The organism is Nocardioides sp. (genome assembly GCF_047607185.1).
Classification (GTDB): domain Bacteria; phylum Actinomycetota; class Actinomycetes; order Propionibacteriales; family Nocardioidaceae; genus Nocardioides.
On the sequence record NZ_JASGDQ010000072.1, the window covers coordinates 1 to 57384 of the forward strand.

Sequence of the window (57384 nt, forward strand, 5' to 3'; positions counted from 1 at the left end):
ACCCTCCCGAGCCGGCGCGCCAACGCCGACCCTGATCAGAACTGCATGGACTTCGATCCTTGCTCGGGAGGTACGTCCGCTTCACGTCACCTCGCCGAGCGTCATCCACAGGTTCTGATCATTGCTCTGCGTCGGCGTCCGCGTTCCTGAAGGTCGGAAGTCTCAGGTTCGTAAGGTTGTCGAGGAACGCCTGTCCCCAGTCTTGTTGGAACGCCTGTGAGTTCGGAATCTGGAGCAGGTCCGCCAGCTTCGGCCAGAACCCGCGTGCGTCGTACTTCTCGATGGCAGCGTTGGTGGTGGCGAGGACCTGAACGGCCGGGTACATGCGGAGCGCGCGCTCGCGTCGGTACGAGTCGTACGTGTACTTGCGGTAGATACCGCCGAGCACATCGAGCATCTGGGCAGCGTGACCTGGGACGACCTGATACTCCGCAGCCAACGAAACCGATGCAAGCCGCTTCGACCACGACTTCTCTCGTAGCTCAAGCGCCTCGGTCGGCGTCAAGACGCGGCGCTGATCAGGCTCGGTCATTCTCGTTGTCTCCATTGCGAACTCGGTCTACTACCCAACTTTGGCAGAAGGCACCGACACAAATGAGGCAAACGTCACGCATCGAAGTCGTCATGGGTCGCTACGCGGGCGAGCTCGACGTCTCCGTTGGGCAAGATCCAGTAGTGGATGCGCCTTGCTGAAGGGGTCTTGACTTGGAGGCTCGCCCGCCAGGCGATCGCACCGTCGTCCCTGATCCGGACGGGGTCGTCACCCCCTGAACCGGTGCGGAGGTGGTGGACCTCGCGGCTGGGGTTCTGGGGTGCGAGGCCGGTGACGATCTCGAAGACGACGTCGGCGACCTTCTCTTCCTTGATGCCTTCCAGGCGGGCGAGTGAGTCGAGGAACCGCGGTCCGATGATGAAGTTGGGTAGGGGTCGGTCACGTTGTTCGCTGGGCAGGGTGCGGGTTGCCCATTGGGTGAGTACCAAGTAGCGGAAGCCTTGCTCGTGGTCTGCGAACTGCGGGCCTTCGACGCCGGCGGTTGCTACCTTGGCGTTGCCCGCCTTGCGGAGACGCGACTTGGTCGACTTCAGGTCGTTCTCCGCACGGTTCGCCCGACGTTCTGCCTGGTCGAACAAATAGCGGAGCGTCTCGCGTTCGTCGGATCCTGCAACGAGCTGATTGCGGAGGGACTCCTGCTCGCGCTTCAGGCCACTGACCTCGGCAGTGAGGCCGTCGATCTTGAGCAGCAGCGCCTTCGTTGACTCCGCTGGTTGCACAGCCGATACCGGTTGTACCGGACGCGCGGGCGACGTTGGGATAGGTCGAGGTCGGTTCCGGTCGAGCATCGCCGGGTTGGGCCTTGTCGGCGTCGGCGTCGGTGATGCGGTGACCGGGGTCGGTTCTTCGATCACGACGGGATCGGGGATGGCTGCTGGTGTCGGAACCTGCGGCGCCGGAGGGAGGAGCGCGGACGGTTCGTCGTCGACGAAGACCTCGTCCTCCTCGACGAGCCACGGTGGGCCGCCGACAAGCAGCGACGGCGCTTCGATGATCGGTTCGTCGTCATCGACGTCGTTGAGGATGAGCGTCCACTTCGGGGAGGTGGTGACCACGCGGGCCGGGATGACCTCGCCGACCGTCATGAGGGTCCGTAGATCGTCCGCGGGGTTGGTCGTGACGTCCGCGCGCAGCACCGTCGCCGTCACGGCAGGCACGGTCGTCTTCGGGTAGAGCACCAGTTCGGCCTTGCCGCCCCGCACCATCGCGACTTTGGTGAAGATGACATCGCCGACGGCGTACGTCGCGAGCGCCTCGCTCGCAGTTCGCAGGCTCTTGGTGACGTCGAGCCGGTTCGTGTCGGCGTCGTACCAACCGCTGACCTTCTGCCCGGCAGAAACGATCCGCTCGATCGGGACGTTCTCGACCGTGAGTTCCTCAGCGATGGTGACTGGGAACATGTTGCCGGCGTCGACCAGTGCCCGGCCGGCGACCACGCCCACTACCGAGCCGTTTACCTGCCTGAGCGCACGGCTCGGGAGCTGCTGAAGCAGCCCCGCTGATGCCGCCATGCGCAAGGTGTCAGAGATGAGTTGCTGGGTGGCGCGCTCGCCGTCCTTCGCGTCGAAGGCGAAGCGCAGAGGCGACTTGGACAGGTCCGAGGACCACTCGTGGCCGACGGGATAGGCGCGGCCCGCACCGCCGTAGACCTGCGTTCCGTCGGCCATGCGACGCGAGAACTCCCAGGTGAAGTCGCCGGTCGGCATCAGGTAGACCTCGGCGAGGTTTCCCGCTTCGCGGGCCACCTCGTCGACGTCGATCCAGGGCTCGGTCCGGCCAGCAGGGATCGTCACCACCACGACGGGACGCCGACGTGCGTTGCCGTTGAGCAGATCGGCAAGCGCGCCTGCGGAACGCTCGCCGTCGATGTGCTGGATGCTGGCCACGGGTCAAGCCTATGGAGACCAACCGACAGAACTGGCGGCTACCTCGATGCGCCATCGGCTGGGCCTGCCACTCGTCACTCGGGACGGGGGCTATTGCCGTGTCAAGGATCAGTGCCAGGGCGAGTCCGTCGAGACCGTGTGCGATGAGCTGATAGACGGCGAGCCCCGAAGGCAAAGGGTCGCGGTCACGTTGGGGCGCTCGACCACTCTCCGAGGAGCACCCGGCCTGTCGCTGTGGAGGACTCCGCCGACTCTCCCGCTGTGGACCCGAGACCATCCGAATCGACGGTTGTCGTTGATCGTCGTCGGCTCCGCGAATCCTCTCGCCCGACGCGCTGAATCGCCCTGTTCTGAGCCCCAAAGTCGTCGGCACACATGCTACGAAGGACGTAGATCGGTCCGCCCCTCCCGGGCGGGCCGAAGCGCATTTCTGGGGGTCCGTTGGTTGTCGACGGACGTTGTTGAGGCGGTGATCGGGATGCACGGTGGGGTCAAGTTCTACCGGGGTGCGGCGAAGGCTGCCCGCGCCTACGTCGAGGCCGATCACTCCCGCGCCGACGACTACTACCTCGCCGAGGGCAGCGGCCTCGCACAACGCATGGTCGCCACCCCCGATGGCGTGACCCGCTTGTCGGACATGGATGGTGAGGCGTTCGAGTCCTGGGTCGCCGGGATCGACCTGGAAACCGGCAAGCCGAAGGGCCGACTCCGGCAGGACGCGAACGCCCTGCGGTACGTCGAGGTCACCGTCAACGGACCGAAGACGTGGTCGCTGGCCGCCGCGCTGCACCCCGAGGTCTCGGCGGCATTGGATGCCGCGCAGGACCGCGCGGCCGAGCAGATCGTGGCGTTCGTCGCCCAGCACGCAACGACGCGGGTGGGTCCGCGTGGCCGTCAGGTGCAGGTGCCGGTCGAGCAGATCGAGGCAGCCGTCATCCGCCATTACACGTCAAGGGCCGGGGACCCCCATCGGCATCTGCATCTTCAGATCAACGCCCGTGTATGGGCCGAGGGGAAGTGGCGTGGCCTGCACTCAGTCGGGATGGTGGACATGATCGAGGCGATCAACGGCATCGGCCACGCCGCCGTCGCCACCGACCCCGAGTTCCGGCGTGTGCTCGCCGCCCACGGCCTCGCCTTGGACGCTGCGACGGGCGAGGTCGCCGAGCTCGCGCCGTACGTCGGGGCGTTCAGCGCCCGGACTGGTCAGATTCACCGGAACATCGACCGTTACGAGGCCGAGTGGCGACGCGACCACCCCGGCGCCGAGCCCGGACCGAAACTCCGCGAGACATGGGATCGGCGGGCGTGGGCTGATGCCCGCCCCGACAAGAGCGTTCCGGCGAGTGGCGGAGAGTTGGTGGCCCGGTGGAACACCGAGCTGCGGGACCTCGGCTACCGCGACCCCGCCCGCCCTGTGTCAGTGGAGTTTGTGCGGGCGGGGCAGATCAACCGCGACGCCGCTGCTGATTGGGTAATCTCCCAGCTTGGAGCGAAGCGGTCGGGGTGGAACGCAGCCGACATCCGGGGCAAGGTCGAGGTACTGCTCGCCGAATCAAACGTGGTCGCCGAGTCCGCGGTGCGGATCGAACTGGCCGAGGACATCACCGCCCGCGCCGTCCAACGGTGCCTCTCGCTGCTCGCCACAGACGATGTGCCCGAGCACGTCCGGGCGCTCACGTCGACTCACGTGGTGAAGGTCGAGGACGAGATCGTCCACCGTCTCGCGGCCCGCGGCGAGCAGCCCGCCAAGCGGATCAGCGCGACCCAGCGCGGCATGGTGCGCATCGACAGGAGCCAGGCAGCCGTCGTCGGCCTGCTGGCCGGGAACGGCCGACTCGTGGTGGTCGAGGGCGCGGCTGGTGCGGGCAAGACGACGGCACTGCGGGCGACGCAGGAACTGCTGAGGATGCAGGGGCACCGGCTGATGGTGGTGACACCGACACTGAAGGCAGCCGAGGTCGCCGCCGCCGAAACCGGAGCAGACGGACACTCGGCCGCGTGGCTGGCGTTCCAGCACGGCTGGCGCTGGGACACCGACGGCCACTGGGCCAGGAAGCCCGACACCACCCCATCGGCGGAGGCACAACTCCGGCCAGGCGAGCTGCTGCTGGTCGACGAGGCGGGGATGCTCGATCAAGACACCGCCCGCGCCCTCCTGTCGATCGCCGAGGAAGCCGGTGCGCGGGTCGCGCTGGTTGGTGACCGGCACCAACTCCCCGCTGTGGGTCGAGGTGGTCTACTCGATCACGCGATGGCGTTCGCGCACCCGACTGCTGTGGTGACGTTGGAGAAAGTCCACCGCTTCGCCGACCCCGACTACGCCGCCCTCAGCCTGAAGATGCGCAAGGGCGACGACCCTGCTGCCGTCTTCGACGCCCTGCACCGGCGCGGGCAGATCGTCGCCCACACTAGCGAACTCGAACGAGAAGCCGCCCTCGCCCAAGCTGGAGCTGGCGGCGACCTCGTGGTCGCCGACACCCGTGAACAGGTCGCCAGCCTCAACGCCGCGATCCGCGACCAACGCCGAGGCGAGGGCGAGGCTGGTGCATTGGTGACGGCTCGGGGTGAGCAGGTCGGCCTCGGGGATCGTGTGGCTACTCGTCGCAACGATGCCGACCTTGGTGTCGCGAACCGGCAGACCTGGACCGTCACCGCAATCGGCGACGACGGCAGCCTCACCCTGCGGAGCAAGGGCCGCGACCGAGCTATCCCGGCCGAGTACGCGACCCGGTTCATCGAGCTCGCGTACGCCACCACCATCCACGGAGCACAAGGCGAGACCGTCGACCGTGCTCACGTCGCCATCAGCGAGACGACTGGCGCAACGGCGGCGTACGTCGCCATGACTCGGGGCCGCCACGACAACACCGCCCACCTCGTTGCCGAGAACATCCAGGACGCCCGGAAGCAGTGGGTCGAGGTGCTCAGCCGCGACCGGGCCGACCTCGGCCCCGCCCACGCCAAGCAGCAGGCACTCGATGCCGTCGACCGGTACGGCACCAGGAAGCGCCGCCGGCCTGCTCAACCCCTCCCGGAGAGCCGTCGCCAGACGTTGTATGGCGAGTTCGGGTCGCGTGGCGGGATCGGCTTTTGAGGCCGGGGCTTGCGTTTGTGGATCGGCTTCCACTCGATGCCGACCTCTTTGGTGATCCACGCGCTGAAGTCGCCGGGGTCGCGTGGCGAGGCGTCCTGGGAGGCGGTGGCCGCGTCGATGACCGGCTGCCACGCCGCCCGGATCACGTCGGGGATGTTCAGGCGGTCCCACACCTGCATGAGCAGGATGCCGTCAACGGACTCGACCATCAGGCTCTCCATGTTGCGGGTGATGACCCACTCGTAGTAGTCGATGCGTTCGGCCTCAACCGAGAGGTCCCAGACCTTGGTGCGCTGGGACTTGACCAGGATGCCTGCGACTTGGACCTTGCCGAAGCAGTCGGGCATTGGCACCGACCACAGCTTCTCGGGCACGACGTAGGTGCCGATCTCGGGGTCCTCGTGGTCCGTGAACGCGATGAACGGCTTGATCGCCAACTCGAAGTCGATCACGTCCAGGAGACGCTCGATGACCTCCAGGGTGGGGGACTTCTTTCGTGACTCGTACTCCGAGATCGACGACTGCTGCGTGTCTGCCCAGCGCGCGAGCTGCTGCTGCGAGGCGCCAAAGGCTCGGCGGGCCTGCTCGATCACTGTCTTCTGTCTCGCCGCCACGACCCTAGATTATCGCTGATCATCGATAGGGAGAGAGGAACACCTAGTAGGTGAGGTTGAGAACCGCTTGGCCTCATCGACGAGCAAGGAGTACGACCATGACCGCACAGCCAAACCCCGACGACGGAGTCCGCACGACCTTCGGCGACGAGATGCTCAGCCTCCAGGAGGCGGCGAAGTTCCTCCGCGTCCCCGACGGCACCCTGCGCTACTGGCGCCACCTCGGCTCCGGGCCGCGCAGCTTCAAGGTCGGCCGCCATGTCCGCTACTGGCGCACCGACCTCATTCTCTGGCTCACCGACCAGACCAACCATCCACAGGACGCGCACTGATGTCCGTGCAATGTCGGTGGTCGGGGGCAAGATGGAGCCAAAGCCCGAAAGGAGACGCCGATGGCAGGCAACATCGCCAAGCGACCTGACGGGAAGTGGCGCGCCCGCTATCGCGACGAGTCTGGCACGGAGCACGCCCGTCACTTCGACCGCAAGGTCGACGCCCAGTTCTGGCTGGACGAGCAGACCTCGCGGCTGCTCACGGGCACGCACGTTGCGCCCAAGCACGCCAAGATCACGGTGGGGCAGTGGTGCGAGACCTGGCTTGACGGCTACCGACGCAACCGCGACTCCACCGTGCGGCAGGCCGAGACCCACATCAAGCGGATCAAGGCCGCCTTCGGCACGATGCCGCTCGGGTCGGTGCGCCCGTCCCATGTGCGGACCTGGACAGCGCAGCTCGCAGCCGAGGGGTTGGAGGACTCCTACGTCTACGCCCTCCACTCCCGGCTCGCGCAGGTGTTCTCTGACGCCGTCCACGACGGGCTGGTGGCCAAGTCACCGTGCTCGCGTCGGACGTCACCGGCGGCAGGCAAGCAACGGCCCTACGTCGGCACCACCGAGCAGATGTGGGCGTTGCACGATGCCATGCCCGAGCGCCTGCGTGCAGCCGTGTTGCTCGGGGCGTTCGCGGGGTTGCGTGACGCCGAGGTCTGCGGGCTGAGGGTCAGTGACGTCGACTTCATGCGCGGCGTCATCAACCCGGCCGTGCAATACTCGGCGCAACCACTGAAGACCGACGCATCACGAGCGGCGCTGCCGATCCCGCAGAGCCTCGCGCTGGCGTTGTCGGCCCACGTCGCGCAGTGGTCGGCCGAGGGGTTCGTGCTCGTCAATGAGTGGGGCGACCAACTCGCTCCGTGGACGCTGCAACGAGCGATCCGTACGGCACGCGAGAAGGTGCCGGGGTTGCCGCCAGACTTCAGGTTCCACGATCTGCGGCACTACCTCGCCAGCATGCTCGTCGCCAGCGGCGCGGACGTGAAGGTCGTGCAGGCCCGGCTGCGGCATGCCTCGGCGAAGACCACGCTCGACACCTACGCCCACCTGTGGCCCGACTCCGACGAGTCGACCCGCACCGCCATCAACGCCGTGATGCAGGCGCGGGCCGAGGAACAAGCGGCGGCTGACTCACAGTGACGCGAGGCGCTCCGGCAGCAGCGTGAGTGCGCTGACGTGGCGCGGCCGGACGAACGCGAAGTCGCGCCGGTTCAGAGTGGCCACCTCACTGATCCCGAGACGCTCAGCCACCGCAATCACTGAGGCATCCGTCGTGTCGAGCCCGGAGTCGGCGTACTGCTCGACGAGTTCGGCCATGCGGTCGATGTCTACGGGCTCGATGTCGACCAACTCGAACTCTCCCTCCGAGATCGCGCGGAGAAACCTCGCCTCCCCACGAGGTCCAAGATCGCGACCCAGAAGATGACCGACCTCGGACAAGACCGTCGTCGGCAGCATCAGGCGTCGCTGCGCCAGGTGCAGGCCAGTGAACAGTTCCACACAGGCGTGGTGGTCAATCTCCGAGGTGACAGCGGCCGCGACGATGGGACCGGTGTCGACAACAAGCACAGATCAGCCCCGGCCGAGTTCCTCGGCCAGGATCTCGTCGACGCGGCGTGCGTCCTCGGTGCTTGCATGCCGGGAGGGACCCATCGCCATCCACGACAGCGGCTTGTGAGCGTGGGTTCGGTGCGCTCGCGTGCGGCGACGCAACTCGTCGGCAGCAGACGCCACCTGGTCGTCAGGAAGCTCATCGACGAGGTGGTGCAGGTCGCTGCGGTCAACGCTCATATGTCCAAGTGTAGAAGACGGCACCGACTGCCGGACGGAGCCGGTTGTCGCGTGCCGTCGTTGGTCCGCAACGGTCGTCTTGCGGACTTGTTGCGGACTAGAGCGAAGCAAACCGGCCCCTGATTCTGCGTTTCCGCAGGTCAGGGGCCGGTTTGTCAGGTCGTGTGGCCTAGATGTCGTAGTAGAGCTCGAACTCGTGGGGGTGGGGGCGCTGCTGGATCGGGAGGATCTCGGCGTTGCGCTTGTAGTCGACCCAGGTCTCGATCAGGTCGGAGGTGAAGACGTCGCCGGCGGTGAGGAAGTCGTGGTCGGCCTCCAGCGCCTGGAGCACGGCCTCGAGCGAGGTGGGGACCTGGTTGATCTCGGCCTTCTCGTCCGGCGGCAGCTCGTAGATGTCCTTGTCGATCGGCGCGGGCGGCTCGATCTTGTTCTGGATGCCGTCGATGCCGGCGAGCAGGAGGGCGGAGAAGGCGAGGTAGGGGTTCGAGGACGGGTCGGGGAACCGGGTCTCGATCCGCTTGGCCTTCGGGTTGGTGCCGGTGATCGGGATGCGGACCGCGGCAGAGCGGTTGCGCGAGGAGTAGACCAGCGAGATCGGGGCCTCGAAGCCGGGCACCAGGCGGTGGTAGGAGTTCACCGTCGGGTTGGTGAAGGCCAGCACTGCGGGGGCGTGCTTGAGGATGCCGCCGATGTACCAGCGTGCCATGTCGGAGAGGCCGCCGTAGCCCGCCTCGTCGTAGAACAGCGGGGAGCCACCGCTCCAGATCGACTGGTGGACGTGCATACCGGAGCCGTTGTCGCCGAAGAGCGGCTTCGGCATGAAGGTGACGGTCTTGCCGGCCTCCCAGGCGGTGTTGCGGATGATGTACTTGAACTTCATGACATCGTCCGCCGCCTTGAGCAGCGTGTCGAACTTGTAGTTGATCTCGGCCTGGCCAGCGGTGCCGACCTCGTGGTGGGCGCGCTCGACGAGCAGGCCGGAGGCCTCGAGGTTCTTGACCATCAGGTCACGCAGGTCGGTGAAGTGGTCGGTGGGCGAGACCGGGAAGTAGCCGCCCTTGTAGCGAACCTTGTAGCCGCGGTTGCCCTTGTCGAGCGCGTCGCCGGTGTTCCACGCGGCGGCCTCGGAGTCGATCCGGTAGTAGCCGGTGTTCTGCGAGGTCGAGAACGAGACGTTGTCGAAGATGAAGAACTCCGCCTCGGGGGCGAAGAAGGCGGTGTCGCCGATGCCGGTCGTGCCGAGGTAGGCCAGCGCCTTGCGCGCAATATTGCGCGGGTCACGAGAGTAGGCCTCGCCAGTGATCGGGTCGTGTACGAAGTACATCAGGCACAGCGTCTTGGCCTCACGGAACGGGTCGATGTACGCCGTCGTCACGTCCGGGTAGAGGGCCATGTCGGACTCGTTGATCGCCTGGAAGCCGCGGATCGACGAACCGTCGAAGGCCATCGGGTCGAGGTTGAACGAAGAGACCGGCACCGTGAAGTGCTGCATGATGCCGGGCAGGTCGACGAAGCGGATGTCGACGAACTCGACGCCCTCGTCCTTGATGAACTTCAGCAGGTCATCGTCGTTGCTGAACATGCGTCCTCCTTGGCTGCGCTTCGGTGTCCCTGCAGCCCGCGAAGTGAATGGGTGAGCCGCTGGCGGCGTTGCTGGCGGTTCGTCCTCTGCAACGTAGGGACAGGCAGTTGCGCAGCCATGTCGGCATTGTTTCCGACGTGTAACAGGTTGACCGACCCGGGTCGAGGGTACGACGCGGTGGCACCGACGGGAGCCGCCGCCCGGCCGCCGCCTAGGCTTGGCGGCCGTGACCACCGGCCCGCTGCCCTTCCCGACCGCGTCCTGGCCCCGCCGGATGCTCGCCCTGCTGGTCGACTGGCTGGCCGCCTCGCTGGTGGTGGCGGCCTTCCGCGGCCCGGCGGCGCTGCCGCTGATCGGCGGCTTCCTGACCGACACCCCGGACGCCGAGGCGGCGTGGTGGGTGCTCGGCGTCTACCTGGTGGAGTCCTCGGTGCTGACCGCGACCATGGGCGCCTCCTTCGGCAAGCTGCTCACCCGGCTGCGCACGGTCCGGGCCGACGGCGACCCCCGGCCGCTGGACCTGCTCCGGTCGATCGCTCGGCAGATACTGGTGTCAGTAGTGGTACCCCCTCTAGTCTTCAAGCCGGACGGTCGGGGGGTCCACGATCTCGCGGCCGGGACCGCAACGGTGACGCTGCAGACCTACCAGGGGATGCGGCAGCCGACTCGACCATAAGGGGACAGGACCGTCATGAACTTCCGACCGCGCCGTACCATCGCGGCCGCTGTGGCCTCGCTCGCGCTGCTGGGTCTGGCCGGCTGTGGCGGCAGCGACGACGAGAGCTCGACCTCGGCGACGAGCGAGACCGCCAGTGACACCGCGACCGAGACGGCCACCGCCACACCCAGCGAGACCGCTACCGAGAGCGATGCGGCCGACACCAGTGGCGACTCCGGTGGTCTCGTCGACAAGCTGCGGAAGGTCCTCGAGGAGGGCAAGTCCGCTCATGTGGTGATGGAGCTGGGCGACCAGGGCAGCGCCGAGGGCGACATCGTTTTCGGCGACTCCCCGGCGATGAGCCTGAAGATGTCCGTGGGCGGCCAGGAGGCCGAGCTCCGTCTCATCGACGGCACCATGTACATGAAGCAGGCGGCGCTCGGCGACAAGTGGCTCAAGGTCTCTTCTGACGACCTGGGCATGACTGCCGGCATCGACCCGGCCGAGGCTCTGGAGAACCTCCAGGAATATGCCGGAGAGGCCACCGAGGTCGACGACGGTCACTACCAGTTCGAGCAGAGCGGGGTGACCAGCGACCTCTACTTCGACGACGACGGCTTCATCTCGAAGATGAGCGTGACCGGCACCGGTGCCGGCGACATCACGATGACCTACTCCGACTGGGGTGAGGACGTCGACATCGAGGCCCCCGACGCTGGCGACGTGATGGAGATGCCGACCTCCTGAGCCGTCCTCCGGCGTACGACGAGACGAGCCCCCGGCGGCAACGGCGGGGGCTCGTGTCATGACCGAGGGAGGTCAGCGACCGCGCAGGTTGCCGCGCATCCCCTTCATCGAGGTCGGCATCGGACCCTTGGGCAGCGGTATCTTGCCGCGCTGCGCGTCCAGCGCCTTGACCCGGTTGAGGATGTCGGTGATCTCGGCCGGCTTCACCTTCCGGTCCAGCTTCATGACGGTGCGGACCAGCTTCGGCAGCGGCACCTGGCCCTCGCCGGCGCCCACCACGACCTCCTGGACCGGCACCTCGTAGAGCACCCGCTCGTGCTTCTTGCGCTGGTCGGTGAGCAGCGGCCGCAGCCGGTTGGCGTTGCCCTCGCCGACCAGGACGATGCCTGGCGGGCCGACCACCCGGTGGACGACGTCCTGCTGCTTGGTGAAGGCGATCGCCGGCTCGGTGGTCCAGCCGCGGCGCAGCATGGTCAGCGCCGCCGCGGCGGCGCCGGGCTGCCCCTCCATCCGCGCGTACGCCGCTCGCTGGGCGCGACGCCCGAACACGATCATCACCGCCAGCGCGCCGAGCAGCAGCGCGCCGACGACCGAGATGATCCAGCCGAAGATCCCGCCGCCGGGCAGCAGCCAGAAGATGGCGAAGCCGACGACCGCCGCCACCACGAAGGTGCCGAGCAGCAGCAGCCCGATCCTGGGATCGGACTGCCTGGTCAGTCGGTAGGTCTCGAGGTATTGCTGACGGCGGCTCATCGAGCTGGGGTCGAGCTGGGACATCACAGGCTTTCTACTGAGCGACGTTCGATGGCCTGACGGTACAGCCGGCCGGCCCGGTAGGACGAACGCACGAGCGGTCCGGACAGCACGCCGGCGAAGCCGATCTCCTCGGCCTCGGTGGCGAGCTCGACGAACTCCTGCGGCTTGACCCACCGCTCGATGGGGTGGTGCCGCACGCTCGGGCGGAGGTACTGGGTGATGGTGACCAGGTCGCAGCCGGCCTCGTGCAGGTCGCGCAGCGCCTCGGAGACCTCCTCGCGGGTCTCGCCCATGCCGAGGATCAGGTTGGACTTGGTGACCAGGCCGAAGGCTCGCGCCTGGGTGAGCACGTCCAGGGAGCGGTCGTAGCGGAAGCCGGGGCGGATCCGCTTGAAGATCCGCGGCACCGTCTCCAGATTGTGGGCCAGCACCTCGGGGCGGGACTCGAAGACCTCCTGGAGGAGTTCGGGCTTGCCGTTGAAGTCGGGGATGAGGTTCTCCACCCCAGTGCTGGGGTTGAGCTCGTGGATCGCCCGGACGGTCTCGGCGTAGAGCCAGGCCCCGCCGTCGGGCAGGTCGTCACGGGCGACGCCGGTGATGGTGGCATAGCGCAGCCCCATCGTCTGCACGCTCTCGGCGACCCGTCGGGGCTCGTCGCGGTCCAGCGCGGTCGGCTTGCCGGTGTCGATCTGGCAGAAGTCGCAGCGCCGGGTGCACTGGTCGCCGCCGATGAGGAAGGTCGCCTCCCGGTCCTCCCAGCACTCGTAGATGTTGGGACAGCCGGCCTCCTGGCACACCGTGTGCAGCCCCTCGGACTTCACCAGCTGACGCAGCTCGGTGTACTCAGGACCCATCTTCGCCCGGGTCTTGATCCACTCCGGCTTGCGCTCGATCGGGGTCTCGGCGTTGCGGACCTCCAGACGGAGGAGCTTGCGTCCTTCGGGGGCGATGGTCACCGCTCTAGGGTACGCCGTCGGGCCAGCGCGACGGGCGCCGGGACCGGCGTCACAGGGAGGGTGTGAGCAGCGTGACCCGGGGCCCGTGGGCGGGCTCCGGCTTCGGGTCGTAGTCGGGGGTGGCGTCGTACGGGCCCCAGGCCAGGAGCTCGGTCAGCTGCCGCCTCAGCGCCGGCAGCGCCTCGGCCACGGTGAGGTCGCGGCCGAGTTCGGCGCTCAGCGTGGTCACCCCGGCGTCGGAGATGCCGCAGGGGACGAACCGGTCGTACCAGCCCAGGTCGACATCGCAGTTGAGGGCGATGCCGTGCATCGTGACGCCCTTGCTGACGCGCAGCCCGATCGCGCCGATCTTGCGCTCCGGGCCGCGGGAGTCCTCCCGCAGCCAGGCGCCGCTGCGGCCGGGCACCCGCGCCGACGCGACGCCGAGGTCGGCACAGACGCGGATCATCGCCTCCTCCAGCCGGCGCACGAAGTCGACCACCTTGACGTGCCGCGGCAGCCGGACGATCGGGTAGGCGACCAGCTGTCCGGGGCCGTGGAAGGTGATCTTGCCGCCCCGGTCGACGTCGACGACCGGCGCGCCGCCGGTGTCCACAGGGCGCTCGTGGGGGTCGGTGCGCTTGCCGGCGGTGAAGACCGGCGGATGCTCCAGCAGCAGGACGGTGTCAGGCCTGGTTCCCGCCACCACCTCGGCGTGGACCTCGCGCTGCAGGTCCCAGGCGGCGAGATAGTCGATGCTGCCGATCTCCTCGAACTGCGTCACGCAGCGAGCCTACTCCCGAGCCAGCGCAGCTCCCCGGGCAGGACGCGGCGCCAGTAGTCGCGGTCGTGGCCGCCGGGGGAGAAGCGGCCGGCGGGCGCGGTGGCGAAGCCGGCGCGATAGGTCCGTACGGCGGCGGCGAACGGGTCGTCCGCGCCGCAGTCGATCCGTATCGGGATGCCGGCCAGGTCGTGCTGCCGGCCCAGCACCGAGTAGCGAGCGTACTCGGCGGCGTCGTCGAAGCCCGACGCCGAGGCATCGGCGCCGTCGACCCACAGTGCGGGGCTGACCGCCGCCACCGCCGCCACCCGGCCTGGGCCGAGCAGGCCGGCCAGTCGGAGCGCGCCGTACCCGCCCATCGACCAGCCCAGCAGGCCGATCCGATCGGTGCGCAGGCCCAGGTCGGCCAGCCGCGGCAGCAACTCGTCGGTGACCATCGCGCCGGCGTCCTCGCCGCGGTGCGGATGCCAGTAGGAGGTGCCGCCGTCCGGGGCGGCGATGGCGAACCGATGGCGCTCGGGGATCAGCCGGCCGGCGCCGAGCGAGCGGGTGATGGTGTGGTCCTGGCCCAGGCCGTGCAGCGCGATCACGGCGGTGAAGACGCCGTCGCCGGGTGGCCGGATCAGCGACCAGGCGACCTTCCGGCCGCGGGCGGTGGAGGTGAGGCGATGGATCGTGTAGTCGCTGCTCGCCGCCTGGCCGATGCCGCAGCCGACCAGTGCGGCGAGCGGCGCGAGAAGGAGGGTACGGCGGGGGAGCACCCCTTGATTCTGGACCCTGTGGATAACTTCGGCGGCGATCGGGCGATCCGGGATATGCCTGTGCCATGCGCAACTCCGGTCTGCTCTCCCGGCTCCTCGCCGCGATCCTGGTCGCGGCCGCACTGACGGCCGCCCTTGTGGTGCTGGTCTGGCCGGCTGCTCGCCCGGGTGCCGAGCCGCCGGTCCGTGCGGATCCGAGCTCGGCCTCGCCCTCGGCCTCGCCCCCGGGGCCGCGCTCGGAGTCGACCGCCGCACAGGTGCTGCGCGCCTGGGACGAGCGGCGGGCGGCGGCCTGGGCCGCCGGCGACGCCGAGGCGCTTGCGGGGCTCTACGCCGAGGGCGCGCCGGCCGCCGAGGCCGACCTGGCGATGCTGGCCGCATGGACCGCTCGCGGCCTGGTCGTGGAGGGGCTGACCACCCAACTGCTGGGCGTCGACGTCATCGAGGAAGAGCCCGACCGGCTGCTGCTGAGGGTGCGCGACCGGGTCGCGGCGGCGCGAGCCACCGGCGCGGGGGTCAGCGAGCCGCTGCCGGCCGGGCCGATCGCGGACCGCGATGTCGAGCTCCGCCGGGTCGGCGAGGAGTGGCTGGTCGCCTCGGTGCGGGCGATCCCGGCGCCGGTCAGCTGAGCGTGTGCCAGCGGGCGTCCAAGCCGGCGGTGAGCACAGCGGCGACATCCTCGTCTCGGAAGGCATAGCCGTCGCCGAGCAGCGCCTCGGGCACGGCGTCGACCGACCCGAGCAGCTCGGGGGAGAGCCGGCCGGCGGCCAGCCGGAGCAGGGGCGCCGGCGCGGGCAGCAGCGCCTTGCGATGCAGCAGCCTCGCGAGGGTCGCGGTGAACTCCGCATTGGTCGGCGTCTGTGGACAGGTCAGGTTGACCGGGCCCTCCAGGTCGCCCTCCAGCACGTGGACCACGCCGCCGACCCAGTCGCGCAGCGAGACCATCGGCATGTGCTGCCGGCCGTCGCCGAGCCGGGCGCCCAGGCCGGCCCGGAACAGCGGCACCAGCATCTTCAGCGGGGCGCTGCGCAGGTCCATCACCGGGCTCGTGCGCAGGAACGCCACCCGGGCGCCGGCCCTTACCGCGGCCGTGGCGGCCTCCTGCCAGGCCCGGCAGACCTGGGTCATCAGGGTGTGGCCGCGGCTGTCGGCGGCCTCGCCGACCGGCTGTGCGCCGTGGTCGCCGTACCAGCCGACGGCGTTGCCGGCGAGCAGCGCCGGCCTGCTGTCAGCGGCGGCCACCGCCTCGGCGAGGACGGTGGTGGTCGAGACGCGGCTCTCCAGCAGGGCGTCGGACCAGGCCCTCGAGTGCGGGTTGCCCAGGGTGGGGCTGCCGGCCAGGTTGACCACGACGTCGGCCTGCTCGACGACGCCGGCATCCAGGGTGCCGGTCGCGGGGTCCCAGCTGCTCTCGTCAGGGCCGGTCGGCTCTCGTCGTACCAGCGTCGTGACGTGGTGGCCGCGCTCGGCCAGCGCCGCATGGAGCCGGCTCCCGAGGAAGCCGGAGGACCCGGAGAGCAGCACCCGCACCATCACTCGACCCTACCCCCGGCGCGAGTCGGCAGAAGTGCTGGTCCACAGGGCCTCGAGTCGGCAGAAGTGTGAGGTCACAGGGCCTCGAGTCGGCAGAAGTGTGAGGTCACAGGGCCTCGAGTCGGCAGAAGTGTGAGGGGACCTCGCCAGCACTTGTGCCGACTCGGGGTTGCTCAGACCTGCACTTCTGCCGACTCGGCGTTGCTCAGACCTGCACTTCTGCCGACTCGGCGTTGTCTGGGCCAGCACTTCTGCCGACTCGGCTCAGATGTCGAAGGCGCCGGACTCGAGTCGCTTCTTGAGGTCTTGGAGGAATCGGCCGGCGTCGGCGCCGTCGACGAGGCGGTGGTCGTAGGTGAGCGCGAGGTTGACCATGTAGCGGATCGCGATGGTCTCGCCGAGCTCGTCGTCGTCGATGACGACGGGGCGCTTGACGACTGCGCCGGGGCCGAGGATGGCGACTTGGGGCTGGTTGATGATGGGGGTGTCGAAGAGTGCTCCGAAGGAGCCGAGGTTGGTGATGGTGAAGGTGCCGCCGGAGAGCTCGTCGGGGGTGATCTTGTTGGAGCGGGTGCGGGCGGCGATGTCGGCGATCTTCTTGGCCAGGCCGCTGATCGAGAGGTCGCCGGCCTCCTTGACGACCGGGGTGAGCAGGCCCTTCTCGGTGTCGACGGCGAAGGCGATGTTCTCGCGGTCGTAGTAGGTGACGGTGCCGGCCTCGGTGTCGATGGTGGCGTTGAGCTTGGGATGGGTCTTGAGGGCGTCGATCGCGGCTTTGGCGAAGAACGGCAGGTAGGTCAGCTTGACGCCCTCACGGGCGAGGAAGTCAGCCTTGAGGCTCTCGCGCTGCCGGGCGATGTTGGTGACGTCGACCTCGATGACCTGGGTCAGCTGGGCGGAGGTCTGCAGCGAGGCGACCATGCGCTCGGCGATGACCTTGCGCAGCCGGGAGAGCGGCTCGGTGGTGCCGCGCAGTGGCGACGGCGCCGCAGACGCCGCTGCCGGGGCGGCCGGGGCGCCTCCTGGGGTAGCTGTTGCAGGGGTCTTGGCGGCCTCGGCGGCGGCGAGCACGTCCTCCTTGCGGATCCGGCCACCGACACCGGTGCCGGTGACGGTCGCGAGGTCGACGCTGTGCTGGGCGGCGAGCTTGCGGACCAACGGGGTGACATAGCCATGGCCGTCACCCGCAGCAGCCGGTGCAGGCGACTCAGCGGCAGACGTCTCGGCGGCGGGAGCAGCGGGGACGGGAATCGGTGTCGACGGGGCTGCCGGAGCGGGCTCGGCAGGCGCGGGAGCCGGCTCGACGGAGACTACCGGTGCTGGGGCCGCCGGCTCGGGCTCGGCGGGTGCCGGTGCGGCGGGCTGGGCAGGAGCGGCGGGCGCAGGAGGCTCAGCGGGCTCGGCAGGGGTCGGCGCTGCGGAGGCGTCACCCACCACGGCCATCTCGGCACCCACCTCGACGGTCTCGTCCTCGGCCACCTTGATGGCCAGCAGGGTGCCGGCGACGGGCGAGGGGATCTCGGTGTCGACCTTGTCGGTGGAGACCTCGAGCAGCGGCTCGTCGACGGCAACGGTGTCGCCGACCTGCTTGAGCCAGCGGGTGACCGTGCCCTCGGTCACCGACTCGCCCAGCGCAGGCAGGGTGACGGAGGTGCCGGCCGCAGCGGCAGCCGGAGCCGCCGCAGCGGCGGGGGCCGGCTCGGGCTCGGCGACGGGAGCGGGGGCGTTGTCCACGGCGGTGGGCTCGGGCGCGGCGGGCTGCTCGGCGGCGGGAGCCGCGGGCTCCTCGGCCGCCGGGGCAGCGGGCGCCGGGGCAGCGGCCGCCGGGGCGGCGGGGCCGGCCTCGTCGGCGGCACCGACCACGGCGAGGACCGCGCCGACCTCGACGGTGTCGTCCTCGTTAGCACGGATCTCGAGCAGGGTGCCGGCGACGGGCGAGGGGATCTCGGTGTCGACCTTGTCGGTGGAGACCTCGAGCAGCGGCTCGTCGACGGCGACGGTGTCGCCGACCTGCTTGAGCCAGCGGGTGACCGTGCCCTCGGTGACGGACTCGCCGAGTGCCGGAAGAGTTACTTCGGTGGTCATGGAGTTCCTTCGCTCGCCTGTGATGTTGTTCCGCTGATAAGCGCCGCCACACATCTTTGCACCCTCAGACCACCCCCGTCTTTCCGGGTCTGTGTGTCCGAGTCCGGCCACATCGCGCCCTCCGGCCGGGCACACTTGTCCCATGTCGTTCCTCGACCGCTTCCGCCGCGGCTCCTCGCCCCGTACCAGGGGTCCCGCTCGTGACGGCTTCCGCACCGGCTCGACGCGGGTGCGTGCCGCCGACACGACCGACGTGACCCATCTGACCGAGTGGCTGACCCAGCGCAAGGGCGTGGAGGGGTTCGTCGAGCCGCGCACCGCGGTCAGCGACGTGACCCTGCTGCTGGTCGCCCACGACGGGGAGTGGACCCGACGCCGGGTGCCGAGCGTGCAGTGGGCGCACCGTTTCTGCAACGACCACCAGGTGCCCTCCTATGACGCCGCCGTGGTCGGCGTACCCCAGCGGATGCGCGACTACAACCGCCGCAAGAAGTCAGGCGAGTGACCGCAGGTAGTCGACCAGCGTCGCCACGGCGACACCGGTCGCGCCGGGCGTGAGGTGACCCACCGCGCCCCCCGAGTTGTACGCCGGCCCGGCGATGTCCAGGTGTCCCCAGGGCAGTCCGCCGGTGAACTCGCGCAGGAACGCGGCCGCGTAGAGGCCGCCGCCCCACCGGATGCCGTCGTACTGCGCCAGGTCGGCGACCTTCGAGGACGTGATCCGCTCGACCATCACCGGCGGGATCGGCATCGGCCACGACTCCTCGCCGGCCGCCTCGGCCGCCGCCAGCAGCCCATCGACCACCTCGGGCGTGCCGAGCACGCCGGTGACCCGGTCGCCGAGCGCGGTGATCATGTGGCCGGTCAGGGTGGCGACGTCGACGACGACATCGGGCTGGACCTCGGTCGCCCGCACCAGCGCGTCGGCCATCACCAGCCTGCCCTCGGCGTCGGTGTTGCTGATCTCCACCGTGGTGCCGCCGTACGTGGTCGCGACGTCGCCCGGCCGCATCGCGGACCCGGAGACCATGTTCTCGGCGATCGGCACGAAGACCGAGAGGCGCACCGGCAGCGCCAGCGTGGAGGCCGCCAGCGCGACCTGTAGAACGGTGGCGGCGCCGGCCATGTCCTGCTTCATCGCGCGCATCGAGCCGCCCGGCTTGAGCCACAGCCCGCCGGAGTCGAAGGTGATGCCCTTGCCGACCAGGGCGACATGGCTGCTGGGACCGGCCGGGTCGTAGGTGAGCTCCACCAGCCGTGGCGGCGCGGCCGAGCCGAGGCCGACGGCGAGGATGCCGCCGCAGCCGAGCTCGGCCAGCGCCCCCTCGTCGTGGACGGTGATGCCGATCCGGGTGGCCGGCTTGCCGGCGTTGTGGGCCTTGACCGCTGCTGCGATGGCCTCGGCGAAGGCCGGTGGGGTGAGGTCCGCGGGCGGGGTGTTCACCCAGTCCCGGGTGGCGTTGACCGCCGCCGCGACGACCCTCGCCCGCTCGAAGGACTCGGCGATCTCGCGGCGGCGGGCACCCGGGCTGAGCACGATCACGTCGCCGGGCGCGGCCGACTCGGTCGACTGCTTGTAGGCGGTGAAGGCGTAGCCGCCCAGCATCAGCCCCTCGGTCACCGCGCGGACCAGCTCGGCGGTGTCGGCGGGGAGCGCGACCGCCACCGAGGTGGCGTTGGGGACGGCCCGAGCCGCCGCGCCGGCCGCCCGCCGTACCGCATCGGGACTGACCTCGCCGCCCAGCCCCACCAGCACCAGCAGCTGTGTGGCCAGCGCGTCGCCGGCGGGCAGCCGGGTGACCTCGCCCTGCCGGCCGGTCACGCCGAGGGTCGCGAGCAGCGGCCGGAGCCGGCGGCCGAGCGCCTCGGCGACGTCCTCGGCACCCGGCGCCAGCCGCGGCGAGCTGCCGTCCTGCAGCACGCCGACGACAACCGCCTCGGCGCGGGTCTTGGCCGGGCTGGCGGTACGAAGGGAGTAGGTGGCGGTCATGGTTGCGGAGCCTAGGTGACGGTAGGTTTCGGGCATGGCCGAACCTCAGGCAGACCTGTCCCAGTCGCCGCTCCACGACCGCCATGTCGCGCTGGGCGCCAAGTTCGCCGAGTTCGGTGGCTGGTCCATGCCGGTGGAGTACTCCGGGGTGCTCAAGGAGCATGCCGCCGTGCGCGAGTCGGTCGGCGTCTTCGACGTCAGCCACCTGGGCAAGGTGCTGATCACCGGCCCGGGCGCGAAGGAATTGGTCAACCAGACGCTCTCCAACGACCTCGACCGGATCCCGCCGGGCAAGGCGCAGTACACCCTCTGCCTCGACGACGCGACCGGCGGCATCGTCGACGACCTCATCGCCTACTACCTCGACGACCGGCACGTGCTGCTGGTGCCCAACGCCGCCAACACCGCGGAGGTGGTACGACGCCTGGCCGCGGTCGCGCCCGAGGGCGTCACCATCACCGACCACCACCACGACTACGCGGTCATCGCGGTGCAGGGCACCAGGTCCGACGAGACGCTGGCGAAGGTCGGCCTGCCGGTCGGCCACGACTACATGAGCTTCGTGCGGGCCGAGTTCGGCGCGCTCGACGTGGTCGTCTGCCGGACCGGCTACACCGGCGAGCGCGGCTACGAGCTGATCGCCAAGAACGACATCGCCGGCGAACTGTGGGACCAGATCCTGGCGGCGGGGGAGGAGTTCGGCATCCTGCCGTGCGGCCTCGGCGCCCGCGACACGCTACGCACCGAGATGGGCTATCCGCTGCACGGCCAGGACATCTCCCTCCAGGTCACCCCCAACCAGGCGCGACTGGGCTGGGCGGTCGGCTGGAAGAAGGCCGCTTTCTGGGGCCGGGACGCGGTCCTGGCCGAGAAGGAGACGGGTCCCCGGCTGATCCTGCGCGGCATCGTGGCCACCGGACGGGGCATCCCGCGGCCGCACCAGCAGGTCTTCCTCTCCGAGCACGTCCCCGTCGGCGAGGTCACCTCGGGCACCTTCAGCCCCACCCGGAAGAAGGGGATCGGGCTGGCGCTGGTCTCCACCGTCGTCGACCCCGATGCGGAGGTGGCCGTCGACGTGCGCGGTCGCCGCGAGATCTTCCAGGTCACCCCGCCGCCGTTCGTCGACCCGTCCGTGAGGGAGAGCTGATGTCACTGCCCGACCTGCCGCCCACCTTCCGCCAGCCGGCGCCCGCCGAGCGCCCCTGGTGCTGGCGGCTGCTCGACGCGGCCGGGTCCGAGGTCGCCGTGGCCGAGGAGTACGGCGACCAGCGGTTCGTCTCCCAGGGCGACGCCGAGTCGTGGCTCGGCGAGATCTGGCACGAGCTGGCCGACCTCGGCGTCACCGCGGTGATCCTGGTCGAGCACGACCGCGACGTCTACGGCCCGATGTCGCTCGAGGCATGAGACAGCTCCGCCAGGTCGACGTCTTCGCCGCGACCCCGCTGCTGGGCAACCCGGTCGCGGTCGTCCACGACGCCGACGGACTCGCCGACGACGAGATGGCCGCCTTCGCGCGCTGGACCAACCTCTCGGAGACCACCTTCCTGCTCGCACCCACCGAGCCGGAGGCCGACTACCGGCTGCGCATCTTCACCCCGGGCGGCGAGCTGCCGTTCGCGGGCCATCCGACGCTCGGGTCGGCGCACGCCTGGCTGGAGGCCGGCGGCGTGCCGCGCGGTGCCGGGGTGGTGCAGGAGTGCGGCGTCGGGCTGGTCCGGTTGCGTCGTACCGACCGGCTCGCCTTCGCGGCCCCGCCGCTGCTGCGCTCCGGACCGGTCGCGGCCGACCTGCTCGACGACATCGTCGCCGCGCTCGGCATCGACCGCGACGACGTGCTGGACGCCGCCTGGGCCGACAACGGACCGGGCTGGGTCGGCGTACGGCTGGCCAGCGCCGAGGAGGTGCTCGCCCTGCGCCCCGACTTCGCCGCCCTGCCCGCCGAGGTCGGCGTCGTCGGCCACCACCCGGCCGGCGCCGAGTGCGCGATCGAGGTGCGCGCCTTCTGCCGGCCGGCGATGGGCGTCACCGAGGACCCGGTCACCGGCTCTCTCAACGCCTCGCTGGCACAGTGGCTCACGACGAGCGGCGTCCTGCCGCCGTCGTACGTCGCGGCCCAGGGGCGTGCCCTGGGCCGGGCCGGCCGCATCCATGTCGACACCGACGCGGCGGGCGTGATCTGGGTGGGCGGGGACACGCTGACGACCATCACCGGCACCGTCGCGATCTGAACTAGGCTCACCCTGTGCGGCAATATCTCGACCTGGTGCAGCGCGTCCTCGACGAGGGCGTCGAGAAGGGTGACCGCACCGGCACCGGCACGCTGAGCGTGTTCGGGCACCAGATGCGGTTCCGGCTCGACGACGGCTTCCCGCTGCTGACGACCAAGCGCGTCCACACCCGGTCGGTCTTCGGCGAGCTGCTGTGGTTCCTGCGCGGCGACACCAACGTGCGCTGGCTGCAGGAGCGCGGCATCACCATCTGGGACGAGTGGGCCGACGAGAACGGCGACCTCGGTCCGGTCTACGGCGCGCAATGGCGGTCCTGGCCCGCCCCCGACGGGCAGCACCTCGACCAGCTCGCGACGGTGATCGACCAGCTCCGCCTCGACCCCGACAGTCGCCGCCACATCGTCTCGGCCTGGAACCCCGTCCAGATCCCCGAGATGGCGCTGGCGCCGTGCCACTCGCTCTTCCAGTTCTACGTCGCGGACGGCCGGCTCAGCTGCCAGCTCTACCAGCGCAGCGGCGACGTCTTCCTCGGTGTGCCGTTCAATATCGCGTCGTACGCCCTGCTCACCCACATGGTCGCCCAGGTCACCGGCCTCGGCGTCGGGGACTTCGTGCACGCCCTGGGCGACGCCCACCTCTACCTCAACCACCTCGACCAGGCGCGGCTGCAGCTGACTCGCGAGCCCCGGCCGCTGCCCCGGCTGGTGCTCAACCCGGAGGTGAAGGAGATCGACGCCTTCGAGCTCGAGGACATCGTGGTGGAGGGCTACGACCCCCAGCCGGGCATCAAGGCCCCCATTTCTGTCTGAGAGCGTGTTCGAGGTGCCAAGAAAGCGGGTCGTGCTGGTGGCGGCGGTGGCCGACAACGGCGTCATCGGCCACGGGCCCGACATCCCGTGGTCGATCCCGGGGGAGCAGGCGGAGTTCAAGGCGCTCACCCTGGGCCACACGCTGGTGATGGGTCGGACCACCTTCGAGGCCATCGGCCGGCCGCTGCCCGGCCGGACCACGATCGTGCTGACCCGCGATCCCTCCTGGTCCTACGACGGCGTGCTGACCGCGGCCTCCTTCGAGGACGCGCTGGCACTCGCGGCGGGGATGCCCGGCGACGTCATGGTCGCCGGTGGGGCCCAGGTCTACGCCGCCGCGCTGCCCCACGCCGACGAGCAGGTCCTCACCCGCGTCCACCTCTCGCCATCCGGCGACGTGACCTATCCGGCCTATGACGAGACCGATTGGATCGAGACCGCCCGCGAGCCCCACGAGGCCTACGACCGCGTCTTCCTGGAGCGTCGCTAACCCGGTTGCGGAGGCTGCCGGGGCCCGGCCAGGGTGGGGGCATGACGTCGTACATCGCCCACACCAGTGTCGACTGCCGCAACGCCTACGAGCTCTCCGAGTGGTGGAAGGGGCTGCTGGACTACACCGAGCTGCCCGACGACCCCAACGAGCCGGGGCACGAGTTGTGCCTGATCCTCGACCCCGAGACCGGGCACCGGGTGCTGTTCATCGAGGTCCCGGAGGAGAAGGCGGTCAAGAACCGGCTCCACTTCGACCTGCGCCCGCGTGAGCGCACTCGCGACGAGGAGGTCGAGGCCGTGGTCGCCCTCGGCGCCACCGTGGTCGCCGACCTGCGCGGCATCCACGGACCGGGCAGCGGCTGGGTCGTCATGGCCGACCCGGAGGGCAACGAGTTCTGCATCCTGCGCTCCGATGCGGAGCTCGCGGGCTCGTAGGGTGGGCGCCATGGAGCTGCGCATCTTCACCGAGCCCCAGCAGGGGGCGACCTACGACGACCTGCTGACCCTCGCGAAGGAGGCCGAAAGCCTCGGCTGCGGGGCGTTCTTCCGCTCCGACCACTACCTCAAGATGGGCGACGTCGACGGCCTGCCCGGGCCGACCGACGCCTGGACGACGCTGGCCGGGCTGGCCCGCGAGACCGAGACGATCCGGCTCGGCACGCTGGTCACCAGCGCCACCTTCCGACACCCCGGCGTGCTGGCGATCCAGGTCGCGCAGGTCGACCAGATGTCTCGGGGCCGGGTGGAGTTCGGACTCGGTGCGGGCTGGTTCGACGCCGAGCACGCGGCGTACGGCATCCCGTTCCCGGGGGTCAAGGAGCGCTTCGACCGGTTCGAGGAGCAGCTCGCCGTCATCACCGGGCTGTGGAGCACGCCGGCCGGGGAGACCTTCGACTTCGCCGGCGAGCACTACCGGCTCAGCGACAGCCCGGCGCTTCCCAAGCCCGCCCAGCCGCACGTCCCGGTCATCGTCGGCGGTGCCGGCAGGCGTCGTACCCCGGAGCTCGCGGTGAGGTACGCCGACGAGTTCAACGTCGCGTTCAGCAGCGTCGCCGACACCCAGGAGCGCTTCGACCGGGTCTACCGCGTCGCCGACGAGCGAGGCCGCGGCCGCGCCACGCTGACGATGTCGGCGGCCCAGGTGGTCTGCGTCGGCGCCGACGAGGCCGAGGTCGAGGCCCGCGCCCGGGCGATCGGCCGCGAGCCTGCCGAGCTGCGGGAGAACGGCGCCGCCGGCACCCCCGAGGAGGCGGTCGAGCGGCTGCGCTCCTTCGCCGAGATCGGCGCCGAGAGGATCTACCTGCAGGTGCTGGACCTGGCCGACCTCGACCACCTGCGCCTGGTCGCGGCGGAGGTCATGCCGCACGTGTGAGGCTCGTGGAGTGAGGCTTGCGGGACGAGTGGCGATACCCTGGGGCCATGACCGCGACCGCTCCGTTCGGCACTCTCCTGACCGCGATGGTCACGCCCTTCAAGCAGGACGGGACGGTTGACTTCGACGGAGTCAAGAAGGTCGCCGAGCATCTGGCGGAGCACGGCCACGACGGCATCGTCGTCTCCGGCACCACCGGTGAGTCCCCGACGACCACCGTCGAGGAGGACGGGCTGATCTTCCGCGCGGTCCGCGAGGCCGTCGGCGACAGCCTCACCCTGGTGGCGGGCGTCGGCACCAACGACACCAAGACCACCCTGGAGCTGGCCGCCCAGGCCGAGGCCAACGGGGCCGACGGCCTGCTGCTGGTGACGCCCTATTACAGCAAGCCCGGCCAGGCTGGCCTGCTGCACCACTTCAAGCAGGTCGCCGACGCCACCACGGCGCCGATCATGCTCTACGACATTCCCGGCCGCACCGGCACCAAGATCGCTGCGGACACCTACCGGGAGATCGCCACCTGGGGCCGCGTCGCGGCGGTCAAGGACGCCGCCGGCGACCCCACCCAGGTGGTGCTGCTCACCGACCTCGGCTTCGCCGTCTACTCCGGCGACGACCCGCTCACCCTCGGCTTCCTCGCCTACGGCGCGGTGGGTGTCGTCTCCGTCGTCGCCCATGCCGCCGGCAACGAGATCCGCGCGATGATCCAGGCCTTCCTCTCCGGCGACCTCACCACCGCGCAGAAGATCAACGCCCAGCTCCAGCCGGCCTACGGCTCGCTCATGGGCGTGCCCAACTACGGCGCCACCACCGCCAAGGCGGCACTCCAGGCGCTCGGCGTCCTCGACAACCGCGTCGTCCGCTCGCCGCTGGTGCCGCTGGACGACGCCGAGTTCTCCGCGCTGCGCGACGGCCTGGCCGCCGCCGGCCTCCTCTGATTCGTTAGGACACGCATGTCACACCCGCATCCGGAGCTCTCCGCGCCTGCACCACTGGAGAAGGGAGCCCTGCGGGTCATTCCCCTCGGCGGGCTCGGCGAGGTCGGTCGCAATATGACCGTCTTCGAGTACGACGACAGGCTGCTCGTCCTCGACTGCGGCGTGCTCTTCCCCGAGGATCACCACCCCGGTGTCGACCTGATCCTGCCCGACTTCGGACCGATCCGGGACCGGCTCGACGCCATCGAGGCCGTCGTACTCACCCACGGGCACGAGGACCACATCGGCGCGGTGCCCTACCTGCTGCGGGAGCGCCAGGACATCCCCCTGGTCGGCTCCCGGCTGACCCTGGCGCTGACGGCGTCCAAGCTGCGCGAGCACCGGCTGCGTCAGACGGTCCAGCACGTCGTCAAGGAGGGCGACCGGATCTCCTTCGGCCCCTTCGACCTGGAGTTCGTGGCGGTCAACCACTCCATCCCGGACGCGCTCGCGGTCGCGATCCGCACCGGCGCCGGCCTGGCGCTGGCCACCGGCGACTTCAAGATGGACCAGCTGCCGCTCGACGGCCGGATCACCGACCTACGCGCCTTCGCCCGGCTGGGGGAGGAGGGCGTCGACCTCTTCCTGACCGACTCCACCAACGCCGAGGTGCCCGGTTTCACCACCTCCGAGCGCAAGATCACCCCGGCAGTCGAGCAGGTCTTCCGCGAGTCCGAGCAGCGCATCATCGTGGCCTGCTTCGCCTCCCATATCCACCGGGTCCAGCAGATCCTCGACGCCGCCGCTCAGCACGGCCGCAAGGTCGGGTACGTCGGCCGCTCGATGGTTCGCAACATGCAGATCGCCGCCGAGCTCGGCTATCTGCACGTGCCGCCCGGGGTGCTGGTCGAGGCCAAGACCCTCGCCGACCTGCCGCCGGACCGGCAGGTGCTGGTCTCCACCGGCTCGCAGGGCGAGCCGATGTCGGCGCTGAGCCGGATCGCACAGCGCTCCCACAACTTCGTGCGGATCGAGCCCGGCGACACCGTGCTGATGGCCTCCTCGCTCATCCCCGGCAACGAGAACGCCGTCTACCGCGTCATCAACGGCCTGGCCCGGCTCGGCGCCAAGGTGGTCCACAAGGGGAACGCGCTGGTGCACGTCTCCGGCCACGCCTCGGCCGGCGAGCTGCTCTACTGCTACAACGTCGTACGTCCCCGCAACGTGCTGCCGGTGCACGGCGAGATCCGGCACCTGCTGGCCAATGGCGACCTGGCGCGGGCGGTCGGCATCGACAACGTCGTCATCGCCGAGGACGGCGTCGTCGTCGACCTGGTCGACGGGGCCGCCCGGATCGCCGGCAAGGTCGACTGCGGCTACGTCTTCGTGGACGGCCAGTCGGTCGGCGACATCACCGAGTCCGAGCTCAAAGACCGCCGCATCCTCGGCGAGGAGGGCTTCATCTCGATCATCGTGGTGGTCGACTCGGTGAGCGGGAAGGTGGCCGGCGGTCCCGAGATCCACGCCCGCGGCAACGCCTGGGAGCCGGGGGCCTTCGACGAGATCAGCCAGCCGATCGTGGACGCGGTGAACGCCGCCATCGGCGAGGGCGTCACCGACACCTATCAGCTGCAGCAGATCGTTCGCCGGGTCATCGGCCGATGGGTGTCCGACACCCACCGCCGCCGGCCGATGATCATCCCCGTGGTCCTCGAGGCCTGAGCCGAGTCGGCAGAAGTGCTGGTCTGAGGAGGCCCGAGTCGGCAGAAGTGTGACTCTGAGGAGGCTCGAGTCGGCACAAGTGCAGGCCCGGTACCTGCACTTCTGCCGACTCGGCGTGTTGAGGACCTGCACTTCTGCCGACTCGGCACCTCTGGGACCAGCACTTCTGCCGACTCGGCGTTTGCGACACGCACTCCTGTGATGCGTGTGACTGGTGTGACTGTGAAATAGGTTGGTCTCATGGCGACCCGTACGTCTTCCCCGGCGGGTTCGCGAAGCAAGGGCACGTCCTCCTCCACAGGTGGGGGGAAGGGCTCGAGCACGCGCACCCGCAGCACAGGTTCTGCAGCCGTCAAGCGATCAGCGTCCCGTACGACGGCGCGCAAGCCAGCCGCGCGCGGCAGCGCCGCACGCCGGCCGGCCCCCCGCGCCGTCCGCACCGGACGCGGTCCGGTGGCCGGCCTGTTCCTCGCTCTCTTCCGGGGCGTCGCGGCGATCTGGCTGGCCATCGCCCACGGCATCGGGTCGCTCGCCCGCGGCATCGGCCACACCGCCCGTGACCTCGACCCCGAGCACCGCCGCGACGGCGCCGGGCTGTTCGTGCTCGGTTGCGCGCTGGTGGTCGCCGGCGCGGTCTGGTTCGGCATCGAGGGTGGCGTGCTGGGCTTCGTGCGCAGCGTGGTCACCGGCACCGTCGGCAAGGTCGGCTGGCTGGTGCCGCTGGCACTGGTCTATGTCGGCCTCCGCACCATGCGCGACCCGATCGCCACCGGACCGGCCGGTCGCCAGGTGGTCGGCTGGAGCGCCATCGGCCTGGGCGTGCTCGGCGTCGTACACATCGCCAACGGCAACCCGCAGCCGCAGGGAGGGAACGCCGACGCACTGCAGGGCGCCGGGGGAGCCGTCGGCTATGTCGTCAGCGCGCTGCTGCTCGACCTGCTCCGCTCGTCGTACGTCGTGGTGCCGCTGCTTGTGCTGCTGGCCTTCTTCGGCGTGCTGGTGGTGACCTCGACGCCGCTGTACCAGGTGCCGCACAAGCTCGGCGCGCTCCGCGACCGGCTGATGGGCTACCACGAGGACGACGAGTTCAGGGTCGGCCCCCACGACACCCAGCCGGTCGCCAAGCGCAAGCGCAAGGCGGCGCTCGGCAACGACACAGACAGCTTCATCGATCCCGACATGGGTGACCCCGCCTACGACACCCCGCTGGTCGAGGAGGGGCGTCAGCGGCGCAAGAGCGAGCTCACGAAGGTCAGCCTCGACGACCTCTTCGCCGACGACCCGTTCCCGGCCGAGGAGGCCGAGGCGGTGGCTCCCGCGCCGGGCGAGCCGACGGTACGTCGGACCAGGCCGGTCGAGCCCAAGCCGGACACCAAGACCGAGTTGGAGCCGCCGCCGCACACCCCGCTGCCGCCCCGCGTCGAGCAGCTCACCCTGGCCGGCGACGTCACCTACACGCTACCCGGCAACGACCTGCTCAAGCCGGGCTCGCCGCACAAGCCGCGGTCCAAGGCCAGCGACGACGTGGTCGACCGGCTCACCGGCGTGCTCGACGAGTTCGGCATCGACGCCTCGGTCACCGGTTACACCCGCGGTCCGACGGTTACCCGCTACGAGGTCGAACTCGGCCCGGCGGTCAAGGTCGAGAAGGTCACCGCGCTCAGCAAGAACATCGCCTACGCCGTCGCCAGCGCCGACGTGCGGATCCTCAGCCCGATCCCCGGCAAGTCGGCGATCGGCATCGAGATCCCCAACACCGACAAGGAGATCGTCTCCCTCGGTGACGTGCTTCGCTCCAACACCGCGCGCGCCGACCACCACCCGATGGTGGCCGGGCTCGGCAAGGACGTCGAGGGCGGCTTCGTGGTCGCCAACCTGGCCAAGATGCCGCACCTGCTGGTGGCCGGCGCCACCGGCTCCGGCAAGTCCTCGTTCATCAACTCGATGATCACCTCGATCCTGATGCGGGCCACCCCCGACGAGGTACGGATGATCATGGTCGACCCCAAGCGGGTCGAGCTCAACGCCTACGAGGGCGTGCCGCACCTGATCACCCCGATCATCACCAACCCGAAGAAGGCCGCGGAGGCACTGGCCTGGGTCGTGCGCGAGATGGACCTGCGCTACGACGACCTGGCCAACTTCGGCTTCCGGCACGTCGACGACTTCAACAAGGCGGTCCGGGCCGGCAAGGTGGAGGTTCCGCCGGGCTCGGAGCGGGTGTTGACGCCGTACCCCTATCTCCTCGTCATCGTCGACGAGCTCGCCGACCTGATGATGGTCGCCCCTCGCGACGTCGAGGACGCGGTCGTCCGCATCACCCAGCTGGCGCGCGCCGCCGGCATCCACCTGGTGCTGGCGACCCAACGGCCCTCGGTCGACGTCGTCACCGGCTTGATCAAGGCCAATGTGCCGTCTCGGTTGGCGTTCGCCACCTCCTCGCTGGCCGACTCCCGCGTCATCCTCGACCAGCCGGGCGCCGAGAAGCTGGTCGGCCAGGGCGACGGGCTGTTCCTGCCGATGGGCTCCTCCAAGCCGATCCGAGTGCAGGGGTCCTGGGTGAGCGAGGCCGAGATCCACGGCGTGGTGAAGGCCTGCAAGGCACAGCTGGAGCCGAGCTACCGCGAGGACGTCACCGTGCCGGCCTCCTCCAAGCGGGAGCTCGACGACGACCTCGGCGACGACCTCGAGCTGGTGGTCCAGGCGATCGAGCTGGTCGTCTCGACGCAGTTCGGGTCCACCTCGATGCTGCAGCGCAAGCTCCGGGTCGGCTTCGCCAAGGCGGGCCGGCTGATGGACATCATGGAGAGCCGCGGAGTGGTCGGCCCTTCCGAGGGCTCGAAGGCGCGTGACGTGCTCGTCAAGCCCGACGAGCTCGACAGTGTTCTCGCGACATTGCAGGGGGAGCTGTGAGCGAACAGAAGGACCAGATCCCGCAGTACGCCGGACCCGCATCCGCGCCGCCGGCGCATCCACCCGTGCCGACGGACTCAGAGGTCCTGACCGACATCGTCGAGGACGCCGAGGCGGTCGGCCCGACCGTCGAGATCGGCCGCAACGGGCGGCTCACCGCCGTCGTCGGCGGCCTCGCTGCGGTCGTGGCACTGGCCTTCCTGATCCGTCATCACGGCCCGGTCGACGTGGTGGTGGGACTGGTGCTCGCCGCTCTCGCGGCCGGCCAGCTGTGGAGCGCCTGGGACTCCAGGACGCCGCTGCTGGTCGCCGACCCGCTCGGCGTACGGCTGCGGCTGGGTCGGGCCTGGCAGGGGATGCCGTGGAGCGACCTGGAGGAGGTCGAGCACCAGCCCCGGACGTCCTGGTGGCGCGATGGTCGGCTGGTGCTGCTGCCGCGTCAGGAGCAGGCCCAGGTCGAGGCGCTCTCCGCGGCGGCTCGCCGCCATACGAGGGTCTCCACCGCACTCTACGGCGCTCCGTTCGCGCTGCCGCTCGGGCTGACCACCACGGTTCTCGGAGGCGGTGCCGAGCTGTCCTCGTGGCTCGCCGGCCTGGCGGGCGAGGCGACCACCGTCGTCGAGATCGACCCGGGGATCGGCGCCGAGGAGGATCCCGCCGACGTGTCCTCCACCATCTCCGAGACCGCCGAGCGGCCGCTGGTCGCCAGTCCCACGCCCTCGCCGCTGCGCGAGCCGACCGTCGCGGTCCGTGCGGAGATCAGCCGGGACCGGGATCTCACCGTCCTTGGCGCCAACGCGCTCCGGATCGACCACGACGAGTCCGGCAGGACCGGGTCGGAGCTGCCCGAGGTGGGCGAACTGCGGCGCGCCGAGGATCCGTACGTCGGCTTGGACGCCGAGCCGTTCGTCGAGCTGGCGGAGGACGGACCTGAGCTCGCACTCGACCCCATCATCGGCCCGGACCTGGCCGCCGCCCGGGAGCGGATCGGGCTCTCCGTCGACCAGCTCGCCGAGCGCACCCGGATCAGGCCGCATGTCATCGAGGCAATTGAAGTCGACGACTTCGCGCCCTGCGGTGGCGACTTCTACGCCCGCGGCCACCTGCGCACCCTGGCCCGCGTGCTCGGCGTCGACGCTGGCCCCCTGCTCGCCAGCTACGACACGACCTATGCCGACAGCCCCATCGACGCCCGCCGCGTCTTCGAGGCCGAGCTGGCCACCGGCGCCGGCGGCCCGATCCGTCGGCTCAAGGGTGGCCCGAACTGGTCGGTCCTGGTCGCCGCGGTGATGGCGATCGTGCTGGCCTGGTCGATCGCCCGACTGGTCTTCAACGACTCCTCGAAGCCGACCGACTCGGCGATCAGCCTGTCCAGCGGCTCCGCGGGCACCACCAACCCCTATGGCAACGCGGCTGCCGCCGTGCCGGTCGTGATCACCGCCGCCAGCGGCGGGGCGGAGGTGGTGGTCCGGGACGGCAAGGGCGACGTTGTCTTCAACGGCAGCCTCGCCTTCGGCGAGTCCAAGACCCTCCAGGCCTCCCCACCGGTACGGGTGCAGTCCTCCGACGGCTCCGTCACGGTCTCCGTCGACGGCGCCGCGGCGACGGCTTTGGGGGAGACCGGCGCCGCCGCCCAGCAGACCTACACCGCCTCCAAGTGAGCAGCCCCAAACTGACTCAAGATCAGCGGTGAGCAGCCCCAAACTGACACCACGTCAATGGTGACCGGTCGCAAACTGACAAGGCTTCTTTGTCAGTTTGGGGCTGCTCACCGGGGTTGGGGTGTCAGTTTGGGGCTGCTCACCCAGGGTGGGGTGTCAGGATGCGACGGCTCGGCGGGCACGACACTAGGCTGGCGAGGACATGACGACCGAACAGATCAGCGACCAGCTCTCCGTCGCGATGGTGACCCTGGGGTGCACCCGCAACGAGGTCGACTCCGAGGAGCTGGCGGGACGACTGGCTGCCGGCGGGTTCCGGCTGGTCAGCGATCCGGCGGAGGCCGACACCGTCGTCGTCAACACCTGCGGCTTCGTCGAGCAGGCCAAGAAGGACTCCGTCGACACCCTGCTGGAGGCCGCCGACCTCAAGGAGACGGGCAAGGCCCAAGCGGTCGTCGCGGTTGGCTGCATGGCCGAGCGCTACGGCAAAGAGCTGGCCGACTCGCTGCCCGAGGCCGACGCCGTGCTGGGCTTCGACGACTACCCCGACATCGCCGCCAAGCTGCGCGCCGTCGTCGCCGGCGAGGCCCACCATCCGCACACCCCCAGCGATCGGCGGCTGCTGCTCCCCATCAGCCCGGTCGAGCGTGACGCCAGTACCGTGGTCACCCCTGGCTTCGACGAGATCAGGACCAGGCTGGACGACGGCCCCTGGGCGCCGCTCAAGCTCGCCAGCGGCTGTGACCGCCGCTGCACCTTCTGCGCCATCCCGTCCTTCCGCGGCTCCTTCGTCAGCCGCCGGCCCAGCGACGTGCTCCACGAGGCTCAGTGGCTGGCCCAGCAGGGCGTCAAGGAGCTCTTCCTGGTCAGCGAGAACTCCACGTCCTACGGCAAGGACCTGGGCGACCTGCGACTGCTGGAGACGCTGCTGCCCGAGCTCGCCGCGGTCGAGGGCATCGAGCGGGTCCGGGTCTCCTACCTGCAGCCCGCCGAGACCCGCCCCGGCCTGATCCAGGCCATCGCGACCACGCCGGGCGTGGCGCCGTACTTCGACCTCTCCTTCCAGCACGCCGCCAACGCGGTGCTGCGCCGGATGAAGCGGTTCGGCGACCCCGACTCCTTCCTGGGGCTGCTCGACCAGGTCCGCGCCCTTGCGCCCCAGGCGGGCGTGCGCTCCAACGTCATCGTCGGCTTCCCCGGCGAGACCGAGGCGGACCTGGAGATCCTCTGCGACTTCCTGGCCGCCGCTCGGCTCGACGTCACCGGCGTCTTCGGCTACTCCGACGAGGAGGGCACCGAGGCCGCCGGCTTCCCCGACGACCTCAAGCTCGACGAGGACGAGATCCGGGCCCGCCAGGAGCATGTCCAGGCCTTGGTCGAGGACCTCAACGCCCAGCGCGCCGAGGAGCGCGTCGGAGAGTACGTCGAGGTGCTGGTCGAGTCCGCCGACGAGGAGTGCGCCGGCCGGGCGGCCCACCAGGGCCCCGAGGTCGACGGCGTCACCTACCTGCTCGACTCGACACCGGCCGTCGGCGAGGTCGTCCGCGCCGAGGTCGTCGGCACCGAGGGCGTCGACCTGATCGCGAGGGTGGTGTGATGGCCGAGCAGAAGGTCAGCAACTGGAACGTCCCCAACCTCCTCACCACCTTGCGGATCGTGCTGGTGCCGTTCTTCGGGTGGGCGCTGCTGGCCGACGGCGGCGACAATGCGGTGCTGCGCACGCTGGCCTGGGTGATCTTCGTCGCGGCGATGGTGACCGACAAGATCGACGGCGACCTCGCTCGCAAGCACGGTCTCGTCACCGACTTCGGCAAGATCGCCGACCCCATCGCCGACAAGGCGATCACCGGGATGGCCTTCATCGGGCTCTCGATCGTCGGCGACATCTGGTGGTGGGTGACCATCGTCGTGTTGTTGCGCGAGTGGAGCGTCACCCTGCTGCGGCTCTCCATCCTGAAGAAGGTCGTCATCCCCGCCGACCGGCTCGGCAAGCTCAAGACCGTGGTCCAGGCGGTCGCGCTCGGTGGCCTGGTGCTGCCGCTGCGGGACAAGGAGCTCGCCGAGTGGTGCCACACCCCGGGAGAGGTGCTGTTCTACGCCTTCCAGGCCTGCCTGGCGGTCGCCGTTGTGCTCACGCTCTGGTCGGGCGCGGCGTTCTTCGCCGGCGTCTGGCGCCAGCGGGACGCGCTGCGCGCAGCCTGAGCCTGTCACCCGGTCGCGACTCGCCGATGCCGCCGGTGAAACTGTCGAGTCATGCCGAAACAGAAGTTACACGACGTTCACTTCCGTGCCTGTTTCCGTCATCTGTGAGCGGTTAACGTGACCCGGTCAATCACCTAGTCCGGAGGAATTTCCTGTGCCACGACCTCTCCCGAGGAATCAAGGCGCGGCCGCGCGACGAACGCGGCTGGTCGCCTCAAGCTGTGGTCTCGCGCTCACCGCGACCTCGCTCAGCATCCTGGCCATCGCGCCCGCTGAGGCGGCGGACGCGGTGTCGATCCGGCTGCTCAACATCAACGACTTCCACGGCCGCATCGACACCAACACCACGGCCTTCGCAACCACGATCGAGCAGGAGCGAGCCGAGGCCGGTGAGGACAACACCCTGTTCCTCTCCGCCGGTGACAACGTCGGCGCGTCGCTGTTCGCCTCCTCGATCCAGGACGACGACCCCACCATCGACGTGCTCAACGCGCTCGACCTGCAGACCTCGGCGGTCGGCAACCACGAGTTCGACAAGGGCATGGACGACCTGACCGACCACATCGAGGAGAACGCCGACTGGACCTACCTGGGCGCCAATGTCTACGAGTCCGGCACCACCACCCCGGCAATGCAGGAGTACGAGCTGTTCGAGGTCGACGGTGTGACCGTCGGCGTGATCGGTGCGGTCACCGAGGAGACCCCGAGCCTGGTCTCGCCGGCTGGCATCGCCGACCTCGACTTCGGCGACCCGGTCGAGGCCGTCAACCGGGTGGCCGCCGAGCTCACCGACGGTGACGACTCCAACGGTGAGGCCGACATCCTCGTCGCGGAGTACCACGAGGGCGCCAGCGAGGGCTCGGACGAGTCCGACCTCGACACCCAGGTCGCGTTGGGCACCGCGTTCGCGGACATCGTCAACGACACCTCGGCCGCGGTGGACGTGATCTTCACCGGCCACACCCACATGGAGTACGCCTGGGACGCGCCCGTCCCCGGTGACTCGACCAAGACCCGCCCGATCCTGCAGACCGGCTCCTACGGCGAGAACGTCGGCGAGGTGGACCTGACCTACGACCCGGACTCCGATGAGGTGACCGCCTACGCCGCGCAGAACGTCGCGCGGGTGACCACGGCCGACACCTCCTACGAGCGGGTCGCCGAGGTCGACGAGATCACCACCGCGGCCCTGGCCTACGCCGCGGAGATCGGCGACACGCCGATCACCACGATCACCGACGACGTGACCACCGCCTTCAGCAGCGGCACCTACACCGACGGGGTCTACACCGGCGGCACCCGCGACAACCGGGCGGCCGAGTCCACCCTCGGCGAGCTGGTCGCCAACGCGCTGCGCGACGGCGCCGAGGCGTTCGCCGAGGTCGACCTGGGCGTGACCAACCCCGGCGGCCTGCGCGCGGAGCTCTACTACGCCGGCGACACCTCCAGCAACGAGGCCAACACCGACGGCGTGGTCACCTACGCCGAGGCCAACTCGGTGCTGCCCTACTCGAACACCATCGCGGTGGTCACGCTGACCGGCGCCCAGCTCAAGGAGGTGCTGGAGGAGCAGTGGCAGCCGAGCGGCAGCTCGCGGCCCTACCTGCAGCTCGGGCTGTCGGACAACGTCTCGGTGACCGCCGACGCCACCGCCCCGGAGGGTTCGCGGATCACCTCGGTCTACATCGACGGCAAGCCGATCGACGACACCGCCAGCTACAACGTCTCGACCTTCTCCTTCCTGGCCCAGGGCGGCGACAACTTCACCTCCTTCACCGAGGGCAGCTACTACGACAGCGGCTATCTCGATGCCCAGCTGTGGCGCGAGTACCTCGCCGCCAACACGCCGATCAGCCCCGACTACGCCCGTCAGCAGGTCTTCGAGTCCGGTCTGCCGAACTCGGTCACGGCCGGGGGCCGCTACACCTTCACGTTGGGTGTGAACAACGCCGATGCCGGGACGACGTACCCCCTGACGGGTGAGACGCTCGACCTCACCTCGCTGGGATCGCCGCAGAACACCAGCGTGGCGATCACCGCCGTCACCTCCGCCGGTGAGACCTCCCTGGGCACCGCCGCCGTCACGAATGGCACCGCCACGGTCAGCCTCGCCATCCCGGCAACGCTGACGGCGGCCGGTGAGATCGAGCTGGTCGCCCAGCCCTCCGGCACCACGGTCACCATCCCGCTGGCCGCATCGTCGGCGACGACCGACGACGGCAAGGCCAAGAAGATCGCCGCCGTCAAGAGCAAGCTCAAGAAGCTCAAGAAGAAGTTGAAGAAGGCCAAGAAGGCCCACAAGACCGTCAAGGTCAAGAAGCTGAAGAAGAAGATCAAGAAGCTCAAGAAGAGGCTCAAGAAGCTTCGCAAGAGCTGACGATAGGGTCGCTGGCATGACCGGTCCGGCCGCGCGGGTGCACGAGTTGCTCCGCGCGGCCGGCTGGTCGCTGGCCACGGCCGAGTCGCTCACCGGCGGCCGGCTCGCCGCCCGGCTCACCGACGTACCCGGCTCCTCGGCGACCTACGTCGGCGGCGTGGTGGCCTACGCGACCGAGCTGAAGATCTCGCTGCTGGGCGTCCCGGCCGACCTGGTCGAGGCCCATGGCGTCGTCTCCGCCGAGTGCGCGCAGGCGATGGCCGCGGGGGTCCGCAAGGTGACCGGCGCCGACATGGGCGTCGCCACGACCGGGGTCGCCGGCCCCGACCAGCAGGAGGGCAAGCCGGTCGGCACCGTCTTCGTCGGCATCGCGTGGCCGAGCGGCGTACGGTCCTTCCGCTACCGCCTCGACGGCGATCGCACCAGCATCCAGGAGGCCAGCTGCGACGCCGCCCTCGACGCGCTGGCGGGGGCGCTGCAGGAACAGACGGCTCTCGGGTAGCGTTGGGGCCAAGCACAGTTTCGAGCAGATGTAGGGAGGCAGTCCGCATGGTGCTGTTCCGTCGGCTTCTCGGCGACGTCCTCCGCACGCAGCGGGTGGAGCGCGGGATGACCCTGCGAGAGGTCTCCGCGACGGCCCGGGTCAGCCTCGGCTACATCTCCGAGATCGAGCGCGGCCAGAAGGAGGCCTCCTCCGAGCTGCTGGCCTCGCTGTGCCGGGCCCTCGACGTCCGCCTCTCCGATGTGCTGCACGAGGTGTCCCACGCCGTCGCCGTCGAGGAGGCCGCCACCGCGCCCACCCCGATCCCGGTGCGCACCGACGCCGAGGTCGTCGCCTCCGCGGCCTAGGCGTTCTGACAGCTCGGGCAGAAGTACGCCGGCCGCGTGCCGCCCCGCTCGACCATCTCCAGCCTCCGCACCGGCGTGCCGCAGCGCCGACAGCCGGCTCGCTCCCGGCCGTAGACCGCCATCGAGGCGGGCGCTCGGTGCTCGATCGCCTCTCGCAGCTTCAGCCGCGCCACCCTGACCATCCGGGTCAGGTCCTTGACCTGCCGCACCGGCATGGTGGGGTGGACGCCCATCGTGAAGCAGGTCTCCGCCGCCCAGATGGTGCCGAGCCCGGCCAGCGAGGTCTGGTCGCGCAGCGCGTCGAAGACGGGCTCGTCGGGGTGGGTCAGCAGGCGTCGTACCGCCTCGTCCTCGTCGAAGTCCTCGCTCAGCAGGTCCGGCCCGAGGTGGGCGTAGGCCCGCTGCTCGTCGGCGCGGGGCAGCAGCTCGACCACCCCCAGGCTGAACCCGACCGCCTGGCCGGCCTCGGTGGCCAGTACGACGCGGGCGGTGTGTGCAGGCTTGGGCCAGTGCTGCCCGGGGCGCAGCGCCACCCAGGAGCCGTCCATCCGCAGATGGGTGTGGAGCGTCCAGCGCTCGCCGATCCGGGTCAGCAGGTGCTTGCCGTAGGTGACCGTGCCGATCACCGGCTGCCCGCTCAGGTCGGCGGTCGCGATGGCGGGGACCCGGAAGTCGGTGCGGGTGAGGACCTGCCCGGCGAGAGCCCGATCGAGCCGCCGCGCGGTGCGCCAGACCGCGTCACCCTCGGGCATCGAGCCTCAGTCCTTTCGGCGTGGCGGTGAAGCCGGCCAGCTGCAGCGCCTGCCGGAGCGGGGTGTCCGCGCCCAGGAGCCTGTCGCCGTCGGCGCGCTCGACGGTGAGCCGTCCCAGCGAGCCTCGGCGCACCGCGGCCGCGAGCGCGGCCGCGGCAGGTGTCAGCGCGTCGAGGTCGTCGGACCAGGAGAGCAGCGTGCGGCCGCCGCGCTCGACGTAGAGCGTCAGCGCGCCGTCGACCAGCACCACGAGACCGCCGGCCTTGCGACCGGGGCGATGCCCTTCGGCATCCGGCCAGGGCAGCGCCGCGCCGTAGGGGTTGGCCGGATCGGTCGCCGCCAGCGCGACCGCGAGCCGCTTCTCGCCCGGCTCGATGAACGTGCGCAGCCGGTCCACCGAGCCAGGTGTGCCGAACTGCGCCGCGCCCAGGCCCTCGACGAAGTAGCCACGCCGGCAGCGGCCGGACTCCTCCAGCGCGCTGAGCACCTTGTAGACCGCGGCGAAGCCGCCCGGCGTCCGCTCGCTGGCCACCGCGCCGCGGGTGACGACGCCATGACGCTCGAGCAGCCGCTCCGCGGCGGCGTGGGCGCGCCGGGTCGGGTCGGCGTCGATGGCCGGCAGCAGCGCCCACCGGCCCGCGGTCCCGGGCGGTCCGGTGCGGGTCGGCAGCCGTGGCCGCCCGCCGGTGACCCGCGCCCGTGGCGGGGTACGACGACTCCGGTGCGACGGCGTGCCGGTGCGAGTCAGCGCTCGGAGCGGGGCCAGGGTGTCGTTGCCGACGTGGCCGGCCCAGACCAGCTCCCAGAGCACAGCGCTCAGCGCGGCGTCGGTGCTGCCGACCGCGTCGGCGAGCTGGCGGAAGAACCATGCGCCGCCGGGCGCGAGCGCGTCGAGCACCGCCCGGGCCAGTTCGTCGTCCACCGGCTCGGGCGTGGGCAGGGTGAGGTCGGCGGTGTCGGCGAGATGCAGCGAGACCCAGCCGTCGGCGCCGGGCAGCGAGCCGTGGCCCGCCCACAGCACCTCGCCGGTCGCGGTCAGCTCGTCGAGGTAGGACGGCTCGTAGTCGCTCACCCGAGAGGCCAGCACCAGTGACTCCAGCGCGCTGGCCGGGACCGGGCAGCCGGCCAGCTGGTCGACCACCGCGAGCACGCCGTCGATGCCGCGCTGCCGTCCGCCCACGCCCTGCCAGGCCGGCAGGAACCGGCCCAGCGTCTCGGGCGAGACCGGCTCGATCTCGTGACGGAGCCGGGCCAGCGAGCGACGCCGCAGGGTGCGCAGCACCTCGGCGTCGCACCACTCCTGGCCTGCGCCGGTCGGACGGAACTCCCCGTCCAGCACCCGGCCGCGGGCCGCCAGCCGCTGCAGGGTTTGCCGGACGACGGCCACGCCGACGCCGAGCCGGGCGGCCGCCTCCTCGGCGGCGAAGGGGCCGTGACAGCGCGCGTAGCGCGAGACCAGGTCGCCCAGCGGGTCCTCCACCGACTCCGCGAAGACCGCCGGCGTGCCGGGCGGCACCGGCACGCCCAGACCGTCCCGGAGCCGGCCGACGTCCTCGACCACCGCCCAACGGGCCTCGCCGGCCATCCGCACCTCGACGACCCGGCGCGCCGCGACCAGCCCTGACAGGGCAGAGCGCCAGTCGACTCCCTCCTGGGAGCGCTCCGCGACCTCCGCCGACGTCAGCGGGCCGACCAGGCGCAGCAGGTCCACCAGCCCCTCGGGGTCGCGAGCCCGCCGGTCGGGGGCCAGCCGCTGCAGCTCGGCCTCCAGCTCGGCGAGCACCTCGGGATCGAGCAGCTCGCGCAGCTCGGCGCGACCCAGCAGCTCGGCGAGCAGGCCCTGGTCGAGGGTCAGCGCCGCCGCTCGCCGCTCGGCGATGGGGGAGTCGCCCTCGTACATGAACTGGGCGACGTACCCGAACAAAAGCGTCCGTGCGTAGGGCGACGGCGACTGCGTCGACACCTCGGCGACCGCCACCTCCCGCCGCTCCACGCGACGCAGCAGCGTCACCAGCGCAGGCAGGTCGTAGACGTCGCGCAGGCACTCGCGCACCGCCTCGAGCACGATCGGGAACGAGGGGTATTGCGCGGCGACCGACAGCAGCGCCGCCGAGCGCTGCCGCTGCTGCCACAGTGGACTGCGCCGGCCGGGATCGCGGCGCGGCAGCAGCAGCGCCCGCGCCGCGCACTCCCGGAACCGGGACGCGAACAGCGCCGAGCCGCCCACCTCGGTAGTGACGATGCCCTCGATCTCGTCCGGCTCGAAGACGACCAGGTCGGCGCCCGGCGGCTCGGCCTCCGTGTCCGGGATCCGCACCACGATGCCGTCGTCGCTGGCGACCGCGTGGCTCCCCGGGTTGGCGACGCCGTACCGCTCCCGTAGCCGTGCGTTGATCGCCAGCGCCCACGGGGCGTGCACGGGCGTGCCGTAGGGCGAGTGCAGCACCAGCCGCCAGTCACCGAGCTCGTCGCGGAACCGCTCCACCAGCAGCGTGGTGTCACTCGGCACCTGCCGGGTGGCCTCGGCCTGCTCCCTGACATAGCCGACCAGGTTGGCCGCCGCCCACTCGTCGAGCCCGTCCCTGCGGGCCCGGGCGACCGCCCTCGCCTCGGGCAGCGAGGCCAGCTCGCGGGTGAGGCCGCCGATCGCCTCGCCCAGCTCCGCCGGCCGGCCGAGAGAGTCGCCCTTCCAGAACGGCAGCCGGCCGGGCACCCCCGGCGCAGGCGTGACCAGCACCCGGTCGTGGGTGATGTCCTCGATCCGCCAACTGGTCGCGCCGAGCGCGAAGACGTCGCCGACCCGTGACTCGTAGACCATCTCCTCGTCGAGCTCGCCGACCCGTCGGCCGGTGCCCTCTCCCACCAGATAGACCCCGAACATGCCCCGGTCGGGGATGGTGCCGCCGCTGGTGACGGCGAGCCGCTGCGCCCCGGGCCGGCCGGTCAGCGTGCCGGCGATGCGATCCCAGACGATGCGCGGCCGCAGCTCGGCGAACTCGTCGCTCGGATAGCGACCGGCCAGCAGGTCGAGGGTCGCGTCGAAGGCGGCGCGCGGCAGAGACGTGTACGACGCGGCCCGCCTGACCAGCTCGAACAGCTCGTCGACCTGCCAGACGTCGAGCGCCGTCATGGCGACGACCTGCTGGGCGAGGACGTCGAGCGGGTTGGCCGGCACGCTCAGCGACTCGATGGCACCGGTGCGCATCCGCTCGACCGCGACCGCGGTCTGCGCCAGGTCGCCGCGGTGCTCGGGGAAGAGCACGCCGCGGGAGACCTCGCCGACCTGGTGGCCGGCCCGGCCGACCCGCTGCAGCGCGCTGGCCACGCTCGGCGGCGACTCGATCTGGACCACCAGGTCGACCGCGCCCATGTCGATGCCGAGCTCGAGGCTGCTGGTCGCGACGACGGCCGGCAGCCGGCCCGCCTTCAGGTCGTCCTCGATCTGGGCCCGCTGCTCCTTGGAGACCGAGCCGTGGTGGGCCTTCGCGATCACCGGCGGGGCGCCGTGGCTCTGTCCCGACTCGGCCATCACCTGAGCCGGCACCCGGTCGCTCTCGTGTCGCTGTGCCTCTGGCTGGGCGGCGATCTCGTTGAGCCTGGCGGTCAGCCGCTCGGCGAGCCGCCGGGAGTTGGCGAAGACGATCGTGGCGCGGTGCTGCTCGATCAGCGTCGCGACCTGCTCTTCGACGTGCGGCCAGATCGACTGGCTGCGTTGCGGGTCCTGCTCGTCGTACTCCTCCGGGGCGGTCATGTCCGGCACCGGCACCACGACGCGCAGATCCCACTGCTTGGCGGCGGGCGGCGCGACGATCTCGACCGGCGCGGTGCCACCGAGGAACCGGGCCACCTCCTCCAGCGGGCGCACCGTCGCCGACAGCCCGATGCGCTGGGCGGGTTTGTCCAGGAGTGCGTCGAGCCGCTCCAGGCTCAGCGCCAGATGGGCGCCGCGCTTGGTGCCGGCCACCGCGTGCACCTCGTCGAGGATCACCGTCTCGACGGATCGCAGCGTCTCGCGGGCCCGGCTGGTGAGCATCAGGAAGAGGGACTCGGGCGTGGTGATGAGGATGTCCGGGGGAGCGGTGCCCAGCCTGCGCCGGTCGGCGGCGGGCGTGTCGCCGGAGCGCACCCCCACGCGTACGTCGGCCACCGACTGCCCGAGCCTCGCCGCGGTGTGCCTGATGCCGACCAGCGGTGCCTGCAGGTTGCGCTCGACGTCGACCCCGAGCGCCTTCAGCGGACTGATGTAGAGCACCCGGGTGCGCTCGGCCTTCGGCGGCACCGGCGAGGTGAGCAGTCCGTCGAGCGCCCACAGGAACGCCGAGAGCGTCTTCCCGGACCCGGTCGGGGCGACCACCAGTGCGTGCCGGCCGTGGCTGATCGCCTCCCAGGCGCCCTCCTGCGCAGGCGTGGGAGCGGCGAAGGCAGCCTCGAACCACGCCCGGGTGGGCTCGCTGAACCGGTTGGCTGACACGGGGCCCATCCTCTCTCGCGCCGCCGACAATTGTCGGCGGCCCTCGGGACCGATGGGATGCTGGGGCAGTGAGCGCTGTCCCGATCCCGCCCGAGCCCGACACCAAGGACTGGACCTGGGTGCTGGAGCGAGCCTGCCCGGAGTGCGGCTTCGTCGCCGACGAGGTCACCGTCGACCAGCTCGCGCCGATGATCCGCGACAACGCCACCGGCTGGGAGGCGGCGCTCGCCGGCCCCGAGGTGACGACGCGACCGCGCCCGGGCGTGTGGTCGACGACCGAGTACGCCTGCCACGTCCGCGACGTCCACCGGATCTTCGCCGAGCGGGTGCGGCTGATGCTCGACGAGGACGAGCCGAGATTCGCCAACTGGGACCAGGACGTCACCGCCGTCGAGTCGCGCTACGACCTGGCCACCCCCACCGTCGTCGGCCCGGAGCTGCTCGATGCGGCCGACGCGGTCGCCGCGATCTACGAGTCGGTGCCACCCGACGCCTGGGGCCGCCGGGGCCTCCGCTCGAACGGCAGCGTGTTCAGCGTCGAGTCGATCGGCCGCTACCACCTCCACGACGTGGTCCATCACCTCTGGGACGTGGCAGAGTCGACGTCGTGAGGCATACCGAGCTGTGGCGGCGGTTGGAGCGGACGCTCGGGCCGGCCTACTACGAATACTGGGCGGGCAGCTTCGCCATCACCGAGCTGCAGTCGCAGACGGTGCGGGAGGCGCTGGCGGCGGGCACGCCTCCGAAGGAGGTCTGGGAAGCGGTGCACCGGGTGCTGGAGCTTCCCGCGTCGGAGCGGTGACACGCCACGACACGCGCAGCCACAATGCCATGATCGAACATCTGTTCGGGCTAGGTTGGGGAAGACAGATGGCGCGCGGTCCACAGGCTCCGATCAGAACTGTCGGTGGGCCCCTCTAGCGTCCAGCCTCGATGACGAAGACACGAGCAAGAGACGCAGACAGGAAGGACCTGAAGATGGCCGCAGGAGATCGCGAGAAGGCGCTCGACGCCGCGCTCGCCAATATCGAGAAGCAGTTCGGCAAGGGCTCGGTCATGCGACTGGGCGACGACTCCCGTGCCCCCCTGGAGGTGATCCCGACCGGCTCCATCGCGCTCGACGTGGCGCTCGGCATCGGCGGGTTGCCGCGTGGCCGGGTGGTGGAGATCTACGGCCCGGAGTCCTCCGGCAAGACGACGGTGGCGCTGCACGCGGTCGCCAGCGCGCAGCGAGCGGGCGGTGTGGTCGCCTTCATCGACGCCGAGCACGCCCTCGACCCCGAATACGCCAAGGCGCTGGGCGTCGACACCGATGCGCTGCTGGTCAGCCAGCCCGACTCGGGTGAGCAGGCGCTGGAGATCGCCGACATGCTGATCCGCTCCGGCGCCCTCGACCTGATCGTCATCGACTCGGTGGCGGCGCTGGTGCCGCGCGCCGAGATCGAGGGTGAGATGGGCGACAGCCACGTCGGCCTGCAGGCCCGGCTGATGAGCCAGGCGCTGCGCAAGATGACCGGTGCCCTCAACAACGCCGGCACCACGGCGATCTTCATCAACCAGCTGCGCGAGAAGATCGGCGTCATGTTCGGCTCGCCGGAGACCACCACCGGTGGTCGGGCACTGAAGTTCTACGCCTCGGTCCGGCTCGACGTGCGCCGCATCGAGACCCTCAAGGACGGCTCCGACATGGTCGGCAACCGCACCCGAGTCAAGGTCGTCAAGAACAAGGTCGCTCCGCCGTTCAAGCAGGCCGAGTTCGACATCATGTACGGCAAGGGCATCTCCCGCGAGGGTGGCCTCATCGACGTGGGCGTCGAGGCAGGCCTGATCCGCAAGGCCGGCGCCTGGTTCACCTACGAGGGCGACCAGCTCGGTCAGGGCAAGGAGAACGCTCGGGGCTTCCTGCGCGACAACCCCGACCTGGCCAACGAGCTCGAGAAGAAGATCCTCGAGAAGCTGGGCATCGGCCCGACCGTCGACAACCCGTCCGACGCCCTGCCGGATTTCGGGGCGCAGCTGCCGGATGCCCCGATCGGGATCGATGACTTCTGATCGGGCCTCGCAGTGGGCCGGTGACGTCCGGCTCGGGGTCAGCGTCTGGGTGGGGGAGCCGCCACCCAGGCACGGCGCCGAGCCGGAGGCGCCCGATCCCGGTCAGGTCCCGGATGCGGACCCCGAGTCGGTGGCGCGCAGGATCCTGCTCGATCAGCTGACCGGTCAGGCCCGTAGCCGGGCCGAGCTGGCCGCCAAGCTGGCTCAGCGCAACGTGCCGACCGAGATCGCCACCCGGCTGCTCAACCGGTTCGAGGAGGTCGGTCTCGTCGATGACCTCGCCTTCGCCAGGATGTGGACGAGTGGCCGACAGGCCTCCCGAGGGCTGGCCAAGCGGGCGCTGGCCCAGGAGCTGCGCCGTAAGGGTGTCCCCGACGACATCGCCGGTGAGGCGCTCGACGAGCTCGACCCGGCCGGCGAGGAGGCTGCTGCGAGGGCGCTGGTCCGCAAGCGGCTCCGCTCGATGGATGGCCTCGACGAGCAGACCAAGGTCCGCCGGCTCGCGGGCATGCTCGCCCGTAAGGGCTATCCGCCGGGGCTGGCGTTCGCGGTGGTGAAGTCGGAGGTGGGCGCGTCGGAGGACCTCGACATGCCAGAATCCGGTGCGTGACCGACGACCCGCGCGAGACCCTGACCTACGAGCTGTTCGGCACCGCCGTCCGAGAGATCGGGCAGCAGGTCGTCGACTCGGGCTACGAGCCGGACATGATCCTCTCGATCGCCCGGGGCGGGCTGGCGCTCGGCATGGGCCTGGGCTACGCCCTCGACGTGAAGAACCTCTCGACGATCAACGTGGAGTTCTACACCGGCATCGACGAGCGACTCGAGGTGCCCATCATGCTGCCGCCGACTCCGGCAGCGGTGGATCTGACCGGCATGAAGGTGCTCATCGCCGATGACGTCGCCGACACCGGCAAGACGTTGGAGATCGTCCACGAGTTCTGCGCGGGCCACGTCGCCGAGGCCCGCACGGCGGTTCTCTACGAGAAGCCTCGGACGGTGATCCAGGCCGACTATGTCTGGCGTCGTACCGACCTGTGGATCAACTTCCCGTGGTCCTCCACGCCCCCGCTCGTCAACCGGCACGGCGGGCTGGCGCACTGATGGGTGAGAAGCCGGCCCGGGAGTCGATGGCCGAGGCGCTGCGGGTGCCCTCCGGGAAGGTCGACCTCTCCGACTACGACCCCGCCGCGACGCCCACGATCGAGGACAGCCGCAAGGAGGGCGAGAAGGCGCTGGCCGGGATGGCCGAGGAGCTGCTGGAGCTGCAGACCAGGCTGTTCGCCAGCAAGGAGTCGACCAGTCCCCGTCAACTGCTGCTGGTGCTGCAGGGCATGGACACCTCCGGCAAGGGAGGAGTGCTCAAGCACACCGTCGGCCTGATGGACCCGATCGGCCTCAAGGTCACCTCCTTCAAGGCGCCCTCGGCCGAGGAGCGCGCCCACGACTTTCTCTGGCGCATCGAGAAGGCGGTGCCGCCGGCCGGCTTCGTGGGCGTCTTCGACAGGTCCCACTACGAGGACGTGCTGATCCAGCGGGTGCGCTCGTTCGCGCCGGCCCAGGAGATCGAGCGGCGCTACGGTGCCATCAACGACTTCGAGAAGCGCCTCGTCGACGAGGGCACCGTCGTCCTCAAGTGCATGCTCCACATCTCGCCGGAGGTGCAGAAGGAGCGCCTCCAGGAGCGACTGGAGGACCCGACCAAGCACTGGAAGTACAACCCCGGCGACCTCGACGAGCGACAGCTGTGGGCCGCCTACACCGAGGCCTACGAGATCGCGCTGGAGCGCTGCAACACCGACCACGCGCCCTGGTTCATCGTCCCCAGCGACAAGAAGTGGTTCCGCAACCTGGCGATCGCCAAGCTGATCGAGCAGACCCTGACCAACCTCGACCTCGACTGGCCGGTCCCGGAGGGGCTCGACCTCGCCGCCGAGAAGGCACGGCTGGCAGCCGACACCATCACGACGGAATCGCTCACGTGACCCTGGACCTGGTGCGAGTCACCCGCTACGTCACACCGCTGCGGGAGGGTGGCAGCCTGCCGGGCATCGTCGAGGCCGAGGACCTCGGCACCTACGTCGGCAAGTTCCGGGGCGCTGGCCAGGGCCTGCGTGTGTTGGTCGCGGAGGTCGTCGTCGCCGGCCTCGCCCGCGCCCTCGACGTGCCGACTCCCGACCAGGTGGTGCTCGACCTCGACCCACGACTGGCTCGCTACGAGGCCGATGAGGAGGTGCAGGACCTGCTCAACGCCAGCGCCGGCCACAACCGCGGCATCGACTTCCTGCCCGGCGCCTTCGGCTACGACGTCACCGCCACGCCCGACCCCGACCTCGCGGGCCGGATCCTCTGGCTCGACGCGCTCACCGCCAACGTGGACCGCAGCTGGCGCAACCCCAACCTGCTGGTCTGGAACGGTGTCCTCTACGCCATCGACCACGGCGCCTCGCTCTACTTCCACCACTCCTGGCCGGGCGGTGGTGGCAGCCCGGAGCGGTTCGCCGCCCAGCCCTTCGACATCGCCGAGCACATCATGAGGGCCTACGCAGCCAGCGCCGCCGACCAGGACGCCGACCTGGCGCGGCGGCTGAGCGATGGCGTGCTCGACGCCGTCCTGGCCGACGTACCCGACGAATGGCTCGAGCCGGTGCCCGGCGCCGAGGACCCCGCCGCGCTGCGGACGCGCTACGCCGCCTTTCTCGGCGCCCGGCTCGCCGAGCGGACGGCATGGCTGCCGGGGGAGCCGGCATGACGCCCTACCAGTACGTCGTGCTGCGCTGCGTCCCGCATGTGGAGCGCGAGGAGTTCGTCAACGTCGGCGTGGTGCTGCACTGTCCCGACGAGGGCTTCCTCGGCTGCGCCTGGCGGGTCGACGAGGACCGGCTCCGTGTGCTGGCTCCAGACCTCGACGCCGCCGCGGTGCGTCAGGCGCTCGACGGCGTCGACAAGGTCTGTCGCGGTGAGATCGACGTGGCGGCGGGCAGCCGTGCGACTGCCTACGGCACTCGCGAGGTGCGCGATGACCTGAGCACTCGGTTCGGCCTCCTCAAGGCCCCGCGCAGCACGGTCCTCCAGCCGGGCCCAGTGCATGGCGGCGTCACGACAGATCCCGAGGAGGAACTGACCCGCCTCCTCCCCCGCCTTGTCCCCTCCACGTGAGCAGACGCAAACTGACACTCAAGCCCTGGTGAGCAGTCCCAAACTGACACCCAAACCCCGCCGACCGGTCGCAAACTGACACCCGAACCCCGCCGACCGGTCGCAAACTGACACCCAAACTCCGCCGACCGGTCGCAAACTGACACGCTCCTCGCGCGCTTCTCCTCGGTTCAGTCTGTCCCGCGAGCCACTTGGTTGTCAGTTTGGGACTGTTCACGGGCTCGTGGGTGTCAGTTTGGGACTGCTCACCGGCAATGGGGTGTCAGTTTGGGACTGGTCACCCGGAGTTAGACGGGGACCAGCTGGAGGGAGCCGACGGCGTAGCGGGCCAGGATGGCGCGGGCCAGTTCGGGGTGGGCGCCCAGCGGCTGGGAGACCGCCAGCGCGCCCGCCTCCAGTGCCAGTTCGGCGGCCCGGTCGGGCAGCCAGCCCGGGGCCAGGAACAGGGAGGCGACGGCGATGTGGCGGCGACCCTCGGCCCGGAACGCCCGGACCGCCTCACCGGTGGTCGGGGGCGCGGCGGAGGCGAAGGCGGCCGTTACCGGGAGCTTGTGGTGGGCGCCCCAGAGCCGGGCGAGCCGGGCGACGGAGGCGTTGGCGAGCCGGTCGGAGGAGCCGGCCGCGGCCAGCACCAGGGCATCGAGCTCGCGGACCCGGGCGGCGCGCAGCGCGGCACGCAGCCGCTCGTCGAGCACCTCCAGGAACGTCGGCTCCAGGCCGAGGATGGCGCTGGCGCGCAGCTTCACCCCGGGGTGCCGCACGGACGCCGCGGCGACGACGGCAGGCACGTCCACCTTGGCGTGGTAGGCCTCGGTGAGCAGCAGCGGCACCACGACGATCTCGTCGTGACCCTGGGCGACGAGCCTGTCGACCACGGTGTCGAAGGAGGGCTTGGACAGCTCGAGGAAGGCCTCGGCGACGCGGAGGTCGGGTCGGGTCCGGCGTACCTCGTCGACGAGGGCGGTGATGGTGGCGGCCGAGCGCGGGTCGCGCGAGCCGTGGGCGAGAGCGATGAGAGCTGGGGCAGTCATGGAAGGGCCTTTCGGGGAACGGTGCCCATTGCTGGGGAGCGGATCAGGTGTGGATGCCGCACTCGGTCTTGCCGGTGCCCGCCCAGCGCCCGCTGCGCGGGTCCTCGCCGGGGGCGACACGGCGCGTGCACGGCGCACAGCCGATCGACGGATAGCCGTCGTAGACGAGCGGATTGACCAGCACCCCGTTGTCCTGGAGGTAGCGCTCGACCTGCTCGTCCGACCAGCGGGCGATGGGGGAGACCTTCACCTTCTGCTTCTTGGCGTCCCAGCCGATGACCGGCGCGATGACCCGGTTGCGGGTCTCGGAGCGGCGCAGCCCGGTGGCCCAGGCGTCGTAGCCGGCCAGCGACTCCTGCAGCGGCTGGACCTTGCGCAGCCGGCAGCACAGGTCGGGGTCGCTGCGGAAGAGTTCCTTGCCGTAGGTCGCGTCCTGCTCGGCGACCGACTGTACCGGCGTGATGGTGATCAGGTTGACGTCGAGCGTGGCGGCCACGGCGTCGCGGGTGCCGATCGTCTCCACGAAGTGGTAGCCGGTGTCGAGGAAGACCACGTCGACGCCCGGCGCCACCTTGGCGGCCAGGTGGGCCAGCACCGCGTCGCCCATCGAGGAGGTGATGCAGAATCGCTCGCCGAAGGTCGCCGCCGCCCATTCGATGATGGTCTCGGCGGGTGCCAGCTCGAGCTCGGCGCCCCAGTGGGAGACGATCTCGCGCAGCTCCTCGGGAGAGCGGCCGTCGGTGTGGGCGCCGCGGAAGGCGCGGGCCGCCTCGGTGGTGGCGGTACTCACGCGGTCACCAGGTCGAGGGTCTTGTCGCCGCGCAGCAGGCTCTCCTCGGCGCGCAGCACCCACGTCGTGAACGTCTCGCCGTCCTCGCGGTCGGCCAGGTAGTTGACGACGAGCGAGCTGATGTAGTCGTCGAGCCCCTTGCTGGTGACCTTGTGGGCGCGCAGCTTGCGGCCGAAGTTCGCCTGGAGTCCGGTAGCCCCGCCCAGGTGGACCTGGAAGCCCTCGACCTGGTTGCCGTCCTCGTCCATCACCAGCTGACCCTTGAGGCCGATGTCGGCCACTTGGGTGCGGGCGCAGGCGTTGGGGCAGCCGTTGACGTTGACGGTGATGCCCTGATCGCCCAGGTCGAGGTCCGGGAAGCGCCGCTCCAGCTCGGCGATGAGGTCCGCCGAGCGCTGCTTGGTGTCGACGATGGCGAGCTTGCAGAACTCGATGCCGGTGCAGGCCATGGTGTTGCGCCGCCAGTTGGAGGGCCGCGCGGAGAGGCCGATTCGGTCGAGCGCGTCGAGGAGGGCCTCCGCGCGGTCCGGTGCGACCCCCAGCAGCACGATCTTCTGGTACGGCGTCAGCCGGGCGCCGGCGAGGCCGAACTCGTCCATCACCTCGGCCAGCGCCACCAGCAGCGAGCCCGAGACCCGTCCGACGGTCGGCGCCACGCCGACGTACAGGTTGCCGTCCTTCTGCTCGTGCACGCCGATGTGGTCGCGATGTCCCAGCGGCGAGGCCGGGGAGGGGTTGTCGATCAGCCGCTGGTGGAGGTACTCGTTCTCGAGGACCTCCCGGAACTTCTCCTTGCCCCAGTCCGCGACCAGGAACTTCAGCCGGGCCTTGGAGCGCAGCCGGCGGTAGCCGTAGTCGCGGAAGATGCCGGCTACCCCCTCCCAGACGTCGGGCACCTGCGCCAGCGGCACCCAGACGCCGAGCTTCTCGGTCAGGTGCGGGTTGGTGGACAGCCCGCCGCCGACCCAGACGTCGAAGCCGGGGCCGTGCTCGGGGTGGACGGTGCCGACGAAGGCGACGTCGTTGGTCTCGGGGGACACGTCGTGGGACGGGTGGCCGGTCAGCGCGGTCTTGAACTTGCGGGGGAAGTTGGAGAACCGCGGGTCGCCGAGGTAGCGGCGCTTGATCTCCTCCAGCGCCGAGGTGCCGTCGATGATCTCGTCCTCGGCGACGCCGGCCACGGGCGAGCCCAGGAACGGCCGGGGACTGTCGCCGCACGCCTCCAGGGTCGACAGCCCGGCGGCCTCGAGCCTCTCCCAGATCGCGGGGACGTCCTCGATCCGGATCCAGTGGTACTGGATGTTCTCGCGGTCGGTGACGTCGGCGGTGTCCCGAGCGTAGTCGCGGCCGATCTCGCCGAGCGCCCGGACGGTGGCCGGGGGGAGCAGCGCGCCGTCGGAGCGGACCCGCATCATGAAGTAGCGGTCGTCGAGCTCCTCCTCGTCCAGCACCGCGGTCTTGCCACCGTCGATGCCGGGCCGGCGCTGGGTGTAGAGGCCCATCCAGCGGAACCGGCCGCGCAGGTCGGCGGGGTCGATCGAGTCGAAGCCCCGCTTGGAGTAGATGTCGAGGATCCGCCTCCGAACGTTGAGCGGGTCGTCGTCCTTCTTGGACTGCTCGTTCTTGTTCAGCGGCTCGGTGAAGCCGAGCGCCCACTGGCCTTCGCCGCGCTTGGGACGCGGGATCTCGGTGGCGGTCGCGAGCGCGGGCTTGTAGCGCAGGTCAGGCATGTCGGGATGCTTTCCGCAGAAGGGGCGCGGCTCCGCCGAGGGCGGGGCGCCGGGGTGGTCTGGTCGGGACGGCGATCAGCGACGACACATCATGCTGCGGGTCCGCCCGAGGTCCACGTGGCGACGAGCCACGAGGTGGGCGTGAGTTGCAGCGGAGACCATGACACTCATCTTGAACGGCTCAAGGGGTGCTTCACAACTTCGAATCCCAGAATATGAGACATATGTCTGCAATGTGAGACACGTCGTCGGGATTGGTCGCGATCCGACGCGGCTCACTAGGCTCTGCGGCATGGCCGACGAGCTCAACGACTCCCTGTCCGCTCCTGGCGTCGCGGCGCTGACCAGCTCCGCCTACCGACAGGCCCTCGAGGTGATCGCCTCGGTGGAGCCGCGCATCGCCGCCGCCACCCGACAGGAGCTGGCCGACCAGCGCGGATCGCTCAAGCTCATCGCCAGCGAGAACTATGCTTCGCCGGCGGTGCTGTTGACCATGGGGACCTGGTTCAGCGACAAGTACGCCGAGGGCACGGTGGGACACCGGTTCTACGCCGGCTGCCAGAACGTCGACACCGTCGAGGCGCTCGCCGCCGAGCACGCCCGGGAGCTGTTCGGGGCGCCGTACGCCTATGTCCAGCCGCACTCCGGCATCGACGCCAACCTGGTCGCGTTCTGGTCGATCCTGGCCCACCACGTCGAGACGCCGTACCTCGAGAAGCACCAGGCCCGCAATGTCAACGAGCTCACCGAGGCCGACTGGGAGGAGCTGCGCCACGAGCTCGGCAACCAGCGCCTGCTCGGCATGAGCCTGGACGCCGGCGGCCACCTCACCCACGGCTTCCGGCCCAATATCTCCGGCAAGATGTTTCACCAGCAGCAGTACGGCACCGACCCCGAGACCGGGCTGCTGGACTACGACGCGGTCCGGGCCAAGGCCCGCGAGTTCCGGCCGCTGGTCATCGTGGCCGGCTACTCGGCGTACCCCCGGCGGGTCGACTTCGCCAAGATGCGCGAGATCGCCGACGAGGTCGGCGCCACCCTGATGGTCGACATGGCCCACTTCGCCGGCCTGGTGGCGGGCAAGGTGTTCACCGGCGACGAGGACCCGGTGCCGCACGCCCACGTCACCACCACGACGACTCACAAGAGCCTGCGTGGCCCGCGCGGCGGCATGGTGCTGGCGCAGGAGGAGTTCGCCGCCGACGTCGACCGCGGCTGCCCGATGGTGCTCGGCGGCCCGCTCTCGCACGTGATGGCCGCCAAGGCCGTCGCCCTCGCCGAGGCCCGGCGTCCCGAGTTCCAGGTCTACGCGCAGAGCGTCGCCGACAACGCCAAGTCGCTCGCCGAGGGCTTCCTCAAGCGGGACGCCAGGCTGGTGACCGGCGGCACCGACAACCACCTCGTGCTCCTGGACGTGACGAGCTTCGGCCTGACCGGCCGGCAGGCCGAGTCGGCGCTGCTCGATGCCGGCGTGGTCACCAACCGCAACTCGGTGCCCGCCGACCCCAACGGCGCCTGGTACACCTCCGGCGTCCGCCTCGGCACCCCGGCGCTGACCACCCGCGGCTTCGGTGCCGCGGAGTTCGACATGGTCGCCGAGCTGATCGTCGACGTGCTCGCCAACACCTCGCCGGTGGGTGACTCCAAGGCCAAGTACGTCCTCGCCGACGGCGTCGCCGACCGCACGAAGGCGGCCAGCGCCGAGCTGCTCGACAAGCACCCGCTCTACCCGGGTCTCGACCTGGCCTGAGCCCACCCGCGACGTCAGAGGACCGGCGTGGTGCGCTCCACGATCGCGCCCAGGTCGGCGCCGGCCAACATGCCGTAGGTGCCATCGTGACGGCCGGCGAGCCGGGAGGCCACGAAAGCGTCGGCGACGGCGGGCGGTGCGAACCGGACCAGCAGCGAGCCCTGCAGCACCGCCGCCATCCGGCCGGCCAGCCGCCGGGCGGAGCCCTCCATCGACGCAGGCTCGAGCGAGCCGAGCAGCTGCAGCAGATCCTCGGTCGCCGCGTCGAGCCGGGCGTCGGCGCCGCGGGCGCGACCGATCTCGACGAGGTAGGCGTCGAGCACCTCCGGCTCCCGGGACAGCGCCCGCAGCACGTCGAGCGCGTTGACATTGCCGGAGCCCTCCCACACCGAGTTGAGCGGCGCCTCCCGGTAGAGCAGCGGCATCCCCGAGTCCTCGACGTACCCGTTGCCGCCCAGGCACTCCAGCGCCTCGGCCACCATGCCCGGGGTGCGCTTGCAGACCCAGAACTTCGCCAGCGGCAGCCCGATCCGGCGCAGCGCCGCCTCGTGCGGGTCGTGCGGGGCGTCGACGGCGGCGGCGAGCCGCATCGCGAGAGTGGTGGCGGCCTCGGACTCGATCGCGAGGTCGGCGATCACGTTCCGCATCAGCGGCTTGTCGGCCAGCAGCCCGCCGAACGCCGACCGGTGCGCGACATGCCAGGACGCCTCGGACACCGCCCGCCGCATCAGCGAGGCGGAGCCGAGCACGCAGTCCAGCCGGGTCGCGGCGACCATCTCGATGATGGTGCGCACGCCCCGGCCCTCGTCGCCGAGCCGGAAGACCGCGGTGCCGTCGAACTCCAGCTCCGCGGAGGCGTTGGAGTGGTTGCCGAGCTTGTCCTTGAGCCGTACGACGTCGAGCCGGTTGCGGCTGCCGTCGGGCAGCACCCGGGGGAGCACGAAGCAGGTCAGCCCGCCGGGCGCCTGGGCGAGCACCAGGAAGACGTCGTTCATCGGCGCCGAGGTGAACCACTTGTGGCCGTGCAGCGTGTAGGTGCCCTCGACCGAGGTACGGCGTGCCTCGGTGAGATTGGCGTGCACGTCGGAGCCGCCCTGCTTCTCGGTCATCCCCATGCCGGCCAGCGCGCCGAGCTTGCTCTGCGCCGGCCGTAGGCCGGGGTCGTAGTGGCGGGAGGCCAACAACGGCGTCCACGCCTTGGCGAGCGGGTCGTCGGCGCGCAGCGCCGGCACCGCGGCGTAGGTCATCGAGACCGGGCAGCCGTGGCCGGGCTCGGTGTGGGACCAGGCCATGAAGCCGGCCGCCCGGCGCACATGGGCGTGCGGATCGTCGCTCTCCCAGGCCGCGGCGGCGAGCCCGTGGCCGATGGCCCGCTCCATCAGCCAATGCCAGGACGGGTGGAAGGCGACCTCGTCGATCCGGTTGCCGTAGCGGTCGTAGGGCGTGAGCACCGGCTCGTTGGCGTTGGCGAGCAGGCCGTGCTCGCGCGCCTCCTCCGAGCCCGCCTGGAGGCCGAGGGCGAGCAGCGACTCCAGCGTCTCGGCGGAGCCGTGCCGGAGCACTGCTTCGGTCAGGGCGCGATCGGCGGTGACGACGTTGTGGCCGGCCAGCAGCGGGGCCTGGTTGAGCACGACTCGGGTGTCGGTTGCCGGAGACGTTGCCGAGGGTGCGGTGGTCATGCCACTACGGTAGTCACGTGACGGAGGAGGGCGGTCCCGACGCGGAGGTGTTCCGTCCCGGGGAGGTGTCGCTCCCCGAGCACGTCAGGTCGCCGTGGTGGCGGCTCGGGCGCCGGCTGCTGGCCGCCTTCGCGATCCTGGCCGGCACCGTCGCGCTGGTCTACTTCGACGGGGACGGCTACCACGACAACAACGGCGACGGCGTCAGCCTGATCGACGCGATCTACTACACGACCGTCACGCTGAGCACGACGGGGTACGGCGACATCACGCCGGCCTCGGAGCGCGCCCGGCTCATCAACGCGCTCGTCATCACTCCCGCCCGGATCGGCTTCCTTGTCCTGTTGATCGGCACCACCATCGAGGTGCTCACCACCCAGGGCCGCGAGCTCATCCGGGTCTCCCGTTGGAGGAAGCACATGGACCACCACGTCGTGATCGTCGGCTACGGCACCAAGGGCCGCAGCGCCGTCGACACCCTCGTCAGCAACGGGCTCGACCGGGAGGCCATCGTCGTGGTCGACCCGGGCCCGGCGGCGCTGGAGGACGCCCATGCGGACGGACTGGCCGTCGTCACCGGCGACGCCACCCGCCGTGAGGTCCTCAAGCGGGCCGGCGTCGACCGGGCCGACCAGGTCATCATCACGACCGATCGCGACGACACCAACGTGCTCACCACGCTCACGGTGCGCCAGCTCAACCCCGACGCCTGGATCGTCGCCTCCGCCCGCGAGCAGGAGAACGCCCCGCTGATGAAGCAGTCCGGCGCCAGCTCGGTGATCACCTCCTCCGACGCGGTGGGCCGACTGCTCGGCCTCTCGTCGCTCTCGCCGACGCTGGGGTCGGTGATGGAGGACCTGCTGACCTACGGGGAGGGCCTGGAGGTCGCCGAGCGCGACCTGCTGGTCACCGAGGTCGGCAAGCAGCCGCAGCAACTGCCGGACCAGGTGATCGCGGTGGTGCGCGACGAGAAGGTGTTCCGCTACTTCGACCCGGTCGTCACCCAGCTGGCGCGCGGGGACCGGCTGATCGTCGTACGCCCCGCCAAGGAGCTGCCCTGGGCGCCCCGGCCCGGCACCCACGACGAGGACTTCGCCGTCGAGTCAGACTAGGGCAGAAATGAGTTGAACCGCTGGCGTCTCGGGTCACCAGCGGTTCAACGAGAAGAACGATAGCGCGTGCTGGCCGGGTTTCAAACCCATTTCTGGCGACGAGCTCGAAGTTGGTCCATTCGGGTGGTGTGACCTAGTCCGAACGGGCTATCTCATCGAGTCGAGGACCAGCGCCAGATCCGCCTCGGTCGTCTGCGGGTTGACGATGGCGAACCTGGTGCAGACTCGGCCCTGGTGGCGGGTGGGCGTCACGAACGCGGTGCCCGCAGCGAGCAGCCGCCCGCTCCACTCGGCGTAGTCGGTCTCACTCCAGCCGATCCGCTCGAAGATCAGCACGGACAGGTCGGGCTCGACCAGCAGCCGGAGATGGTCGGCGGCGTCGATCAGCTCGCGGCCGCGACGGGCGGTGCACAGCGTCGCCTCGACCGCCTCGGCGTACGCCTGGGTGCCGTGCACCGCCAGCGAGAACCAGAACGGCAGGCCGCGCGCCCGTCGGGTGAGCTGGATCGCGAAGTCGCTGGGGTTCCAGTCACCGTGGTCGCCCTCGACGGTGACGGGGTCGAGGTAGCCGGCTCTCTGGGTGTGCGCGGCCCGGGCCAGCACCGGGTCGCGGTAGAGCAGCGCGCAGCAGTCGTAGGGGGCGAAGAGCCACTTGTGCGGGTCGACGATGAAGGAGTCGGCCCGCTCGATGCCGGCATAGCGGTCGCGCACGCTCGGCGCGGCGAGCCCGGCGCCGCCGTAGGCGCCGTCGACATGGAGCCACCAGCCCTGTTCGGTCGCGACGTCGGCGATGCCGGCGATGTCGTCGACGGCGCCCAGGTTGGTCGAGCCCGCGGTGGCGACGACGGCGAAGACCGACTCGCGCTGCTCCGGACTCGCGGTCGCGAGCCAGTCGCGCAGCGCGACGCCGGTGAGGCGGCCGCGCTCGTCCCCGGGGAGGAGTACGACGTCCACGTCCATGACCGACTCCAGCGCGTGCTTGACCGAGGAGTGGGTCTCGTCGGTGAGCAGCACCGTCCACCGCGGTGGTCGGCCGCCACGTCGGTGCTGCGCGGCGGCGCGGGCGGCCACCAGGGCCGAGAGGTTGCCGACGGTGCCGCCCTGCACGAACACGCCGCCGGCGCCCTCGGGCAGCCCGGCCAGCGAGGCGAGCCAGCCGAGCGCCTGGTTCTCGGCGAAGACGGCGCCGGCGCCCTCCAGCCAGCTGCCGGCGTA

At 70.5% G+C, this 57384-nt stretch carries 53 protein-coding genes (1 of these 53 only partly in view); 33 read left to right on the forward strand and 20 right to left on the reverse strand.

Translation table 11 applies throughout. The features are described 5' to 3' along the window. Positions 1 to 118 precede the first annotated feature (118 nt). Both QM595_RS08015 and QM595_RS08020 read right to left on the reverse strand, forming a co-directional pair. Positions 119 to 532 (reverse strand): hypothetical protein, encoded by a 414-nt coding sequence (locus QM595_RS08015; protein WP_415171018.1) that lies wholly within the window; start codon positions 530 to 532, stop codon positions 119 to 121. 74 nt (positions 533 to 606) lie between these two features. After that, a complete protein-coding gene (locus tag QM595_RS08020) occupies positions 607 to 2439 on the reverse strand; it encodes a hypothetical protein (protein WP_415171019.1) in 1833 nt (610 codons plus the stop codon). 289 nt (positions 2440 to 2728) lie between these two features. Here QM595_RS08020 and mobF point away from each other — a divergent pair, with 289 nt between their 5' ends. Then, on the forward strand, positions 2729 to 5536 hold the full coding sequence (mobF, locus tag QM595_RS08025; RefSeq protein WP_415171020.1) for a MobF family relaxase: 2808 nt from the start codon (positions 2729 to 2731) through the stop codon (positions 5534 to 5536). On the opposite strand, the gene QM595_RS08030 is transcribed toward mobF, so the two are convergent. Further along, positions 5464 to 6150 (reverse strand): helix-turn-helix domain-containing protein, encoded by a 687-nt coding sequence (locus QM595_RS08030; protein WP_415171021.1) that lies wholly within the window; start codon positions 6148 to 6150, stop codon positions 5464 to 5466. The two genes, mobF and QM595_RS08030, sit on opposite strands and share 73 nt — an antisense overlap. 98 nt (positions 6151 to 6248) lie before the next feature. On the opposite strand from QM595_RS08030, the gene QM595_RS08035 reads away from it, so the two are divergent. Beyond that, positions 6249 to 6482: a helix-turn-helix domain-containing protein gene (locus QM595_RS08035; protein ID WP_415171022.1), complete on the forward strand. Its 234-nt coding sequence runs from the start codon at positions 6249 to 6251 to the stop codon at positions 6480 to 6482. Positions 6483 to 6542: 60 nt separating this feature from the next. Beyond that, on the forward strand, positions 6543 to 7622 hold the full coding sequence (locus QM595_RS08040) for a tyrosine-type recombinase/integrase (RefSeq protein WP_415171023.1): 1080 nt from the start codon (positions 6543 to 6545) through the stop codon (positions 7620 to 7622). Here QM595_RS08040 and QM595_RS08045 read toward each other — a convergent pair. From QM595_RS08045 to glnA, 3 genes are all read right to left on the reverse strand, one after another. Continuing rightward, a complete protein-coding gene (locus QM595_RS08045; protein ID WP_415171024.1) occupies positions 7614 to 8051 on the reverse strand; it encodes a type II toxin-antitoxin system VapC family toxin in 438 nt (145 codons plus the stop codon). The genes QM595_RS08040 and QM595_RS08045 overlap by 9 nt on opposite strands. 3 nt (positions 8052 to 8054) lie before the next feature. After that, positions 8055 to 8273, reverse strand: a complete 219-nt coding sequence (locus QM595_RS08050; protein WP_415171025.1) for a hypothetical protein — start codon at positions 8271 to 8273, stop codon at positions 8055 to 8057. Positions 8274 to 8442: 169 nt separating this feature from the next. After that, positions 8443 to 9855 (reverse strand): type I glutamate--ammonia ligase, encoded by a 1413-nt coding sequence (gene glnA / locus QM595_RS08055; protein WP_415171026.1) that lies wholly within the window; start codon positions 9853 to 9855, stop codon positions 8443 to 8445. Positions 9856 to 10081: 226 nt separating this feature from the next. Here glnA and QM595_RS08060 point away from each other — a divergent pair, with 226 nt between their 5' ends. After that, a complete protein-coding gene (locus QM595_RS08060) occupies positions 10082 to 10531 on the forward strand; it encodes an RDD family protein (protein WP_415171027.1) in 450 nt (149 codons plus the stop codon). A 15-nt stretch (positions 10532 to 10546) separates the two neighbouring features. After that, positions 10547 to 11260, forward strand: coding sequence for a hypothetical protein (locus QM595_RS08065; RefSeq protein ID WP_415171028.1), 714 nt, complete (start codon positions 10547 to 10549; stop codon positions 11258 to 11260). A 72-nt stretch (positions 11261 to 11332) separates the two neighbouring features. Here the strand turns inward: QM595_RS08065 and QM595_RS08070 are convergent, their stop codons facing one another. Genes QM595_RS08070 through QM595_RS08085 form a run of 4 tightly spaced genes read right to left on the reverse strand, consistent with a single transcriptional unit; the run spans position 11333 to position 14493 of the window. Then, the gene (locus QM595_RS08070) at positions 11333 to 12037 is read right to left on the reverse strand and encodes a DUF4191 domain-containing protein (RefSeq protein ID WP_415171029.1); all 705 of its coding nucleotides are present in this window, start codon (positions 12035 to 12037) and stop codon (positions 11333 to 11335) included. Next, entirely contained in the window at positions 12037 to 12972 is a 936-nt protein-coding gene (gene lipA, locus QM595_RS08075; RefSeq protein WP_415171030.1) for a lipoyl synthase, read from the reverse strand. Before lipA ends, QM595_RS08070 begins: the two co-directional genes overlap by 1 nt. A gap of 49 nt (positions 12973 to 13021) precedes the next feature. Next, positions 13022 to 13735 carry a lipoyl(octanoyl) transferase LipB gene (gene lipB / locus QM595_RS08080; protein WP_415171031.1) on the reverse strand — a complete coding sequence of 238 codons (714 nt, stop codon included), beginning with the start codon at positions 13733 to 13735 and terminating at the stop codon, positions 13022 to 13024. After that, positions 13732 to 14493 carry an alpha/beta hydrolase gene (locus QM595_RS08085; protein ID WP_415171032.1) on the reverse strand — a complete coding sequence of 254 codons (762 nt, stop codon included), beginning with the start codon at positions 14491 to 14493 and terminating at the stop codon, positions 13732 to 13734. The genes lipB and QM595_RS08085 overlap by 4 nt, the downstream gene beginning before the upstream one ends. 65 nt (positions 14494 to 14558) lie before the next feature. Between QM595_RS08085 and QM595_RS08090 the strand changes: the two genes are divergently transcribed. After that, positions 14559 to 15122, forward strand: a complete 564-nt coding sequence (locus QM595_RS08090; RefSeq protein WP_415171033.1) for a hypothetical protein — start codon at positions 14559 to 14561, stop codon at positions 15120 to 15122. On the opposite strand, the gene QM595_RS08095 is transcribed toward QM595_RS08090, so the two are convergent. Both QM595_RS08095 and sucB read right to left on the reverse strand, forming a co-directional pair. After that, entirely contained in the window at positions 15115 to 16026 is a 912-nt protein-coding gene (locus tag QM595_RS08095; RefSeq protein WP_415171034.1) for a TIGR01777 family oxidoreductase, read from the reverse strand. The two genes, QM595_RS08090 and QM595_RS08095, sit on opposite strands and share 8 nt — an antisense overlap. 264 nt (positions 16027 to 16290) lie before the next feature. After that, entirely contained in the window at positions 16291 to 18111 is a 1821-nt protein-coding gene (sucB, locus tag QM595_RS08100; RefSeq protein ID WP_415171035.1) for a 2-oxoglutarate dehydrogenase, E2 component, dihydrolipoamide succinyltransferase, read from the reverse strand. Positions 18112 to 18253: 142 nt separating this feature from the next. Between sucB and QM595_RS08105 the strand changes: the two genes are divergently transcribed. Next, a complete protein-coding gene (locus tag QM595_RS08105) occupies positions 18254 to 18616 on the forward strand; it encodes a hypothetical protein (protein ID WP_415171036.1) in 363 nt (120 codons plus the stop codon). On the opposite strand, the gene QM595_RS08110 is transcribed toward QM595_RS08105, so the two are convergent. Next, the gene (locus QM595_RS08110) at positions 18605 to 20101 is read right to left on the reverse strand and encodes a leucyl aminopeptidase (RefSeq protein WP_415171037.1); all 1497 of its coding nucleotides are present in this window, start codon (positions 20099 to 20101) and stop codon (positions 18605 to 18607) included. The two genes, QM595_RS08105 and QM595_RS08110, sit on opposite strands and share 12 nt — an antisense overlap. Positions 20102 to 20135: 34 nt before the next feature. Here QM595_RS08110 and gcvT point away from each other — a divergent pair, with 34 nt between their 5' ends. The 16 genes from gcvT (at position 20136) to QM595_RS08190 (ending at position 37643) form a co-directional block, all read left to right on the forward strand. Continuing rightward, positions 20136 to 21248, forward strand: a complete 1113-nt coding sequence (gene gcvT / locus QM595_RS08115; protein ID WP_415171038.1) for a glycine cleavage system aminomethyltransferase GcvT — start codon at positions 20136 to 20138, stop codon at positions 21246 to 21248. Beyond that, the gene (locus QM595_RS08120) at positions 21248 to 21505 is read left to right on the forward strand and encodes a hypothetical protein (RefSeq protein WP_415171039.1); all 258 of its coding nucleotides are present in this window, start codon (positions 21248 to 21250) and stop codon (positions 21503 to 21505) included. Before gcvT ends, QM595_RS08120 begins: the two co-directional genes overlap by 1 nt. Beyond that, positions 21502 to 22329, forward strand: coding sequence for a PhzF family phenazine biosynthesis protein (locus QM595_RS08125; protein ID WP_415171040.1), 828 nt, complete (start codon positions 21502 to 21504; stop codon positions 22327 to 22329). Before QM595_RS08120 ends, QM595_RS08125 begins: the two co-directional genes overlap by 4 nt. A gap of 14 nt (positions 22330 to 22343) precedes the next feature. Then, complete coding sequence (locus QM595_RS08130) at positions 22344 to 23138, forward strand: thymidylate synthase (protein WP_415171041.1); 795 nt, start codon at positions 22344 to 22346, stop codon at positions 23136 to 23138. Positions 23139 to 23142: 4 nt separating this feature from the next. After that, the gene (locus QM595_RS08135) at positions 23143 to 23628 is read left to right on the forward strand and encodes a dihydrofolate reductase (protein ID WP_415171042.1); all 486 of its coding nucleotides are present in this window, start codon (positions 23143 to 23145) and stop codon (positions 23626 to 23628) included. Positions 23629 to 23669: 41 nt separating this feature from the next. Next, positions 23670 to 24065, forward strand: coding sequence for a VOC family protein (locus tag QM595_RS08140; protein ID WP_415171043.1), 396 nt, complete (start codon positions 23670 to 23672; stop codon positions 24063 to 24065). 10 nt (positions 24066 to 24075) lie between these two features. Further along, positions 24076 to 25002 (forward strand): LLM class F420-dependent oxidoreductase, encoded by a 927-nt coding sequence (locus QM595_RS08145; RefSeq protein WP_415171044.1) that lies wholly within the window; start codon positions 24076 to 24078, stop codon positions 25000 to 25002. Positions 25003 to 25049: 47 nt separating this feature from the next. Beyond that, complete coding sequence (dapA, locus tag QM595_RS08150; RefSeq protein ID WP_415171045.1) at positions 25050 to 25940, forward strand: 4-hydroxy-tetrahydrodipicolinate synthase; 891 nt, start codon at positions 25050 to 25052, stop codon at positions 25938 to 25940. A gap of 15 nt (positions 25941 to 25955) precedes the next feature. Continuing rightward, entirely contained in the window at positions 25956 to 27641 is a 1686-nt protein-coding gene (locus QM595_RS08155; protein ID WP_415171046.1) for a ribonuclease J, read from the forward strand. Between the two features lie 240 nt (positions 27642 to 27881). Next, positions 27882 to 30554, forward strand: coding sequence for a DNA translocase FtsK (locus QM595_RS08160; protein WP_415171047.1), 2673 nt, complete (start codon positions 27882 to 27884; stop codon positions 30552 to 30554). After that, positions 30551 to 32215, forward strand: a complete 1665-nt coding sequence (locus tag QM595_RS08165; RefSeq protein ID WP_415171048.1) for a RodZ domain-containing protein — start codon at positions 30551 to 30553, stop codon at positions 32213 to 32215. Before QM595_RS08160 ends, QM595_RS08165 begins: the two co-directional genes overlap by 4 nt. A 202-nt stretch (positions 32216 to 32417) precedes the next feature. Beyond that, the gene (gene rimO / locus QM595_RS08170; RefSeq protein ID WP_415171049.1) at positions 32418 to 33812 is read left to right on the forward strand and encodes a 30S ribosomal protein S12 methylthiotransferase RimO; all 1395 of its coding nucleotides are present in this window, start codon (positions 32418 to 32420) and stop codon (positions 33810 to 33812) included. Beyond that, on the forward strand, positions 33812 to 34417 hold the full coding sequence (pgsA, locus tag QM595_RS08175) for a CDP-diacylglycerol--glycerol-3-phosphate 3-phosphatidyltransferase (RefSeq protein WP_415171050.1): 606 nt from the start codon (positions 33812 to 33814) through the stop codon (positions 34415 to 34417). The genes rimO and pgsA overlap by 1 nt, the downstream gene beginning before the upstream one ends. Positions 34418 to 34571: 154 nt before the next feature. Then, a complete protein-coding gene (locus tag QM595_RS08180; RefSeq protein WP_415171051.1) occupies positions 34572 to 36794 on the forward strand; it encodes a bifunctional metallophosphatase/5'-nucleotidase in 2223 nt (740 codons plus the stop codon). 16 nt (positions 36795 to 36810) lie between these two features. Then, positions 36811 to 37296, forward strand: coding sequence for a CinA family protein (locus tag QM595_RS08185; RefSeq protein ID WP_415171052.1), 486 nt, complete (start codon positions 36811 to 36813; stop codon positions 37294 to 37296). Positions 37297 to 37343: 47 nt separating this feature from the next. Then, positions 37344 to 37643 carry a helix-turn-helix domain-containing protein gene (locus QM595_RS08190; protein ID WP_415171053.1) on the forward strand — a complete coding sequence of 100 codons (300 nt, stop codon included), beginning with the start codon at positions 37344 to 37346 and terminating at the stop codon, positions 37641 to 37643. On the opposite strand, the gene QM595_RS08195 is transcribed toward QM595_RS08190, so the two are convergent. Continuing rightward, positions 37640 to 38395 (reverse strand): DNA-formamidopyrimidine glycosylase family protein, encoded by a 756-nt coding sequence (locus tag QM595_RS08195; protein WP_415171054.1) that lies wholly within the window; start codon positions 38393 to 38395, stop codon positions 37640 to 37642. The two genes, QM595_RS08190 and QM595_RS08195, sit on opposite strands and share 4 nt — an antisense overlap. Next, entirely contained in the window at positions 38382 to 42866 is a 4485-nt protein-coding gene (locus QM595_RS08200) for an ATP-dependent helicase (protein WP_415171055.1), read from the reverse strand. The genes QM595_RS08195 and QM595_RS08200 overlap by 14 nt, the downstream gene beginning before the upstream one ends. Before the next feature lie 68 nt (positions 42867 to 42934). Here QM595_RS08200 and QM595_RS08205 point away from each other — a divergent pair, with 68 nt between their 5' ends. From QM595_RS08205 to QM595_RS08240, 8 genes are all read left to right on the forward strand, one after another. Next, on the forward strand, positions 42935 to 43477 hold the full coding sequence (locus tag QM595_RS08205; RefSeq protein ID WP_415171056.1) for a DinB family protein: 543 nt from the start codon (positions 42935 to 42937) through the stop codon (positions 43475 to 43477). Next, on the forward strand, positions 43474 to 43668 hold the full coding sequence (locus tag QM595_RS08210; protein WP_415171057.1) for a DUF3046 domain-containing protein: 195 nt from the start codon (positions 43474 to 43476) through the stop codon (positions 43666 to 43668). The genes QM595_RS08205 and QM595_RS08210 overlap by 4 nt, the downstream gene beginning before the upstream one ends. A 176-nt stretch (positions 43669 to 43844) precedes the next feature. Continuing rightward, positions 43845 to 44918 carry a recombinase RecA gene (recA, locus tag QM595_RS08215; protein WP_415171058.1) on the forward strand — a complete coding sequence of 358 codons (1074 nt, stop codon included), beginning with the start codon at positions 43845 to 43847 and terminating at the stop codon, positions 44916 to 44918. After that, positions 44908 to 45528, forward strand: a complete 621-nt coding sequence (locus QM595_RS08220) for a regulatory protein RecX (RefSeq protein ID WP_415171059.1) — start codon at positions 44908 to 44910, stop codon at positions 45526 to 45528. The genes recA and QM595_RS08220 overlap by 11 nt, the downstream gene beginning before the upstream one ends. Further along, on the forward strand, positions 45525 to 46022 hold the full coding sequence (locus QM595_RS08225; protein ID WP_415171060.1) for a phosphoribosyltransferase: 498 nt from the start codon (positions 45525 to 45527) through the stop codon (positions 46020 to 46022). The genes QM595_RS08220 and QM595_RS08225 overlap by 4 nt, the downstream gene beginning before the upstream one ends. Further along, positions 46022 to 46903 (forward strand): PPK2 family polyphosphate kinase, encoded by an 882-nt coding sequence (locus QM595_RS08230; protein WP_415171061.1) that lies wholly within the window; start codon positions 46022 to 46024, stop codon positions 46901 to 46903. Before QM595_RS08225 ends, QM595_RS08230 begins: the two co-directional genes overlap by 1 nt. Continuing rightward, on the forward strand, positions 46900 to 47670 hold the full coding sequence (locus QM595_RS08235; protein WP_415171062.1) for a HipA family kinase: 771 nt from the start codon (positions 46900 to 46902) through the stop codon (positions 47668 to 47670). The genes QM595_RS08230 and QM595_RS08235 overlap by 4 nt, the downstream gene beginning before the upstream one ends. Continuing rightward, the gene (locus tag QM595_RS08240; RefSeq protein ID WP_415171063.1) at positions 47667 to 48077 is read left to right on the forward strand and encodes a DUF3037 domain-containing protein; all 411 of its coding nucleotides are present in this window, start codon (positions 47667 to 47669) and stop codon (positions 48075 to 48077) included. Before QM595_RS08235 ends, QM595_RS08240 begins: the two co-directional genes overlap by 4 nt. Positions 48078 to 48364: 287 nt before the next feature. Here the strand turns inward: QM595_RS08240 and QM595_RS08245 are convergent, their stop codons facing one another. Genes QM595_RS08245 through QM595_RS08255 form a run of 3 tightly spaced genes read right to left on the reverse strand, consistent with a single transcriptional unit; the run spans position 48365 to position 51628 of the window. After that, positions 48365 to 49108 carry a sirohydrochlorin chelatase gene (locus tag QM595_RS08245; protein WP_415171064.1) on the reverse strand — a complete coding sequence of 248 codons (744 nt, stop codon included), beginning with the start codon at positions 49106 to 49108 and terminating at the stop codon, positions 48365 to 48367. A 43-nt stretch (positions 49109 to 49151) separates the two neighbouring features. Next, entirely contained in the window at positions 49152 to 49898 is a 747-nt protein-coding gene (locus QM595_RS08250; protein ID WP_415171065.1) for a phosphoadenylyl-sulfate reductase, read from the reverse strand. Then, positions 49895 to 51628: a nitrite/sulfite reductase gene (locus tag QM595_RS08255; protein ID WP_415171066.1), complete on the reverse strand. Its 1734-nt coding sequence runs from the start codon at positions 51626 to 51628 to the stop codon at positions 49895 to 49897. The genes QM595_RS08250 and QM595_RS08255 overlap by 4 nt, the downstream gene beginning before the upstream one ends. A 292-nt stretch (positions 51629 to 51920) precedes the next feature. Here QM595_RS08255 and QM595_RS08260 point away from each other — a divergent pair, with 292 nt between their 5' ends. Further along, the gene (locus QM595_RS08260) at positions 51921 to 53378 is read left to right on the forward strand and encodes a glycine hydroxymethyltransferase (RefSeq protein ID WP_415171067.1); all 1458 of its coding nucleotides are present in this window, start codon (positions 51921 to 51923) and stop codon (positions 53376 to 53378) included. A gap of 14 nt (positions 53379 to 53392) precedes the next feature. Here the strand turns inward: QM595_RS08260 and QM595_RS08265 are convergent, their stop codons facing one another. Further along, entirely contained in the window at positions 53393 to 55057 is a 1665-nt protein-coding gene (locus tag QM595_RS08265; RefSeq protein ID WP_415171068.1) for an acyl-CoA dehydrogenase family protein, read from the reverse strand. Positions 55058 to 55074: 17 nt separating this feature from the next. Between QM595_RS08265 and QM595_RS08270 the strand changes: the two genes are divergently transcribed. Then, on the forward strand, positions 55075 to 56169 hold the full coding sequence (locus QM595_RS08270) for a potassium channel family protein (protein WP_415171069.1): 1095 nt from the start codon (positions 55075 to 55077) through the stop codon (positions 56167 to 56169). 147 nt (positions 56170 to 56316) lie between these two features. Here the strand turns inward: QM595_RS08270 and QM595_RS08275 are convergent, their stop codons facing one another. Next, a protein-coding gene (locus tag QM595_RS08275; RefSeq protein ID WP_415171070.1) for a pyridoxal phosphate-dependent decarboxylase family protein crosses the window boundary here: on the reverse strand, positions 56317 to 57384 show its 3' portion. It continues 300 nt past the right edge of the window; only the last 1068 of its 1368 coding nucleotides appear in the window; its start codon lies beyond the right edge, outside the window; the stop codon is at positions 56317 to 56319.

Bases quoted from the DNA above. Each gene is read 5' to 3' on its own strand.
- QM595_RS08015 (WP_415171018.1), bottom strand. From the start codon at position 532: ATGACCGAGCCTGATCAGCGCCGCGTCTTGACGCCGACCGAGGCGCTT.
- QM595_RS08035 (WP_415171022.1), top strand. From the start codon at position 6,249: ATGACCGCACAGCCAAACCCCGACGACGGAGTCCGCACGACCTTCGGC.
- QM595_RS08040 (WP_415171023.1), top strand. From the start codon at position 6,543: ATGGCAGGCAACATCGCCAAGCGACCTGACGGGAAGTGGCGCGCCCGC.
- QM595_RS08050 (WP_415171025.1), bottom strand. From the start codon at position 8,273: ATGAGCGTTGACCGCAGCGACCTGCACCACCTCGTCGATGAGCTTCCT.
- glnA (WP_415171026.1), bottom strand. From the start codon at position 9,855: ATGTTCAGCAACGACGATGACCTGCTGAAGTTCATCAAGGACGAGGGC.
- QM595_RS08065 (WP_415171028.1), top strand. From the start codon at position 10,547: ATGAACTTCCGACCGCGCCGTACCATCGCGGCCGCTGTGGCCTCGCTC.
- QM595_RS08070 (WP_415171029.1), bottom strand. From the start codon at position 12,037: ATGTCCCAGCTCGACCCCAGCTCGATGAGCCGCCGTCAGCAATACCTC.
- QM595_RS08090 (WP_415171033.1), top strand. From the start codon at position 14,559: ATGCGCAACTCCGGTCTGCTCTCCCGGCTCCTCGCCGCGATCCTGGTC.
- QM595_RS08095 (WP_415171034.1), bottom strand. From the start codon at position 16,026: ATGGTGCGGGTGCTGCTCTCCGGGTCCTCCGGCTTCCTCGGGAGCCGG.
- sucB (WP_415171035.1), bottom strand. From the start codon at position 18,111: ATGACCACCGAAGTAACTCTTCCGGCACTCGGCGAGTCCGTCACCGAG.
- QM595_RS08105 (WP_415171036.1), top strand. From the start codon at position 18,254: ATGTCGTTCCTCGACCGCTTCCGCCGCGGCTCCTCGCCCCGTACCAGG.
- QM595_RS08110 (WP_415171037.1), bottom strand. From the start codon at position 20,101: ATGACCGCCACCTACTCCCTTCGTACCGCCAGCCCGGCCAAGACCCGC.
- gcvT (WP_415171038.1), top strand. From the start codon at position 20,136: ATGGCCGAACCTCAGGCAGACCTGTCCCAGTCGCCGCTCCACGACCGC.
- QM595_RS08120 (WP_415171039.1), top strand. From the start codon at position 21,248: ATGTCACTGCCCGACCTGCCGCCCACCTTCCGCCAGCCGGCGCCCGCC.
- QM595_RS08125 (WP_415171040.1), top strand. From the start codon at position 21,502: ATGAGACAGCTCCGCCAGGTCGACGTCTTCGCCGCGACCCCGCTGCTG.
- QM595_RS08140 (WP_415171043.1), top strand. From the start codon at position 23,670: ATGACGTCGTACATCGCCCACACCAGTGTCGACTGCCGCAACGCCTAC.
- QM595_RS08145 (WP_415171044.1), top strand. From the start codon at position 24,076: ATGGAGCTGCGCATCTTCACCGAGCCCCAGCAGGGGGCGACCTACGAC.
- dapA (WP_415171045.1), top strand. From the start codon at position 25,050: ATGACCGCGACCGCTCCGTTCGGCACTCTCCTGACCGCGATGGTCACG.
- QM595_RS08155 (WP_415171046.1), top strand. From the start codon at position 25,956: ATGTCACACCCGCATCCGGAGCTCTCCGCGCCTGCACCACTGGAGAAG.
- QM595_RS08160 (WP_415171047.1), top strand. From the start codon at position 27,882: ATGGCGACCCGTACGTCTTCCCCGGCGGGTTCGCGAAGCAAGGGCACG.
- rimO (WP_415171049.1), top strand. From the start codon at position 32,418: ATGACGACCGAACAGATCAGCGACCAGCTCTCCGTCGCGATGGTGACC.
- pgsA (WP_415171050.1), top strand. From the start codon at position 33,812: ATGGCCGAGCAGAAGGTCAGCAACTGGAACGTCCCCAACCTCCTCACC.
- QM595_RS08185 (WP_415171052.1), top strand. From the start codon at position 36,811: ATGACCGGTCCGGCCGCGCGGGTGCACGAGTTGCTCCGCGCGGCCGGC.
- QM595_RS08190 (WP_415171053.1), top strand. From the start codon at position 37,344: ATGGTGCTGTTCCGTCGGCTTCTCGGCGACGTCCTCCGCACGCAGCGG.
- QM595_RS08195 (WP_415171054.1), bottom strand. From the start codon at position 38,395: ATGCCCGAGGGTGACGCGGTCTGGCGCACCGCGCGGCGGCTCGATCGG.
- recA (WP_415171058.1), top strand. From the start codon at position 43,845: ATGGCCGCAGGAGATCGCGAGAAGGCGCTCGACGCCGCGCTCGCCAAT.
- QM595_RS08220 (WP_415171059.1), top strand. From the start codon at position 44,908: ATGACTTCTGATCGGGCCTCGCAGTGGGCCGGTGACGTCCGGCTCGGG.
- QM595_RS08230 (WP_415171061.1), top strand. From the start codon at position 46,022: ATGGGTGAGAAGCCGGCCCGGGAGTCGATGGCCGAGGCGCTGCGGGTG.
- QM595_RS08240 (WP_415171063.1), top strand. From the start codon at position 47,667: ATGACGCCCTACCAGTACGTCGTGCTGCGCTGCGTCCCGCATGTGGAG.
- QM595_RS08245 (WP_415171064.1), bottom strand. From the start codon at position 49,108: ATGACTGCCCCAGCTCTCATCGCTCTCGCCCACGGCTCGCGCGACCCG.
- QM595_RS08255 (WP_415171066.1), bottom strand. From the start codon at position 51,628: ATGCCTGACCTGCGCTACAAGCCCGCGCTCGCGACCGCCACCGAGATC.
- QM595_RS08260 (WP_415171067.1), top strand. From the start codon at position 51,921: ATGGCCGACGAGCTCAACGACTCCCTGTCCGCTCCTGGCGTCGCGGCG.
- QM595_RS08265 (WP_415171068.1), bottom strand. From the start codon at position 55,057: ATGACCACCGCACCCTCGGCAACGTCTCCGGCAACCGACACCCGAGTC.